Below are 57,671 nucleotides of genomic sequence, written 5' to 3'. Positions count from 1 at the left end.
GCTGGGACGAAGAAGGAAACAGGATCAAAGCCAACCGCTCCATGAAAAATTACTCCTACTATATCCAGGACGACTGGGAAGTAGTGCCAAATGTAACCTTATCCGGAGGATTGAGATATGATAAGCCGGAAGGAGATGAATACGGTGCGGAAATGAAAACGCATACCTCTAAAAGTTATAAGCTAAGCTGGGATATTACAGACAAAGACAGTATTTATGCAGGGCGCAGCGATTTTTATATCCTGCCGAATATGGAACAGCTGTATTCGGAAGAATGGGGCAATGCCAAACTGGCGCCGGCAGAAGGACGTACCAGTAGTATCGGGTATAATAAAAAATTTGATGATTATAACATACTGACAGTCAACTGGTTCAAAACGGAAAGCACGAAAACGATCGGCTATACGGGAGACGGACATTACCAAAACTTTGACAACGCAGTATCACGCGGCTGGAATGCGCAGTATATGACGCAGATAGGTAAACACTGGAATGCAAATATTGGCTGGTCGCATCTGTTCCATGATGCAGGGGGAGATAACTATGCAATGGGGTACTATCCTAAGAACATGGCAACTTTCGGAGTCTACTACAACTATGCCAAAGTCAGCGCCGGTTTTGACGGCTTTTACTTTATGCGCAAAGTCAATCCCAACTATGCCGATAAACAGGGCTGGCCGGGAGACGATTACGGCGTATTCAATCTAAGCGTTAACTATGCACCGACGAAGAACCTGACCTTCTACACCAAGATAGATAATGTTTTTGACAAGTTATGGGCTGAGCACACTAACGTTATCCATATGGGCGGCAAGCCGGGGACATGGTATGCGATGCCGGGACGCAGCATTATTGTAGGCATGCAGCTGAAATTCTGATATAGATTTTGATAAAACGAAAAGAGGATGAATAATGAAAAAGAAAATCATGGCTTTTGTAATGACTTTGATGATGAGCCTGGGGATCTGTGCGACGTCGTTTGCAGCAGAAGCTGGAGGTGTAGTAGGCTTTGTAAATATGCAGGTTATTTTAAACAGCTATCCGGGCATCAAGGATATTGCCAGGCAGATAGCAGATAAACAGAACGCGCTGCAAAAGGAATTTAATGAACGGTCGCAAAATCTGGATGATAAAGGCAAGGCAGAGTTGCAGGCTAAGTTGAATGAGGAACTGGGCAAGTTTGAAAGCAGCAAAATGGCGCCGGTACAAAAAACTATTAGCAAGACTATTTTGAAAGTGGCAAAGGAAAAAGGTATTCAGAGTGTTGTTAACGCCGGTGCAATGGTAGCAGGCGGTAAGGATTTGACGGGCGAGGTAGTTAAAGAATTGAAAAACAAGGAATGATTTTCAGGATTATCATAGAATAAGAAGTTAGAAAAAAGCAGCGGCGGCGACGCTGTGAATGACTGGCGTGCAGATCTTGGTATGCGCTGGACTTTCTAAATTAATCCGAATAAAACAATAAAGTAATAAGAATTTTTGGCCTTCATAACACTAACAGTTATGAAGGCCAATTTCTCGATAATATATTAAAAATAAGTTATTTCTAATTGTTTGAACTTTATATTTGTGTCATCATTAAATAATGAAGAATGGTGGTGCCAGATTTGAAATATTTATTTAATTATTGTGCCGTACCTTTATGCGTGTGCGTATAGATTGTTAAATAAAAACTCATCATTCCGTGTAGAATAGTAATTGTTCAAGTCACTATGCCAGGAAAGGAATGATGAGTTAATGGCTAATAAGGCAAATAGTTTGTCACATACAAAATGGGTTTGTAAATATCATATTGTTTTCACTCCTAAGTATAGACGAAAAATTATCTACAATCAATACAGAAAAAGTTTAGGAGAAATTTTGAGATTATTATGTAAATACAAGATTAACTATTAAAAGTCAAGCTGGAAAATAGGAAGAGATACCAACACAATTAGTTAAAAAAAGGCACCACAAATAAAGGTCAAATAAGACCTTTGTAAACAAAATGACTAAATCGCTAACTGGTAAGGTTGTTTAGACTTTTCCAGAGCAAAAATCAGGCGTACTAATTTCTTTGCTGCGTGAGAAATAGCGACATTGTAATGCTTACCCTCGGATCGTTTCTTAGCCAGATAAACAGAAAAAACAGAGTCCTAATGACATACAAATTTAGTAGCATTAAAAATGGCGTAACGCAGATACCTTGAGCCACGTTTTTCCATATGAGGATAACAGTTTTTTAATTGACCAGATTGGTAGGTTGAGGGAGAAAGACCAGCATAAGCTAAAAGTTTATCGGCAGACTCAAATCTGGAAAAATCACCGGTTTCAGCAATTATCATGGCAGCCATCCTGGTTCCTAGTCCAGGAATAGTAGTAATTGGAGAGTTAATCGACTCCATGATCTTGTTTATTTCTTCTTCAATGTCGTTTATTTCAGAATCTAATATCCGAATAAGATGAATAGTATGTCTAAGTTCCAAAGATTTGGCAGGCAGAGTAGAACCGAGCGAAGTTTTAGAAGCTTGACGGAGTTTAAGCGCCATATCTTTACCATAGCGGCCTTTAGAAGCATCATGGAGCAATGTTTTTAGCCTTGTAAGATGTGCTCCTGAAATCTGATCGGCACCAGGGAAATTTTCCAGCAAAGCATATACCGATGTCATGTGGAGTGTAGGAACCAGCTGTTCTAATTCTGGAAAAAGGATACAAACAAGACGTGAAATGGAAGATTTTAACTTAGCTCGTACTTTAACTTTATCAAAGCGATATCTGGTTAGTGACTTTAGCTCCTCATTGTGGTACGCTGTGTCTGAATAGGGCTTGAGGCTTAAATCAGACAAAAGCATAGCTGCAATATTGCGTGCATCCTGGCGGTATTTAACTGATTAACAAAAATGTAAGAGACTGTGGTTTGAACCTTTCTTGAACCATCTTGTGGTAGGAACAGAAGACAAATCCACAGCATATCACATAATGCTTACAAGGTGGCAAATAAACCACAGGGGGTAAAAGCGCCTAAATCAGAAAAATCTAGAAGGGCAAGTTATATAGATGAAACTCTAAAGAAGTTATTAACCAAGCATTGGGAATTTCAAAATAAGTATTTATTGGAAAAAAGATATATTAATCCTAATAATTACGTATTCATAAGTGAGAGAAATGTTGGCCCGTCAGGAATAGTAAAAGCAGCCAATATTAGTTCATTATACACTTGGTTAAAGAGATTTACACGTAAAAATGGGTTGTCGCAGGTTGGTCCACACGCATTCAGACATATGGGTGCCACTTATGCTCTAATGGAAGGGGTTCCTTTAACGGTAGTACAAGATTTATTAGGGCATTCAGATATTACAACTACTTCGATTTATTTACATTCGATAGCGTCTAAAAAGAAAGAGGTTGTAAAAGTATTGGGAAAATATACTGATAATATTTAATGATTTGAGTTGCTTGAAGATAATTTTTGAAAAAATAAGCGACAAATAAGCGATAAACCCCATTAAAGTATGAAAAAAACCAGTTCTGCTTTATAGCAGAACTGGCTTATACACTATGGAGCGGGTGACGAGGCTCGAACTCGCGACACGCGGCTTGGGAAGCCGCTGCTCTACCACTGAGCTACACCCGCATGATTACTAAATTATTATAGCACAAACCTTGTTAGTTGCAAAGCTGCTGCAAGAAAAAATATGATATTTAAGCGTTATCTTTCTGTCCAATGTTTTTCTGCTGCAGCTGTTGGCGTACGCTGGCTGACAAAATATAAGCTAAAACGGAAGCCACTGGTACGCTGACGATGATGCCCAGGACGCCGGCCAGACTGCCGCCAACGGTGATGGCTGCCAGTACCCAGATTTCTGATAGACCCACGGATTTACCAACGATCTTAGGATAAAGGACATCGCCTTCGATGCGCTGCAGCACAAAGAAGAAAAGAATAAACAGCCAGATCTTGCCGGGAGCGGCCAGCCCGATGAGAATAAGGCCTAAAAGAGCGCTGATAATGGTGCCGATGATAGGTATAATAGCCAGAAAGCCGACGATGACGGAGATGGACAAGGCGTAGGGCAGACCTAAGAGCAGCATGCCGGCGAGGCATAATAATCCCAGGCAGAAGGCTTCCAGCAGCTGACCGCCGATATAACCTGAGAAAATCGCATGGGCGGCACGGCCAAGATCAAGCAGGTAAGCCGCGCGTTTACTGCTGCAGAAGGCTAAAATCAGATCGCGGGTCTGGTTAGCGATTTTTTCTTTGCTTAATAACAGGTACACAGCAAAAACAGCGCCGATAACGATATTGCTGATCAGGGAGATGATAGAGGTCGTGATATTTAAGGTATTATAGAATAAGGTCGTTTTATTAGTTTCCCAGTAGGTGTCGAGGGCGTGCAGTAATTCTGACCACTGCGCCTGCAGGTAATCCAGCGTATCAGGCGAAAGCGCCAGTTCAGCCCACTTCTCTTTCAGGGAAAGTGTCACTTCGGCAGAGGCTTGGGGCAGAGTTTTGACGATCATATTGAAGCTCTGGTGCAGGTCCGGGCCGATTTTGAGGCCGCCGATCAGGACGACGCCGATGATAACGGTCAGGGTGACGATCAGGCAGACGGGACGTTTGATTTTTTGGGGCCAGTCAGAGCGGAAGCGTGCAAACAGTTTTTGCCAGAGACGTTCGATGTGCACTAAAGGCACATTGATGATAAAGGCCAGGCAGCCGCCGATGATAAAAGGCATGATTAAATTGAAGAAGAAGCCAAGCAGGGCCAGCGCCGCTTCATAACGCCAGAGTGCCCAGATAAAGAGGATGACTGCCAGCAAGGGCAGGAATCTTTTGCGTTCCATTATTTTTGCTCCTGTATAAATAGTTATAAACTGATTCCATTGTACCATAGAACCGACAGCCCTTAAAGGGCAATTGTCTTGGAAGTGTGAACATTTGGCGAAGTTTTGGGTCTGCCTGTTCTTGTGGTATCGTTTGAGTGCTTAATGAGGTCTTTGCGAATTTAGCACACATACATACTCTTGTGGTATTGTGTGAAAACTTGGCGAGGTATTTTCGAGCCTAGTGAGAATACATACCCTTATGGTATAATAGCACTACGAGTTTAAAAAAGTTGGTGAAAAAATGATAGTTATCAGTAAAGCGATTTTGCATATTATGGACTTTAATTCAGGCGCCACTATCTATTCAGGAGCGGAACTGGATATGGGTGCGCCTGCTACTTATGATTTTCTGGCCGGACATCTGGATAAATTATTCAAGGACGCTTCGGCGAAAACAGGGCAGTTCCTGCCGGAAAGCGTTTTCAGTCAGACGGCATCTAATTATTTGGATGAACATATCACTTTTGCTGATTTCAGCGCCGGTATCTGCAAAGATCTGGATGTCTGCCTGACAGATGCCGGTGAGACGGATATCGTCGATGTCGTTGTCTGTGATTTTACGATCGAAACGGAGCGTTATCTGGGACTGATGCTGTATGGCAGCCGGCCTGCGTATACCCATCAGGTAGTCAACGACGGCACTGCTGTACGCAACGAGATAATCCGCCATTATGCGATCCTGCCGAATCCGGTGCAGAAGGTCAATACTTTTGCGCTGGTCAATGTTGCCAGCGGCGAGCTGCGCTTTGCCGATAAAAAACGCAGTATCGGCGGCGAAGACGTATATATCCTGCCGCAGCGGATCCTGCAGTGCAGCACTAATACCTCGACGCGGGAAACGGTAAAGCTGGTAACGGAAATGGCGGGGCAGATCGCTGAAAATTACGGTTACAGCAGTACGGAAGCCGTAGCCAGGGTCAAAGGCTATCTGGCGGAAACGGCTGAAACTGACAGTAAGCTGACGACGGCTGCGCTGGCTAAAGAGGTATTTGCCGATTCCGAGGTGCTTCAGCAGGAGCTGCAGAAAGGGCTGGAAGAAGCGAAGCTGCCCGAACAGGTACCAGTGGATAAAAATTACGCGCTGCGCGCGAGTAAGTCGCTGAAGATCAAAACTGATACGGGGATCGAGATCATCGTGCCGGCCGAATGTCTGGAAAACAGCGATTATATTGAATTTGTTAGCAATCCTGACGGCAAGATCTCCATTTCGATCAAGAATATCGGCAAAATATTGAACAGATAAAAAACCAGTCCTTATGGACTGGTTTTTTTATGAACCTCAAGCTTTGGGTTCTGTTTTTTCTGTTTCCTCTGCCGCTGCGGCAGGAGCGCCTGTGACTTCGGCTGTTTCCACCTTGCTTTCGTCAACAGTTTCTGTCAGCGGGGCCTGTTCTTCTTGAACGATTTCCGGTTCGTGGACCGGCATTTTGCCGCCGCATTCGCCGCAGAATTTGGCGTTGAGCGTTACCTGGGCGCCGCAGTTGGGGCAGGCTGTTTTCGGTTCTTCGCCGGAAAAGGCGGTAGCTTTGATTTTGGCGATCGCGATTTTCAGCTCGTCGATCTTGGTCAGCGCTTCGCTGATAGCGGTGCAGTGTTCCTTGAATTCTTCCGGGATCTCTTCACCGGCTTCAAATTTGGCCCACATGATCTCGCCGATCTTTTTGTGCGTATCGCTGATCTTACCGCGTTCTTTATTGACTTGAGAGTTCAGGCGCTGGATTTCGAGGGCAGCTTCTGCTTTTTCACCAAGAGTTTTGGTGAGTTCTTCTGTTTTTTCAGCGGCGGATTTAACGATCTCGCCAAGTTTGTTTAAAAGTGCCATGATATTTGCCTCCTGATACATAAATTTTTGTTGTTCATATTTATTATAACATAGAAAGACCGGGGATAATACAGCTGCGGCAGGAGCGCGGCCGAGTTTTTTAAATAAAAAATCCTTAGGATACTTTCTTAACTACAGGCAATCGTGATACAATGCAAAGAGAGTCTGTACGAAAAGAGATGACGCGAATGAAAGTAAGAATAGATGTTTTTGGCCTGAAAAAATGGTATAAGCAGCTGCTGGACGAAAATTTTTACAAGTTTCTGATCTCGCTGGGATTATTGGCCTGCGCGCCGGTGATCGCCAGTATCCTTTTTGATTACATAGTTATTTATGGTAATGGGCGGTTCAAGGCGGGCCTGCTGCTGGGCATCGTGCTGCTGCTGTTGTTTTTACTGCTCAGCTTTATCAGTATTGCCATCTGGGCGGCAATCAACAGCAATACGACGGGGCAGCGGCGGATGCTGCTTATTATCAGCGCCTATCTGATGATCTGGCTGGCCTTTGGCAATCTGTACTATTTTTTCAGTGATACCGAAAATTTTGTGGTGACCAACACGACCAGCGTCGAAGGGCTGGTCAAAGAGTGGGACGGCGATATGCATGTGACAACGCTGCAGGAAAGCACGGTTCTGCGTAATGTGCCGCATTTTTGGGAACTGGTGCCGGAAAAAGACGGATCAGGTAAAGAGCAGCTGCTGCCGCGGACAGTCAATCGCCTGAACGGATATATCGACTGCCTGTATTTCAGCGGCGTCAGTATTTTGACTATCGGCTATGGCGATATTGTGCCCGAGTCGCGGTTTTTAAAGATGCTGGTTTTGCTGGAGGGCTTTTTGGGGCAGTTCATCAATGTTGTCGCGATCGGTCTGTGGCTGTCCGGCGTTAAGGGCAGCAGTGAGCTGAAAAAATAATCATTACAGCTGGTGAAAGAGGGCGGAAAAAGTGAAAAAATTTTTATGCTGTTTGGTGGCCGGCTTACTGGCGTTTTCCGCAGTCTGCTGGCCGGTTGGCGCGTTGGCGGCAGCGCCGTTGCAGTCGGCGGACGCCGGCGTCGTTATTCCCGAAGATACTGTTTTGCAGCTGGAGCTGCTGAATTTTCTGGAAAGCAAAAGAAATAAAGTCGGCGATAAAGTTTCCGTAAAATTACTGGCAGCCGTCAGCGTTGCTGATGAGGTCATCATTCCCCGGGGTACGGTTTTGGAAGGGACTTTAAAAAAAGTGCAGAAGGGCAAGCTGTTATCACAGAAGGGCGTGATCAGGATGCGGCTGCAGGATTATTATCTGCCCAACGGTTATCTGGTAAAGTTAAATAACGAGGAAATCAAATTTTCCGGCGATATGAATTATACTTCGCTGGCGGCGGGTATAGCCGTGCCCTTTGCGGGGCTGGCCTTTAAGGGCAAAAACGTCAGCTGCAAGCCGGGGCTGCGCTTTAAGTACAAGCTGCAGCATGATGCTGTGGCGGAGCGTTATTGATTTTAAACGCTGCTGAAAAAATAACACCTTCAGGACAGAGCGGTGCGTTTCTGTTCTGAAGGTGTTATTTTTCTGTTTAGCGGGAAGCGTCATTTTTCAGACTGATACTGACTTCTGTAGCTGCCTGCAGTTCTTCCAGTTTATCTTCCAGCGTAATGGTCACGGTGCCGTTAGCGACGGCGGTGACAGTGCCGGGAAAGCTTTTTTTGAGCGCGGCGGCTTCGGCAGTCACCGCCTGACCCGGTTTTAAGGCCGCTGCCTGCTGCGGCTGCATTTTCAGTTTGACCTGGCACTGTTCTGTAGCGCGGATAGTGAGGATATGCTGTTCCTGGGCAGCCGTGTCGCCGCTGCTGAGCAGTTTTTCTGTTACGATACCGGTACAGGGACTTTGCGCTTCGTTAGCCTGCTGCTTTTGCAGCAGCTGCTGATAATGCTGCTGGGCCTGCAGGGCAACCTGTTTCTGCTGCTCGATCGCTTCGGGTGAAGCTTTGGCAGTTAAACGGGTCTGTTGTGCCTGTGCCGCTTCCAGATTGGCTTTGGCCGCTTCTAAAGCCGCCTGTGCCTGTTCTACTTTGATCCTGGCAATAGCGTTCTGGGCATAAAGAGAGGCCATTTTTTGATAGTTCTGCGAAGCTGTTTGATAAGAGCTTTCAGCACTTTGCAGTGAATAGTTGGCGGCGGCTATGGCCTGTTCGCCGCTGCCGCTTTCCAGATTGGTGAGCTCGGCTTCGGCCCGGGCTGCTTCGGTGGCGGCGTCTTCCACGGCGGCGTCAAGCTCTGGCTGTTCAATGGCAAACAAAGGCTGGCCCTGACCGATGCGTTCATTGGGTTCAAGGATCAGTCCTAATATTTTGCCGGCGGCCGGCGCTGTTATTTTATAAACCGGGATCTCGACGCTGCCGCTGCCGATAACGGTGGGCAGGGTGGCGGCCGGTTTGCCGCAGCCGGCGACAAGCAGCAGGCTGCAGCATAAAAGCAGTAACTTTTTCATGTAAAAACTTCCTTCGTCAGCTGATGTTATCTTTTACTATACCACAAGCCGGGATTTAGTAAAAGTGAAGGATCGGTGAATTTAACGCAGGTACTGCCGCAGCGTTGGCAATACTCTGGCGGCGACAGCGCCGGTCAGCAGACCGAAGGGCAGCGCTAACAGCAGCAACAGGGGCAGCAGGGCAAATAAAGCGGTGCTTTGCAGCAGTGCCGCCGCCGTCAGGATCTGTCCGGTATTATGGGCTGCCGCACCCAGGATACCAATGCCGCAGGGCGAGAACAGTTGGCTGCGCCGCCCCGCTTCCATCAGCAGCAGGCTTAAAAGCGTGCCGCCCAGACCGATGCAAAAGCCGGGCGTAAACAGGCCGGTACTCAAAAGGCCGACCAGCAGGATGCGGACAGTCAAAAAAAGCCCGGTCAGGCGCAGACCGAACAGATATAAGCAGAGAATAGTGAGCGTGTTGGCCAGTCCCGGACGGGCGCCGCCCAGTTGGACCGGCAGGGGCAGCAGGTTTTCACCCAGACGCAGCAAAACAGCCAGCGCTGCCAGCAGCGCCAGAAGCAGCATAGTTCTGGTTGTGGTCGCAGGATCAGCGGAGGAGCGCATCGGCAGAGCCTCCTTCTTCGGCAGCTGTTATTTCGATCAGCACGCCTTCGGGAATGCAGACGATCGAGCCGCCGCTGACGGCGACCTGTTTGACGCAGAGCTTATCAGGGCAGGGGGCTTCGCTGACGCGAAGGCTGCTGTGCGTTTTTGTGAGCGTCAGGCTGCCGTGTTCAGTCGGTAAACGGTACTGTGCGGGAAAATCCTGCAGCGGCTGCTGCAGGATCAGCTCATGGTGACGGGTGATGCGCACGACGGCGTCGCTGCCTGCGGCAGTGCTGCCCAGATACCAGAACCCGCACAGGGCGATCATGATGATGACTAAACAAAGCAGATAATCATTACAGCGCATAATCATCTTCCTTTGGCAGGCTGCCAGGTTTGCTGCAGATTTTCGGATACAAAAATACTGCCGTCGTTTTCAACAATGACAACGGCCAGGTCTTTGGCAGCGGTCAGCCTGTTTTTGATTTCCGGCGTCGGCAGCAGAAAGAACAGCGTGGAATGGTAATCCGCCTCCAGCGCTGACGGCGCGATCACCGTTACCGACTGGTGCAGCCGGGACGGCTGGCCTGTCTGGGCGTCTAAAAGATGATGGTAGCGTACACCGTCTACTTCGTAGTAGCGCTGGTAATCGCCGGAGGTAGCGGCCGCCTGGCCATCTGTCAGCAGCACCGTGCCTAAAAAGGCTTCCGGATCGCGGGGATGCTGGACAGCGACGCGCCAGGGCATCTTGCCGGGTTTATTGCCGACTGCTTTGATATTGCCGCCGGCGTTGATCAGAGCGCAGGTGACATCGGGATGTTTTTTCAGGGTGGCGGCGGCCGCATCGACAGCATAGCCTTTGGCGACGCTGCCCAGGTCGAGCTTAACGGCCGTATCGTGATATTTTAAAGTCTGGGCCGCAGTATCAAAATGGTATTGAGCTTTACCGGTATGACTCAGGGCCGCCTGTAATTTTGCCGGAGCCGGCAGGGTATTCTGGCTGCGGGCCGTTTGCCACAGGTCAACGACAGGAGCGGTAGTGATATCAAGCTGCGTGTCCTGACGCTGATCCAGCCAGGCCAGCAGTTTGGCCAGCTGCGGCGCAACATGCACCGGGGTATCTGCAGCCCTGCTGTTGGCTTCATATAAAGAGCCGGGGCCGCCGTCGCAGAACCGGTCCGTGAGCAGCGCGATCTGCTGAAAGGTCTGCAGCGCGTCGTCAACAGCTAAACGGGCTGCGCCGGGCTGCTCGCTGTAAGCGTCGATCTTGACGAAGGTGTCCATGGCAAAGCGGGTGTCGCTGACTTTGACCTGTGCTTCTTCGCCGCAGCCGCTGACACTGAACGCCAGCAGCATCATCAGGATAAGCAGATATTTTATGCCGTAACTTTTCATTGTTTGCCGCCGCAGCTTTCTCCCAGCGGACAGGAGCTGCAGCCGCTTTTTTTATTTGTAGCGACTGTACCCTGCTCATGCTCGGCAGTAATGGGTTCTAACTGGTGCAGGCAATGCCGCGGACATTTTTGGACGCACAGTCCGCATTCGATACATTTGCTGTGGTCGATAACGGGCAGGCTGCCGTTGGCGTCTTCACGCATAGTGATGGCCTGCACCGGGCAGACCTTGGCGCACATACCGCAGCTGATACAGGAAACGCTGCAGTCGACCATGGCGGCCTTGCCTTTGTCACGGTTATTGCATTTTAAATGGATCCTGGTACTGGCACTGGTGATATACAGCACCATCTGCGGACACTGGCGTACACAGATGCCGCAGCCGCTGCATTTGCCGTAGTCGATAACGGGCAGGCCGCTTTCGCTCATGGAAATGGCGTGGAAGGGACACATTTTGACGCAGGAGCCAAACCCCAGGCAGCCAAAGTTGCATTTGCCGGGGCCGCCGTAGTATTTGGCGACCAGATGGCAGTCTTTGATGCCGGTGTAATTGTACAGCTTGGGCGCGTTTTCCTTACAGCCGTTGCAGGCGACGCGGGCTACCTTGCGCAGGTCGGGCGATAAGGGTATATCGCCGGTAAAGCCCATGATGCGCGCGATCTTCTTTTTGGAGTCGGGCGAGCAGGCCAGACAGGGCGAAACACCGTCGCGTCCGCTGACGATGGCTTCAGCCAGCCCGCCGCAGCCGGGATAACCGCAGGAACCGCAGTTGGCGCCGGGCAGCAGATTGGTGATCTCCTCGATCCGGGGATCGGTATGCACGGCCAGCTTGCGGCCTGCCACAGCGAGAATAGCGCCGAACATGCCGCCGAGGCCTGCTACTAAAGCAACAGATTTCCACATGGCGTTCTCCTTTTAGTGTATGCCGGCAAAGCCCATGATAGCGATCGACATACAGCCGGCCGTGATCAGGGCGATGGGCAGGTTTTTCATACATTCCGGCGCGTCGCTGTCTTCCAGCCGCTCGCGGATGCAGGAAAACAGTACCAGGGCCAGCGTATAGCCGGCGGCGGTGCTGACGGCGTTGAGCAGGCTCTGCCAGAGCGTGTAGTTTTTCTGGATATTGATCAGGGCGATGCCTAAAATAGCGCAGTTGGTAGTGATGAGCGGCAGAAAAACGCCCATGCTTTTATGCAGCGCGGGCAGCATTTTTTTGATGAACATTTCCACCAGCTGTACCAGCGAAGCAATCGCCAGAATAAAAACGATGGTCTTTAAATAGGTCAGCCCGTAAGGGGCCAGGAACAGATAATAGACCAGCCAGGAGATCAGCGAAGCCAGTACCATGACGAAGGCTACGGCGGCGCTCATACCCAGCGCGTTGCGCAGGCTTTTGGAAACGCCCAGAAAGGAGCAGATGCCCAGGAACTGCGATAAAACGATATTGGAGATAAAGACTGCCGAAAAGATAATGGCGAAATTACTGTCCATGGTTTACCTCCCGTCTGGCTTTGAGATAGTTGAGCCCGCCGAACAGCAGTCCCATGGTGAGAAAAGCGCCCGCCGGCAGGATCAGCAGCAGTACGGGCTGCGTACCTGGCAGGGCAACGGACTGTCCGAGCAGGGTGCCGGCGCCGAAAAATTCGCGGCAGGCGCCGATAGCGCTGAGGGCCAGCGTAAAGCCCAGACCCATACCGACAGCGTCCTGCAGGGAAAGCCATAAGCCGTTTTTAGAAGCGAAGGCTTCGGCACGGCCGAGGATGATGCAGTTGACGACGATCAGCGGGATAAAAATGCCCAGGGATTCGTAGAGCGCCGGTACATAGGCGTTCATCAGCATTTCTGTCACGGTGACCAGCGAGGCGATGACGACGATATAGGCCGGGATCCGGATATTTGCGGGAATAAATTTTTTCAGGGCTGAGATGATCAGGTTGGAACCGATCAGAACAACGGTAAAGGCTGCGCCCATACCCAGAGCGTTAGTGAGGGAAGAAGTGGTCGCCAGCGCCGGGCAGACACCTAAAAGCTGAACGAACAGCGGATTTTCCCTGATGATACCTTTGGTAAATTCTGGCAGCATGGCTATACTCCTTTCCCGGCAGCTGCTAGGCTGACGCCAAAATGTTCCTGGTAATGCCTGCGTGCGGCATTGATGCCCTTGACCACGGCCTTAGAGGTGATGGTGGAGGCGGTAATGGCCTGGATCTCCTGCGGTTTGGCGGCGTTTTTGCTGACAATCAGCTCCTGGCTGAGGTCTTTGCCAAGAAACTGGTCGATAAAAGCCGGTTCTGTGCATTTGGCTCCCAGACCGGGAGTTTCATGCTGCTGCAGGATCTTGACGCCGCTGATCCGGGCGCTGGGATGTTCGATTCCCAGCATGATCACGACTTTGCCGCTGTAGCCGTCGGGGTCGACGGTATAGATGTAACCGTTAGTCTGCCCGGCAGACTCAGAGCGTTTGACGGCAACGATACGTTTGCCTGATGCCTGTTCGTCCGTAAGCTGGCCGGCAGAGGGCAGTACCTGTTTGTAACCCGCACGGACGGCGTCCGCTCTGCGGGCTTCGATCAAAGGCGCTGTCTGGTCGTGGGCGGTACCGACGCAGGCGGCGGCAATACCACAGACCACGAGCAGGATCGCAGCCAGACGCAGAATATCTTTACTCATGGCGCGCACCTCCTCCAAAGGGGACGTTAGTTACATAACGGTCGATCAAAGGGGTGACCATGTTCATGATCAGGATCGAATAGCAGACGCCTTCCACATAACCGCCGCGCAGGCGGATCAATGCTGTGAGTACGCCGAGGCCGAGCGCGTAGATCAGCCGGCCTTTTTTAGTGATCGGGCTGGTGACCCAGTCGGTCGCCATGAAAAAGGCGCCGATGATGAGGCCGCCGGCCAGCAGGTGATAAAGGGCAAACCAGGCCGGATATTCGCGCAGCCAGCCATAAACGGCAGTAATAGCGACAACAGTGCCGATATAACCGGCCGGGATGCGCCAGTCGATATGACCGCGCCAGATCAGGTAGACGCCGCCTAAAAGCAGGGCCGGGACGCAGGTCTCGCCTAAGGAACCGCCCACATTGCCCCAAAACAGCGCGCTCAGTGAGGGCAGGTCGATGTTCAGGCCGCGCTGCCAGGCATTTTCGGCCAGGCGGAGGGCAGCCAGCGGTGTAGCGCTGCTGACGGCGTCGGTATAAGGCGTGGCTGTAGTGACAGCTGCTGCTGCGGCTGTGCTCCAGGGCATGGTCCAGGTCGTCATCTGTGCCGGAAAGGAAGCCAGCAGGATGGCGCGCCCCAGGTGGGCAGGGTTGAAGATATTGCTGCCCAAACCGCCAAAGACCTGTTTGCCGATGACGATGGCGCAGAAGCTGCCGAAGGCGGCCAGACCAAGCGGCAATGCCGGCGGCAGGCAGAAGGCCAGGAGCAGGCCTGTCAAAAGGGCGCTGCCGTCACCAATGGTGAGCGGACGCCGCATGATTTTCTGACAGAGCGCTTCGCAGATGACGGCAGCGAGGCAGCAGGTAAGGATCACACTGAGGGCCGGCCAGCTGAAAAAGTAAACTGCGGCGGCCAAAGCAGGCAGCAGCGACAGCAAAACGTCGCGCATGGCGGCGCTGATGGTGCTGCCGCTGTGGATATACGGCGACGATGAGATGATAACTAAAGGCGTGGGAGCTTTGACCGGTTCCATAAGAGCCTTCCTTTCTATTCTATGAGTACGTAAGATACTTATTTTTTATAGTAGGGATTATGACCGCCGAAGCCGTCAGTCATGATGAACTGTTTGCCCATGCGGATATACTGTACCAGAGGGATATGGGCCGGGCAGTTATAGGCGCAGGAGCCGCATTCGATGCAGGCGCCGACGTGACCGGCCAAAGCTGCCGGCCAGTCGCGGCGTTTGACGGCCTTGAAAAGCTGGGTCGGCTCCAGAAACATGGGACAGGTATCGACGCATTTGCCACAGCGGACGCAGGGATTTTCCGGCGGCAGCTGGGCCAGCTTGGACTGGTGGTCGAAAATCAGCAGCCCGCCGGTGCCTTTCAGCACCGGAAAGTCGAGAGAATGCAGTGAAAAGCCCATCATCGGTCCGCCGGAAATGATGCGGGCCGGGTCGTTTTTTAAGCCCAGGGCGCCCTGTTCGACAAGGTGGCTGTAAAGTGTGCCGATGCGGACACGGTAATTACCGGGTTTACGGACGGTGTTGCCGCTGACCGTGACGATGCGTTCATAACAGGGCAGGTCGTCCTTGACGGCCTGCGCCGCCTGCATGGCGGTAGCGACGTTATCGACGATCACGCCCACAGCCGAGGGCAGGGCCCTTTCGGGCACGACGCGGCCGGTAACGGCGTAGATCAGATGCCGCTCGCTGCCCTGCGGATATTTTTCAGGACAGACGACGACGCTGATGTTAGGTTCGTCCGCAGTAAGCTGCTGCAACAGCTCGACAGCACGGGGCTTATTAGCTTCGATAGCGATGATGCCTTTATTGGCTAAAGAGGCTTTCAGAAAATATTTCAGGCCGCGGATGACTTCGGCGGCGTTTTCGATCAGGACCCGGTAGTCGGCAGTGATAAAGGGCTCACATTCAATACCGTTGAGGATGACTGTATCAATGATGCGGCCGCTGTTTTGCGGTGCGTATTTGACATGAGTCGGAAAGGTGGCGCCGCCCATGCCGACGATGCCCTTGTCTGCCAGAAGCTGCCGGATCTCATCAGGCGGCAATACCAGCCCGCTTTCACGGGGGCTGATCGTGGGATCGAGCGTGTCCTGACCGTCGTTTTTGATGACGATGCAGGTCGCTACGGTGCCGTTAGGCAGAAAGCGCCGTTCAGTGCCGGTGACGATGCCGCTGGCGCTGGCGTGGATATTGCTGCTGACAGCGCCCTGGGCTTCGGCGATCTTTTGGCCCAGACAGACCTTATCTCCCGGCTGTACTAACGGCTTGGCAGGGGCTCCGATATGCATCGAGAGCGGCAGCACGACTTTCTCGGGTGCGGGGATCGCCTCGATCGGCAGCTCCGCAGTTAAATTTTTAGCGGCATCGATATGGGTGCCGCCCATAAAAGTATGCAGACGGGAAAACATGTTGTCACCTCGCTTAAAGCAAATAGTGTATACTAATAAAGATTTAACATATATTATAAGGCGTAACCACAGAAATAGCAATCGTTTCAGCAACATTTTCCGGTAATGTTACCGGCCGTCAGAAAAATAGTAAAGAATGTAATAAAACGAAAAACTTCAGAACGTGAAGAAGATTATTGGGGATAGTATTATGTAGAAAGTTGATAATAGAGCGGTGAAGAAGTCTGCTGCGACTGTAACTGTTGCGTAAAGAAAAACGATTGTCTGCAAAATATATAAAGTGTAGTGGAAAAGAGCATTTTTGCTGTTGATTGGTTGGAAAGTTGCTATAAATTTAACAAAAAAAGCAGATTTATTTTACACTTTAGCCATAGTTTTCCAAAAAATTCACGAAAAAATACTGCGAAATACTGTAAAATAAGTTATAATAGGTATCGTAAAGTGTATTATAAGTTGCTTATTGAACACTTAAAATCGCTTTACTGTAATCCTGGCAGCTATCAAGTTGAGTATTTTTGATACTGCCGGTACAATTTAGGATACCGGGAGGTATACATGTTTTTTGACTCTTATGACACTCCTGTCTTTCGTCCGCCCAGTGAAGCCCGCAGTTTTATTCTGCGCGTGACCCGCGGCTGCGCCCATAACAAATGCACCTACTGCAATATGTACCGGGGCGTGCCGTTTCAGGTGCTGACTGAGGAAGAGATCGACAGACAGATCGAGGCGGCTGCCGCACACGGCAGAAATTCGGTCCGCAGAGTGTTTTTAGCCGACGGTGACGCTTTGGTACTGTCGACGCCGCGTCTGTTAAAAATTTTAGACGCGTTATACAAAACTTTTCCGAAGCTGCAAAGGGTAGCGGCTTATTCCGCACCAAAGGATATCCTGCGTAAATCGCATGAGGAATTAGTCGAACTGCGTGAAGCAGGCCTGAAACTGCTGTATTACGGTATGGAAACAGGTGACGACGCGACTTTGCAGGCGGTAAACAAGGGCGTCAGCGGCGCCGAAGCTGTTGAAGCAGGGCAGAAGGTCGTAGCGGCAGGCATGAAGCTGTCGATGATGATCATTCTGGGGCTGGCCGGCAAACCCGGCAGCAAGCGGCATGCGGCGGAGACTGCCAAAGCGATCAATGCCATCAAGCCGACGATGCTGAGCGCTTTGTGCCTGATGCTGTACCGCGGCAGCGAGCTGCTGGACCAGTTTGAACGCGGCGAATTTGAGCCGCTGTCCCCGCAGGGACTGATGGAAGAGCTGTACAGCATTTTAGCTGCTGTTGAGCTGCCGGAGGATCATCCGTGTATTTTCCGCAGCAACCATGTTTCCAATTATGTTCAGCTGGCAGGCACCCTGCCGAAGGACAAGGAACGGCTGCTGGGCGAGATCGCCTGGAGTGCCGGTGAATTAGCTAAAGTTAAGGAATGGGACGTTTATAACAATACAAGATATTGAGTGTGCAAGGAAGGGGATCGATGGTAATGAGGAAAATGACCGCATTGCTGACCTTTGTGCTGATAATCTGTCTGCTGCCAGCGGCAGCTTTGGCCAAAACCTTTAAAGAGGGCGACAAGGACTGGAAGATCATGGTCACCCAGCAGAAGCTGAAAACGCTGGGGTACGCGCCCGACCGTACCGATGGCAAGTTCACTAAAGCGACTGCCGCAAGCCTGAAGGATTTTCAGAAAAAGTATAAGCTGAAGGCTAACGGCCGTCTGGATGACAAGACCTATAAAAAGGTGACCTGGGAAGCCTTTAAAAAAGAAGGCATTACCAATGTCAAGGGCAAAGACGTCGTGAAAACGGCTTCTAAATATAAAGGTACTCCTTATAAATTCGGCGGCACAACGCCGAAAGGCTTTGACTGCTCGGCCTATGTACAGTATGTTTTCGGTAAGCACAAGGCACAGCTGCCGCGTACTGCCGATGTGCAGGTCTTAAAGGGTGTTTTTGTGCTGAAAAACCAGCTCAAGGAAGGCGATCTGGTCTTTTTCTCGACCTATGAGCCGGGAGCGTCCCATGTAGGCATTTATGCCGGCAAGGGCATGTTCTGGAATGCGTCGACCTCGCGCGGCGTAGTGCTCGATTCGCTGGACAATACTTACTGGAAGTCCCGTTATTACGGGGCGCGCCGTATTCTTGTCGATAACGGCGAAGTGTAATGTTCCAATAGGTTCCTGATGATATTTGATGAAATTGAGGAGGGGTCTTATAATGATCCGTGAAAAACGCAACAAGGAAAAACTGGCTTCCTATTATCGTAAGTTTATGGAAGACGGCGTCATCGATCCAAACGTCCATCCCTGGGTGGCCGAATCCTGGCAGCGCTGCCGGGCGATGAAGCTGCCCCATGAAACGATGCCCAAGCTGAATAAACTGAGCCGCGAAGAGATCGTTGAACACCAGAGGACCCATGAGTTTATCGTAAAATACGTCGACGGTTTGTATGAACAAAGCAAACAGCATTTCAATATCCATAACCTGAGCATGCTGCTGATCGACGAAGACGGTTATGTGATCAAAAATTATGCCCTGCCCTTTTTCCAGAGAGTGATCGAGGATATTCAGGGTATGCGCGTGCTGGAAGAGGATGTGGGTACTTCCAGCATCAGTATCGCGCGTGAGCATAATGTGCCCTTTTTGATGTTCGGCCCGGAAATGTGGATCAAAGACAGCCATTCCGGCGATGCCTGCAGCGCCCCGATCTCTGTCAACGGCAAGATCCGCTATATTATTTCCTTCTTCTCGCTGGATCAGAACGATCTGCCTTATGACCTCTTGCTGTCGCTGCTTTTGACGATGAAATATTCGATCGAACAGCATCTTTCCATGCTGGAATACTGGAGCATTTATCAGCTGATGATGAACGAGCTGCCGGTAGCCGTGTACTGGATCGGTCAGGATGAGCAGCTGAAATACTGCAATAATAATGCGCAGAAGCGTCTGGACGGCAAGCAGAAGCTGGAAGACGTTTTCCTGAATTATGAACATATCCCCATTAAAAAAGCTTTGCAGGGCGTACCGACGCACCGCCGTGAGATCACCTGGATCACGCAGGACCGTACTTATGAAGATATCACAACGGTCATGCCGATCAAAGTGGGCAGTGAGGTCGAAAGCGCGCTGGTCATGTCGATGTCGATCGAAGATCTGAAAACTACGATCGCCCACGCTACAGGCTACAGCTCCCGTTACAGCCTGTACAGCATGGTCGGCGAAACCAGCGAGTTCCTGGCTTTGCAGCATAAGGCTTCGCGGATCGCCCGCAGCGATAATAATATCCTGCTGCAGGGTGAACCCGGCACCGGCAAGCAGCGTTTGGCCCATGGTATCCATCAGGCCAGCCCGCGCGCTGCGGCACCGCTGATCGTTGTAAAATGTTCGAGTGCGCCGTTGGAGGCTCTGGAAGAAGAATTTTTCGGCAGTGTCGACGGCGACCGTCAGCCGATGGCCGGTAAACTGGAGCTGGCCCTGGGCGGCACGCTGTTCCTGGACGAAGTAGAAAAGCTGCCTGTGGAAATGGGCGACAAGCTGGCCGATGCTTTGAAAAATGGTTTGGTGAACCGTGAGACCGGTGTGCGCAAGAAATTGAACGTGCGTGTGATCGCGGCCTGTGATTCCAATTTAAAACGTCTGTCGGACAAGGGCTTGTTCTCCAAAGCCCTGTACGAGCTGGTCCTGGATACGACGATGCGTGTTCCGCCTCTGCGTGAGCGCGTCAAGGATATTGAAGTCATCGCTTCCCATATTCTGGCCGAGATGTCGGCGCAGCATAACCTGCCGCCGAAACGTCTGTCGCCGGAGGCGCTGAATCTTTTGACCAGCTGCAGCTGGCCCGGCAATATCAAGCAGCTGCAGGGCGTGATCGAGCAGGCTTTCTTCCATACTCCCGGAGCGATCATCGAATCCGAGAATATCAAGCTGCCCGGTGACCGGACGCTGGAAAAATCCTGGAAGTATGATAAAGACGCTTTTATCGCGGCCTGGAAATCCGCCGGCGGCAATATCAGCAAGCTGGCCGGTATGCTTGACGTCAGCCGCGTGACCCTGTACCGTTATCTGAAAAAATACGGACTGGGCCCGAAAGGAATGAAAGAAGAATAAAGAAAATAAAAGCAGAGTGTCTGGCACTCTGCTTTTTTCTGTCTGGTTTTAAATTTTATAAGTTTCAGGCCTGGATTTAAAATTTCATTTCTGCGCCCAGACGCCACATACGTCCGTAGAAGCCCATGTCAGACAAGTCTTTGTTAAAGACGTTGTCGATGCCGGCAAAGACACGGTATTTTTCGCCCCAGCGTTTACTGACGGTAAAGTTGAAGGTGTTGACGCTGTAGATCGCGGTACTGCTGTATTGGAAGTCGGTATACCATTTGTTCCAGGCAGTGACGTTCCATTCTTTTTGTACGGGCTCTGTCCACATCAGTTTCGCAGTGTAGGTGTTGCGGGCGCTGTATTGGATGCGGGAACCGTCCGAATCATCGACTGCGTTCAGCCAGTTGTAGTTGCCGGCTACGGTAAAGCCGTTGCCCAGGTCATGTTTGACTTCAAATTCGATGCCTTTCGAGGAAGTACTGTCGATATTATAAAACTTACGGTAAGTATTGGTAGAATCTGTAAATTTATAATCAATAGCGTCATCTTTTTTATTATCAAAATAGGTCAGTTTAGCGGAAGTTGTATCACCGAATTCCTGCTCGTAAGAAATTTCCCAGCCGTGGACTTTTTCGGGTTTCAAATCGGGATTTCCCAGCAACGGATAGGCAAAGATGCCGCCGTGGTTAAAGGAACCATACAGTTCGTCAACAGAAGGCGCGCGATACGAAGAACCGTAATTAGCTTTGAAGCGCGCTTTGTCGTTAATAAAATAAGTTGCGCCCAGATTGGCGGAAGTATGGTTGCCGAATGAATCATGGTGGTCGAAACGTACGGCGGGAGTCAGTAGTAATTTGCTGCCGGCACGGTATTCATCCTGTACATATATAGAATACTGGTTGGAATTTTTCATATTGTTGCCGCCGTAAAGCGTAGCTTTGTCACCACGATATTCGGCGCCGAAGGTGAGTTTGTTATTTTCGGCAGTCTTGACGGTATCGCGCGCTTCGATATTCCAGGATTTATATTTTTTTTCATCTGTAGCAGCGTTGTCGACAGAACCTGCGTCTCGGCTCAGCTGGCTGTAAAAAGCTGCTAAGCTGTAGTTGCTGTTAGCGTTTTTTCCGGTGTAAGTCATACCGACGGTTTTACGTTCTGATTTGAACGGTATCAGGGCTTCGCGCGGTGGCCGGGCCGTAAAGTTGTAGGAAATGCTTTCCAGATTTTCTTTATCATAGTCTACCAGTAAATTCAGGCTGTTATTTTCGTCCATTTCATAATCAATATTCAAATTATAGGCCTGCTTGGGACCGTTAAAAAGTTTTTTCCCTGCCTTATCGTCGATATTGCGCAGTTTACTGAAATTGGCGTCGAAGCTGGCGCTGAACTTGCCGCTTTTGCCGGTATCGAAATGATAATAATTGCTCATTTCCCGTGTGCCGGTAGAGATGCCTGCGGAAGCTTTAGGTTTTTCTGATTTTTTAGTGATAATGTTGATAACGCCCGACATGGAGCCGGAGCCATAAATAGCGCTGGCTTGTCCGCGCAAGATCTCTATGCGTTCGACATTGCTTAAATTAAGGCGGTCTAAGGCAAAAGCATTGGTCGATAAGGAAATAAAATAACTTTCGTTCGCGACCCGGCGGCCGTTGACTAAAATCAAAACGTCGTTGGTGTTACCACCTCGTATGCTGATGTTTTCACCGCTGCCGTGGCTGGCGCTGATCACGTCGATATTAGTGGCCAGCCTTAAGGCGTCCCGGACGCTGATCGCGCCGGTGTTTTTTATATCTTCCTGGGTAATGACTTCGACGCTGCGTGGATTTTCTTTCTGTGTCAGCTCTGTCCTGGTGGCGGTAACGACATACTCGTCCAGATTATACTGATGCAGATCGTCTGCGGCGGCTGCATTGCCGCTGCTGTTGATAGAACTTAAAATACAAAGGGCAATCAATAAACTGCTCTTTTTAGCAAAATGCTGCATGGTTTCACTCCCTCATCCTTAGCTACATGTAACTAATCTAATATTTAAGTTAGCCATAGCTAACTATAGTTTATATTTATATCACATTTCACAAATTTGTCAATATACTTTTGCATAATTATTTTTTATTTGCTTAAAAATCGGCCGGCAGAAAGCTGAGCAGCAGGCATTTTTGCAGCACCAGGCTTAAAGCAGAAGCGGGTGAGATTTCTGCGGCGACTTTTTTTAACTGCACAGTCAGAAGCTGTACTGATTGTGCGATCATGGCGGCAAATTTTTAAGAGGGCAGGGTATAAAAAAGCAGAGCGTGAATTTGATCGTTGCCGGTTCTTAACAAACTCGTAATTTTTTATAAAAATGATGATTAGAACGCCACTTTGTTATATAATATAAATTGGATTTGTATTTAGATTTTACAAAGGCGGGTCAGTATGAGATTAAGAAAAAAACCATGGATCGAAGAAGCAATGCAGGAGTTAAAAGACGAATATGTTTTGATGCATGATTTGGAAAAGTATAAAGGACGCTGGCAGGAGCTGTTTCCCGGCAAGCGTTTATGTTTGGAGATCGGCTGCGGCAAGGGCCGTTTTATTATTGGCATGGCCGGGCTGCACCCGGAAAAGGCTTTCATCGGCGTGGAAACGCAGCACGATATCGCCTATTATCCCGGTAAAACGGCCAAAGAACAGAAACTGGATAATATTAAAGTCATCTGTGCGAATGCAGAGCATCTGGAGGACTGGTTTGAGCCGGGCGAGATCAAAGAGCTGTATTTGAATTTCAGCGACCCGTGGCCGAAGGCGCGTCATGCCAAACGCAGACTGACGCACCGTAATTTTCTGGCTAAATACCAGCGGCTTTTAGGCCGGGGCGGACATCTGCGTTTTAAAACTGACAACAGGTCGCTGTTCGATTTTTCAGTGGAAGAGTTTAAGGAATTCGGGCTGGAAATCATTGCCTTGAGCTATGATCTGCATCATTCGGAGTATGAGAACGAGGTGCAGACGGAATATGAACAGAAATTCAGCGCGTTGGGAACACCGATAAATTTTTGTGAAGTGGTATTTTAAGAGAGGCTGTTATGCAGAAAAGATTTTTGATCTGGGATAATCCCAAGGATGCGATCATCAGCCTGACTTTGCTGCTGATGCTCGTGGGCTGTATCAATGTGTTCAGCGCCAGCTTTGTCGAAGCGCGCGATATGTTTGAGGACGGCTATTATTATTTGAAGCGTTATCTGATTTTTGGCGCGGCCGGACTGGTGCTGATGCTGTGGCTGGGTTTTCGTGCGCCTTCGTACAAGACCTGGCTCAATGACTTCTGGCTGAAGGCAGTTTATTTCGGCGTTGGCAGTCTGCTGCTTTTGGTAGACTTGATCGGTACGACGAATAAAGGCGCGCAGCGCTGGTTGTATGTAGGCGGTATTTCAATCCAGCCGTCAGAGCTGGCGAAGATCGCTGTGATCCTGCTGGGCGCGGCCCTGCTGGGTGAAATGCTGCGTAAACGTCAGCCGATCAGCCTGCTGAATAAGGATACCGTCTGGCCTTTCGTAGGTACAGTGATCTACGGCATTCTGGTTTTGAAACAGCCGGATATGGGCACGGCCGCTATTATCGTGGCGCTGATGGTGGGGTTATACATCCTGGCCGGCCTGCATCTGCGGGAGGTATTTGGCCTGCTGGGCATTTTGGGCGCGGTAGCAGTGGCGGGGGCGATCATGGCTCCTTACCGTCTGCAGCGGATCAAGGTGTGGCTGGACCCGTGGAGCGACGAGGCCAATACGGGTTATCAGATGGTGCAGTCGTTGATGTCGATCGGCAGCGGCGGTTTGACCGGCTTGCCGTGGGGACAGGGCAGCGGCAAGTTTTTTTATCTGCCGGAAGCGCATACGGATTTTGCTTTTGCTATTTTTTGTCAGGAATGGGGCCTGTTGGGCGCGGCGATCCTGATCACGGTGTTTTTACTGCTGGCGGCGGCCTTTTTCCGCATTGCCATGCATACTAAAGATGAACAGGGCTTTATCCTGGTTTCGGGCGTCAGCCTGCTGATCGTGGGCCAGGCCGTAGCCAATATGGCGATGGTCTGCGGGCTGCTGCCGGTCATCGGCGTGCCGCTGTCCTTTATCAGCTATGGCGGTACTTCGATGCTGATCACGCTGGCCTCGATCGGGCTGGTCCTTTCTGTGTACCGTGACGAGTGTAAACGCGAGAAGCTGGAGCGGCTGTCGCCTGATACCCGCCGGACGCAGATGCGTGTCGTTTCGCCCGGTGTGGGGAGGTGGCAGCGCTGATGAAAAAGTTTTCGCTGCAAAACGGTAAAAAACGTTTTGCTATTATCGGCCTGCTGATCTTTATGGGCTTTGGAACGGTATTTCTGCGGCTGATCTGGCTGCAGGTGATCCAAAACGAGGAGCTGGCCAAGCGTGCGGCTAATCAGGTCACGGGCAAGGTCACCAAATATTCGCCCCGCGGGGCTATTTTGGACTGCAACGGCGAAGAGCTGGCAGTCAGCATCATGTCCAAGTCTTTGTATGTCGACCCGGTCGAGATGCAGGACAACCCGACGAAAAAAGGCGAAAAGCCGGAGCGGGACGTCAAGCGTCTGGCGGCTGATCTGCTGGCCGGCGTCCTGCAGATGAAGGCGGACGAATTGTATGCCGATTTTACCACTGAAGCCCGCTTTATCTGGCTCAAACGGACAATGGAGCCGAAGGATGCGGCAGAGGTAGAACGGATCATTCGGGAGAACAAGCTGCCGGGGCTGCATTTTTTAGAAGAAAGCAAACGTTATTATACAAAAAAATCAATGGCGGCCCAGGTACTTGGTTTCGTCGGTACGGACGATAACGGCCTCAGCGGGATCGAGCTGGCGCTGGATTCGGTCGTAAAGGGTGCGGAAACGCAGCAGCAGGAGGTCGTCGACGCGCTGGGACGCCCCATGGGCGACAGCGGTTTCAATAAAGCCAGGCCGCAGAAGATGGCTTCCGTCTATCTGACTTTGGACAGCAAGATCCAGTTTGTGCTGGAGGACGCGCTGGATAAAGCGATGAAGGATACCAAAGCCGCCAGTGCGGCAGTCATTCTGATGGACCCGAATACGGGCGCGATCCTGGGTATGGCCAACAGGCCCAGCTTTGACCCGAATACTTTTTATAAATTCCCGGCGACCAGCTGGACTAACCGTGCGATCTCGACTATTTACGAACCGGGTTCGGTTTTTAAACCGATCGTAGGCGTGATGGGACTGACGGAAAAGATCATTACACCGACGACGATGATCAACGATACAGGCAGTATCAGGATCGCCGACCGGACGATCCGCAACTGGGACGGCGAAGGCATGGGACTGGTCCCGTTTCAGGACGTTATTAAATTTTCGATTAATACAGGCATGGTGCAGCTGGGTATGCAGCTGGGCGCGCAGCGCATGATCGATTACAGCAAAAAATTCGGTTTCGGCAGTGTGACCGGAGTAGAGCTGCCGGGTGAAGAAGAAGGCATCCTCTACGACCCTGAGCAGATGTATCAGCCGGATATCGCGACCATGTCGATCGGTCAGGGCATTGCCGTAACGCCGCTGCAGATGCTGCGCGCGATCTGCGCTATCGCTAACGGCGGCGAGCTTTTGCAGCCGTATATCATCGATAAGATCGTGATGCCGGACGGACGGGTCCTGCGTCAGGGCCAGAAAAAAGTTGTACGCCGGGTGATGAGTGAGGAAGTTGCCAACCAGATGCGCGGCATGATGGAGCAGGTAGTAGCCAGCGGCGGCGGTAAAGCCGCCAGTATCAAGGGCTACCGCATCGCCGGCAAGACAGGTACAGCTGAAAAGCTGGCCGAAACAGGCGGCTATGCGGCCGGTAAATATATTGCTTCCTTCGTAGGCTTTGTACCTGCCGATAAGCCGCAGTATGCGATGCTGATTATGCTGGATACGCCGCAGGGCGCTTTTTACGGTTCGCAGGTTTCGGCACCGGTCTTCCGCGATACGCTGCAGCAGATCCTTGTGGCCAAGGGCATCCAGCCCAGCAGCAGCGAGGGACTGCCGTCTTTTGAGCAGCATGCCAAACCGGGCGCGGTGATCTCTAATGTTCCGGCGCCTGAAAAAATGCCGCAGATGGAGATCATGGCTGACGGTAAGATCAAAGTGCCGGATTTCAGCGGCCTGGATATGCGGCAGACGGCCGAGCTGATCCAGCAGGGACGTCTGGTGCTGGTGCCGCATGGCAGCGGCAGGGCCCGCAGGCAGTCGCAGCCGCCGGGGACAGTGGTCGCCGAAGGAACGAAGCTGGAGATCTGGTTTGAATAAAAACAGTGTATGTATACATAAGGATGCTGTCAGGGCAGCAGGAAAAAAGCTGTCGGCACAGAAGATATACAAGATGGTTCACATGTATAAGTGAAGAGGAGGGCGTTTATTTATGTTATCTGATATTGAAATTGCTCAGCAGGCCAAAATGCTGCCGATCACGGAGGTCGCCGCCAAGCTTGGTATCGGCGAGGAAGACATTGAAATGTATGGCCGTTACAAGGCCAAATTATCTATGGACCTGATCCGCCGGCTGGAAGACAAACCGGCAGGCAAGCTGGTTCTGGTAACGGCTATCACGCCTACGCCGGCAGGCGAGGGCAAGTCGACTACCACCGTAGGTCTGGCCCAGGGACTGGCCAAGATCGATAAAAGCGTTATCGTGGCGCTGCGCGAGCCTTCACTGGGTCCCTGCATGGGCGTCAAGGGCGGCGCTGCCGGCGGCGGTTATTCCCAGGTCGTGCCGATGGAAGACATCAACCTGCATTTTACCGGCGATTTTCATGCGATCACTTCCGCGCATATGCTGTTGTCCGCCATGGTCGATAACCATGTGCAGCAGGGCAACGCTCTCAATATCGACCCGCGCCGGATCGTCTGGAAACGCGTTGTCGATATGAATGACCGTGAGCTGCGCAATATCGTGGTCGGACTGGGCGGTAAAGCGCATGGCGTACCGCGTCAGGACGGTTTTGACATTACCGTTGCTTCCGAAGTCATGGCTATTTTGTGCCTGGCCAGCAGTCTGCATGATTTGAAAGAACGTTTGAGCAGGATCATCGTTGCTTATGACTATAACGGTAAGCCTGTCACCGCCGGGCAGATCAAAGCCCACGGCGCGATGGCGGCCCTGTTGAAGGATGCGGTGAAACCGAATCTGGTGCAGACGCTGGAAAACGTGCCGGCGATCATCCACGGCGGCCCCTTTGCCAATATCGCCCACGGCTGCAACAGCGTCATGGCTACCAAAACGGCGATGAAGCTGGCGGACTACACGATCACGGAAGCAGGCTTCGGCGCTGATCTGGGTGCGGAAAAATTCTTTGACATCAAATGCCGTTATGCCGGCCTGAAACCGGACGCAGTAGTGCTGGTCGCAACTGTACGCGCCCTGAAGATGCACGGCGGCGTGCCGAAGACAGAATTGACTGTGCCGAATGTGGAAGCTGTGAAAAAAGGCATCGTCAATCTGGAAAAACATATCGAAAACATCAAAAAATTCGGCCTGCCTTTAGTGGTAGCCATCAATATTTTTGCGCAGGATACGCCGGAGGAGCTGGAAGCTGTACGCGCTCACTGCGCCGCACATGGCGTCAATGTGGCCTTGTCCGATGTCTTTGCCAAAGGCGGCGCCGGCGGCGTCGAGCTGGCGCAGGAAGTCGTGGCGCTGGCCGAAAGCGGCAAGGCAGACTTTGCCCCGATCTATGCTTCCGAGCTGCCGCTGAAAGAAAAGATCGCTGCTGTGGCGCGCGAGATCTATGGCGCCGGCGATGTAGTTTATGCCAAAGAAGCAGAGACGGCTTTGAAGGATTTTGAAAGTCTGGGCTATGGTAACCTGCCGATCTGTATGGCTAAGACCCAGTATTCGTTCTCGGATGATCCGACCTTGCTCGGGCGTCCCAGCGGTTTCACCATGACGATCAAAAATTGCAGGATCTCTGCCGGCGCAGGCTTTGTAGTCGTGCTGACCGGCGATATCATGACGATGCCGGGACTGCCAAAGGTGCCGGCAGCAGAGAAAATCGATGTCAGCGATGACGGCGTCATCAGCGGCTTGTTTTAAGGAGAGTTGCAGCGATGAAAACTTTGTTGATGAAGGGCAAACCCGTTGCCGATGCTTACAGAGAAATTATTTCAGCCAAGATCGCGGCCGCCAGGGCCAAAGGCGTCAAGGTGACGCTGGCGATCATTGTAGTCGGCGATGACCCGGCTTCGCATGTTTATAAGGACCGGCTGGTCAAGCTGGTCGAAAGTCTGGGCGGTGAGGCCAAGGTGCTGGAGCTGCCGGAAACAGCGACCCAGGATGAGGTCATTGCCATGATCAAAAGACTCAACCATAACCGCTATGTTACAGGTATCCTGCCGATGATGCCGATGCCGAAGCATATCGACGGCGATGCTGTTGGTGCGATCATTACCACGAGCAAAGATGTGGACTGTCTCAATCCCAAGAGCGTCGGCGAAGTCTTTTTGGGACGCAGCCGCTGGGCTCCGTGTACGCCGCGGGCCTGTATGGCTACGCTGGCCCATTACGGGATCGAACTCAAAGGTAAGAACGTCGTCGTTGTCGGCCGCAGCAATGTAGTGGGCAAGCCGGTAGCGCTGCTGCTTCTGCAGGAGCATGCTACAGTAACTGTCTGCCATTCGAAGACGAAGGATCTGGCCGGTATTTTAAAAACTGCCGATGTGATCGTGGCGGCTGTGGGCGTGCCTGCTTTCATTAAACCGGAAATGGTCAAAAAAGGTGTCGTGATCGTCGATGTAGGCATCAATGCTGTCGAAGGCGGACTGGTCGGCGACGTAGATCCTGCTGCCTGCGCTAAAGCCGGCGCGTTCACGCCTGTGCCCGGCGGTATCGGCGTCGTCAGCAATATGATGGTCATGGACATGCTCAGCAGAAATTTATAAGGCGAGGTAAGTAAGACCGTGAAAAGATTTGTATGGCTGCTTTTACTGGTCGTTTTTGTAGCGTTTATTTTCTATAATTCTTCCATGCCGGCGGCTGAATCGCACCGGGCCAGCGAACTGGTCGGCTCGATCCTGACCGGTATGGGCAAATGGTTCGGCATCGATGTGCCGCAGCAGAATTTGGATCATAACATCCGCAAGCTGGCGCACTTTTTGGAGTTTGCCCTGCTGGGAGTGATCCTCTGCAATGTTTATGCCGCCTTTGGCGTCATCCACCGGACGGCGACCGGCTATATTCTGTTTTTGGGACTGGCGGTAGCCGTGACCGACGAATACATCCAGCTGCACGCGCCGGGACGCAGCGCTTTGGTGACGGATGTGATCCTGGATTTTTCCGGCGTCTTCTTTATCTGGCTGACACGTGAGGTGTGGAGCTGGGCCAAGCGTTAGCAGGTTATAAAAAAACACTGTTACGTTTTGCGTAACAGTGTTTTTTTCATTTTTTTAGATCTTTATTAGTTTCAAGCCCCAAAACAACCCGCTGTGAAATTTACTTCACAGCGGGCGTTGTATTTTTGGGTATTCAGTTCAGCGCAGATACGCTGCCAGCGTTTCGTACAGCTTCTGCGGGTCGATCGGTTTGGCAACGTGCGCATTCATACCGGCGGCCAGCGCGTTTTTGATGTCTTCGGCAAAAGCGTTGGCAGTCATGGCAATGACTGGGACCGTTGCTGCCTGTGGATGCTGGCTGCAGCGGATAGCTTTGGCTGCTTCGTAACCGTTCATGACCGGCATCTGAATGTCCATCAGGATCGCGTCGAAGCTGCCCGGCGCGGAAGCATTAAAGAGTTCTACGCCCTGCGCGCCATTTTCAGCAATGGTAACAGCTGCTCCTGTTTTTTCCAGGATCAGTTCTGCTACTTTTTGATTGATCGGATGATCTTCTACCAGCAGAAAAGATTTGCCTGTAAAGTCAAAGTCGGCGCTGCCGGGGAGCTGGGCCGTTTTTTCTACCGTGACGGCGGCAGCAGTATCAAAATGCAGCGGCAGCGTGACGGTAAAGGTAGTTCCCTCGCCGTGCTGGCTGGCAACGGAGATCGTACCGCCTTTGTAGTCGACGATATTCTTGACGATGGCCAGTCCCAGGCCGGAACCTTCGATATGCCTGCTGACAACGTCGCTGCTGCGGTAGAAGGGTTCAAACAGCTGCGGCAGGCTGGCGCTGTCGATGCCGATCCCGGTATCGCTGATCGCAAACTGATACCAGCCGATCCGGTCGCTGGTAGGCGGCAGTTCGCGGACGCTGAAGGTGACTGTGCCGCCCGGCGGTGTGAATTTGCAGGCATTGCTGACAAGATTGTCCCAGATCCGCTGCAGCTGGGAGGTGTCGCCGAGACAGTTACAGTGCAGCAGATCGGTATCATGCAGGAAGTTAAGACCGTTTTTATCCATCAACAGCTGGTAACGGCTGCAGAACCTGTCTATTTCTACGGACAGGTTGAACGGGGCCTGCGCTGATTCCAGCTGGCCTTTTTCGATACGGCTCATGTCGAGGATGTCATTGATGAGCGTCAGCAGATGTGACGATGAGGTTTTGATGATTTCCAGATATTCGCAAAGCTGCTGACGGTTGTCAAGATTGCCCAGCGCCAGATCTGTCATGCCGATGATGGCATTCATAGGGGTGCGGATGTCGTGGCTCATGGCCGAGAGAAAATCGGTTTTGGCACGGTTGGCTTCCTGGGCCAGATCCAGCGCGTTTTGCAGCACGGACCGGGAATTTTTCTCGGCACTGATGATATCCGTAACATCACAGCGGACCAGGCAGATCGTATGGTGGCCTTCATCACCCCAGAGGACGTTGATCTGTTTGTGTTTTTCACTGCCGTTATTGGCAAGGTAAGGCAGCGTCAATTCATATCCCTGCGGTTTTTCGGCCAGTCTGCTGAGGATAACAGGCAGCGAGAATGACGCCGCCACACTTTCGTCAGCTGCTGCTTTAACATATGGAGCAGCAAGCTTTTGCAGCGCTTTGTTAAAATCTGAGCATTTATAAGGCGACAGGTTCTGCAGTACCGATCTGCGGGTGTACATCGTGAAATCTCTGGTCAGCAGATTGATGATGCTGAGCTGTTCAAAGGTATAGGCCAGCGTATTGAGCAGGGCCCGCTGCTCCCGTACATAGTCGGTAATATCGGCCCGGGCCATGCCGACCTTGTTTAAACGCTGATCGATCAGAAAGACGATCATATTTTTAGTATAGATATGTCCCTGCTCATCCTGCAGTGAATAATGGAAGGAATAAGAATTTTCCTGCTGCAGACGCCGCTGCATATTGACAGGATCAAACATTTGCAGACAGAATTCCCGGTCCTTGGGAACAGTGAATTCCTGCAGGAAAGCGACGATATTTTTGCTGTAGCTGCCCTGGTCAGGCGGCAGCAGGCTGGCTTTGCCGTTGGTGAAAAACAGCTGGTAGCTGTCATTGCTGAAGTCGCAGGCAGCAATAAAATCATAGTGGGCGTGCGCCAGGTGCATGGATACCTGCTCGTTGATCCGGGACTGCGTCATATCCAGGATGGAAAGGACGCCGATGGTATGACCGTTATCCGGCGATTCGATCATATTGATGACGCATTTCAGGTAACGGCCGCTGTTATCCTGCGGCATGCGGATAAAACATTCTACTTCCTGCCGGGTGATGCCCTGAGCAAATTTTTCCAGCAGCGGCGCATTGAGAAATTTACTGAGGAAAAGCTGCTGTTCCTGCGCGTCTTCGATCAGTGAAGACAGCCCTTTGAAAAAGGCCTGCCGCTCAAAACCGAATTTTTGCAGTGGATCGATACCTGTTTTATCGTAAATGCGCAGGATCCTGTTGGCTGTTATATCACAGTAACCGCTGAGGATCTCGTTCGAGAGCGGATAATTTTGCTGGCGCAGTAAAATATCATTATATTTTTGCCGCAGTTTGCTTTGAGATTCTATTTCTTTGGTAATATCGCTGTACACGGCGTAAACGAGAGGTGATCCGTTCTGGCGGATAATAAGCGAAGAATTGTTTTTGACCCAGATATAGCCGCCGTCTTTTTTGCGCAGCCTGTAAATGCTTTCGCAGGTATCCAGATGTTTGTTAAGATGGCTGCACAGTCTGGTCAGGCAATAGTCTACGTCATCGGGATGAACGCCTGCTAAAGCGTCGTTTTGATAAAGCGCATAGGCTTCGTCCAACGACATGCCGGTCATAGCGGCAAAGCCGTCGGAAAGATATTCGGGGATCATCCTTCTGGCTGCAGGATCGAAATGCAGCATGGCGATGCCTCCCGGCAGGTTATGGACAAGCGTCTGATAAAATTGCTCCAGCTGGTCGGCTTTGCGCGAGGCTGATATTTTATCAGTGATATCGTTGACGAAAAGGGTATAGGCGGGCATACCGTTCCAGACGAGCTCTTTAGCGCGGAGCTCATAGCTTTTGCCGTTGGGGAAGGTGAGCTCCTGCGGTGTGCCGATGTTTTTGCTGTCGGTCAGGGGGCAAAAGTCGCAGGGCTGCTGCTGATCGTGCAGGGCTGTGTAACACTTCTCACCCCAGAGATTACTTTTACCTGCCAAAAAGAGCTCTGTATTTTCGTTGTAGTACAGCAGGTCGTAGTTCGTTTTGTCAATAACATAGATGCCCTGGGCCGCTTCGTTGCTGATCTGCTGAAAAAGCTTGGCTTCTTCGGACATACCGGTAAAAACAGCGTAAAAAATGCCGTTGATGGCTTTGCCGTTTAAACGTATCCATTCAAGCGTCTGCTTTTTGCTGTTGATCCTGTAAGAAAGATCGATCGTTTCACTACTGGTGAACATATGCTGGAAAGCATTGTAAACCCGGTGATAATCGTCTTTAAAGACCATGCTCCAGGGATTGGGGGCATAGCGCTGCAGATCGGCAGCATCACTGCAGCCGAAAAGTCTGGCGACGCCGTCGGAACAAAGCAGGCGCTGCGGGTTCTGCGGATCAGTAAAATCATAGGCGGCGATACCGCCGGGGATAGAATTGATAACGTGGGCCAGCTCTTCCTGAGACTGTTTGAAGGCGGAGATATTGTGGAACACACATTGCAGCAGGGGATAACCGCCGTCATCGCCGATTTTTTTGGCATAGACATTGACCCAGACGATATGGCCGTCACGGTGCTGTTTGCGGAAATCGAAACTGACAGCGGTATTAGCAGCCAGCGCTGCACGGATCTTGCCGACGACCATCTCGGTATCTTCATGATAGGTGAGGTTGGCTGCATCCTGTTTGATGAGCTGTTCGTATTCTGCACGGTCATAACCCGAAAGCTCGGGAACGCCGTCAGAGTAATAAACCGTTTCGAAGATATCGGAGACTTTATAAATTGCGACGCCGCCGGGAATAGCGTTAATGATATCCTGGGCGTTTATTTTTGTGTCAAAGCGTTCCATGGCAGAACCTCCCCTTTGATGCAAGAATGACAATAAATGATCTTTGATATTAAAATTATAGCATTTTTTAAAAAATATAAAAATAAAAAGCTGAAAATATTAATTAATAAAAATATAAAAACCGGATCGCTGTTATTTTTTGCAGCAGTAATCCGGTTTTTTAGTGTTGCTTGGGTGAAAATCAAAATCAAGCCTGCCGGGAATTTAAACTATCTTGATACCCAGTAGTCTGGCAATGTCAGCGGCCTGCAGTAAATTGATCTGCATGCCCCGCAGTTCTTTGAAGGTTTCCGAAACAGTAATACCGTCGATTTTGCAGTCTGAAAAATCAAGGTCTTTGAGCGGTGTTTTAAAGAAATCGGCGCCGCTGAAAACAGAAGCTGCCAAAGTAAGTTTTTTCAGGCGTACTTCGGCCCAGAAGGATTCTTTGAAAGAGCAGTTGCTGACGGCAGAGTTTTCCCATTGTGATTTGGAGAAATTGGCATAAGCAAAGGAACTGTCACGCAAGGTCAATTCCTTGCAGCAGCTTTGCGAGAAATCGGCGCCGTTGCCGCGGCTGTCAGTGATAGTGACTTGTTTCCAAAAGCTTTCACTGAAATTACAGTTGGAAAAATCACAGTTTTTTATAGTGACTGATAAAAAGCGTGATTGTGAGAAATCACAGCGTGTAAAGCGGCATTTGCTGAACTGGACGTTGTGAAAAATGATTTTACTGAGGTCTTCGTTATTCAGGGTTTCGTCATTGAAAGACATATCGGCGATCTGGCCGTCGTCTTCGCTGCGAGATGCAATAAGTTGTTGGGTTAACATGTTTTTACCTCGTAATGTTGATGTGTAGATTACTGCTAGAGCACATAAGGAACCACAGCGCGCAAAAATCCCCGGCATATCAGCGATAATGCCGGGGATCACAGCAGTTTATTTAATTAGATCCATGCCGACCTGCAGGGCCTGTTTATTTTTTTCTTCAGTGCCTTTCGGTACACGGTTCAAAACGGCTTTGACCAGCGATTCCTCGCTGACGATGCCGGTCAGTCTGACCAGCGCGCCCAGGGCGATGATGTTGGCAAAAAGCGCTTTGCCCAGCACTTCTTTAGCGCTGTGGGTGATCGGCAGCTCGTAGACTTTGCCGCCGAAGTCGGGCACTTCGCTGACGAACAGACTGTCGGTAACGATGATGCTGTCAGCTGTCAGATCGTGCGAGTATTTGGTAGCCGCTTCCTGGCTCATAGCGAGCAGCAGGTTCGGGTCGGTGACCTTCGGGAAGTGGATCGCTTCGTCGGAGATGATGACCTCGGCTTTAGATGCGCCGCCGCGGGCTTCCGGGCCATAGGACTGGGACTGGATCGCCAGTTTGCCGTCTAAAAGCGCTGCTTCAGCCAGAATGATGCCGGCCAGGATCAGGCCCTGACCGCCGGTGCCGGATAAACGTAATTCCTGTTTCATGATTATTTACCTCCCTGCGCTCTGGCGATCAGCTCGTCGTAGGCGGCTGTGTATTCTTGTCTGCCTTCGGCCTGATAGAGTACGCCGATGGGGAATTTGCCCTCTTTTTGTTCGTCGGTCATTTTCTCCCAGGCTGCCAGCGGTACTGCATGGTCGCGCTGCCATTTCATCATGTCGGCCGGACCGCCCATTTTGTTCTGGCGTCCAAAGGAGATGGGGCAGGCCGTTACTGCTTCGATGAGGCTGAAGCCTTTATGCTCGATGCCTTTGGCGATCAGGTCAACGAGGATCTGGGCATGGAAAGTAGTGCCGCGGGCGACGAAGGTCGCGCCGGCTGCTTTTACCAGCTCGGCTACGTTGAAGTCCTGCTCGATCGTTGCATAAGGAGCGGTAGTTGCCTTGGAGCCGTGCGGCGTCAAAGGCGAATACTGGCCGCCGGTCATGCCGTAGATGCTGTTGTTGTACAGCACTACCGTCATGTCGATGTTGCGGCGGGCAGCGTGGATCAGGTGGTTGCCGCCGATAGCGGTGGCGTCGCCGTCGCCGGTAACGACGATCACAGTCAGGCTGGGGTCAGCCAGCTTGACGCCGGTTGCTACCGGCAAAGCGCGTCCATGTGCCGAATGGACGGTGTTGAAATCTAAATAACCGGAGGCACGGCTGCTGCAGCCGATGCCGGAAATAACGGCTACGTTGTCTTTATCAAGGTCCAGCTTGGCAACTGCCTTTACAATAGTGCCGGTAACGACGCCGTTGCCGCAGCCGGGGCACCAGATATGAGGCAGGCGGCCCGGACGGAAATATTTATCGATCATTGCTTCCATGTTCATAATCTAATCTCCTCTCCTTCTCAGGCCATAGCCTTTTTGATCTCAGCTAAAAGCTGGGCGGGGGTGGCCGGTTCGTTGTCGTATTTGGCGTACAGCGCAACGGGGACCTTCCCGGCGACGACGCGTTCTACTTCCAGTACGTACTGGCCATAGTTCAGCTCGTGCACCAAAATGCCTTTGACCCTGGAGGCCAGTTCCCTGATCTGTTTATCAGCCAGCGGCCAGATGGTGATCGGGCGCATCAGGCCGACCTTGAGGCCTTCTTTGCGTGCCATATCGACAGCTTCGTAAGCGGTACGGGCGCCGCCGCCGAAAGCGATCACGGCATATTCCGCGTCTTCCATTTTATAGTTTTCGACCTGGACGATGTCGTCCAGATTGTTGTAAAGCTTGTCGTGCTGACGGTTGGTAGCGGCCAGGGTAGCTGCTGGGGTACCCTTCGGGAAGCCGGTCTCGTCATGGACCAGGCCGGTAACGTGCCAGCGGTAGCCGCTGCCGAAAGCGGGCATGGCCGGAACCAGGCTGTCGTCGGTAGCATAAGCTTTAAAGTCTTCCGGTTTGCAGTCAGGCTGTTTGCGTTCGGCCTGCGGGATCTCGCTGTAGTCGTCGGGCAGTTCGATTTTTTCGCGCATATGGCCGATGACTTCGTCCATCAGCAGGATAACGGGCACACGATATTTTTCGCTGAGGGCGTAAGCGCGCAGCGTCAGTTCAAAGCATTCGGGCACGCTGGCCGGGGTCAGGGCAATGAGCCAGTGGTCGCCGTGGGTGCCCCAGCGGGCCTGCATCAGGTCGCCCTGGGAAGGCGAGGTAGGCTGGCCGGTAGACGGGCCTACGCGCTGCACGTTGACGATGACCAGAGGGATCTCGGCCATGCAGGCATAACCGATCAGCTCCTGTTTTAAAGAAAAGCCGGGGCCGCTGGTGGCGGTCATAACTTTTTTGCCGGTCAAAGACGCGCCGATGACAGCGCCCATGGAAGCGATCTCATCTTCCATCTGGATGAATTTGCCGCCGACGAGGGGCAGACGTTCAGCCAGGGATTCGGCTACTTCGGTAGACGGCGTGATCGGATAGCCGCCGAAAAATTTTACACCGGCAGCGATGGCGCCTTCGACCACTGCCTGGTTGCCTTGTAACAAAAGGATCTTGGACATGATTTCAACTCCTCCGTTTTACTTTTCTACAAAAATTGCAAAGTCAGGGCAGCGTGTTTCGCACTGGCCGCATTGGATGCATTTGTCCTCGGCGACCACCTCTACTTTTTCGATCTCACTGATCGCCAAAACCTGTTTGGGGCAAAATGCTACGCAGATGCCGCAGCCTTTGCAGCGGTTGGTATGGACCTTAAGACTCATAATCGCGACCTCCTTCTTTCTTTAAACTATCCGCCGCTGGCGGAAGCAAAATGATTAGAAAAAATAAATAATAGTTTTCTGTGATTTCAACTCTATTATATAGGAAAGCTCCGGGGATATAAACCCCCAAAAGTGTGAAAAAATAAATTAACTGATTTTTTAATGGACTAAAGCGAAGTTTGGTAAGATAAATTTGTAAAGTTCGTCTAAAAAACTTATAATATATATAATAATTGGGAAAATAGAAATATTTACTGAAAGGAAGTTTGATTTATGCGCGAAATAGACAAGGCCTTACCCAAAGATCAGAGGATACTGCTGGCTGCAGAGGACGTTTTCAGCCGCCGCGGTTATGTGCAGGCGACACTGGACGAGATCATTGCGCTTGCTGATACCGGTAAGGGCACGGTCTATAAATATTTCGGCAATAAGGATAACCTGTTTTATACGCTGGTCGCCGGTAAGATCGAACCGTTCATGCAGGCGCTGCAGAAGATCGTGGAGTCGCAGGCAGACACTAAGGAAAAGATCAGGCGCTATATGCTGGAACTGCTGACGTTCCTGCGGGAAAATAAAGATCTGTACAGGATCCTCTGGTACGAGGTGAGCGGCAATCAGCGCGGCTTCCATCCGGTGATCCTGAATGACGGGTCCTGGGAAATGAGTTCGCTGTATGGCGATACCCTGTCAGAAGAAGAATATAACCGGATCTTACGTTATCGGAACCTGATCAGGGACCAGGTACAGTGCCTGGTCGCCATTATCAGTGAAAGTATGGAACAGGGCTTTATGAAATACGGACAGCCGACGGTCACGGCGCACCACCTGTTCGGCGGGGTGGCGATGTCGGTGCTGCATTATGTGGGTGATCAGGAATTTACCGACGCTGAACTGGCAGACCTGATCGTCGACAGGTTTTTGTATGGTCATGCTGTAAGATAACATTGGATTTGGCTGCGGAAGGGTGAGAAAGCTTGGAAAAGAAGCTTTTATTAGAACAATTCAACAGGGATTTTGCCGCCATGCAGCGGGGCATGATGCTGCAGTTCGACAAGCTGCCGCTGCCAGTGTACGTGCTGCGGGTGGAGGCTGACGCCAGCGGTCAGCCGCAGGATTTTATTTTTGTGTATGCCAACAGCGCCTGCGCTTCTTTTTTAGACATCGACGGCAAAAATTACCTGCTGGGAATGTCTTTCAGAGATGTTTGGAACGATAATGATGAAAGATGGTTCAATGTTTATAAGAAAACGGCGCTGGAGGGAATGACCCAGAATATTGAGGATTACAGTGCCAAATTAGGAAAATACCTTTCGGTAGACTGTTATCAGCCGGTGTACGGTTACTGTGGCTGTTTTATGCGCGATGTCACGAAGCGCAGGGATATGGAGCGGCAGCTGTACGAAGAAAAGGAACGCTACCGGGTAGCAATGGAAAGCAGTATCGACCTGCTCTTTGAATATGACATCAGGTCAAAAGTGATGTATTCCTGGAGCAGTATATCGGCTGAAAATTCTTTGGAAAAGACACAGCGCAGCTATATTCCCGACTATCTGTCTGTGGCGGTCAGGGAAAATCTGGTCGATCCAGCTGAACGGGCGGCGTGGCTGAGCCTGCTGAGCGGCGAGCGCAGCGGAGAAGCCCTGGAGATCAGGATGCGCCGCTACATTGATAAGCAGCTGGATACCAGGTGGTATCTGGTGCAGGCAACGACCGTTTATGGGCAGGGAGAGCCGGTGCGGGTCGTGGGCACGATGCGCGATATCGATGCCTGGAAACGGATGCAGCAGGAAAAGCAGCTGGTCGAAAGCCTGAATTATGAGATCAACTATGTATTGGGTGATATTTATTATGCCGTAGTCCATTTTGACCTGGATGCTGGCACTTATAATTTTGTGGAACTGACCGGGCAGAAATGCGTAGATTATCCGTATCACGGCACCTGCGAAGAATTTTTGGCCTATACCAGAGATGTCCTTCCCCGTGAGGACTGGCACAAATTCAGGCAGCGTTTCGATCTGCGGGAACTGCGCCGGGTCTTGACGAAAAATGGCGATAAGCTGGAAATGGAACTGCGCCGTAAAAACGGCGGGGGCTATAAATGGATCAGCCTGATGGTGTCCTATCTGCCGGATTACAGCGGCTCGAAAAAACAGCAGGCGGTCCTGGTGGCATGCTTTATTGACGAGGAACGCCGCCGTGAGATGGAGCAGCAGCAGGAACTGAAGGACGCGTTAGTGGCGGCACATACTGCCAACGAAGCCAAAAGCGCTTTCCTGTCGCAGATGAGCCACGACATCCGCACGCCGATGAATGCCATTATCGGGATGACGACTATTGCCAGACAGAATATCGATAATAAAGCTAAAACGCTGGACTGCCTTGATAAAATAGGCAGGAGTTCGGCCCATTTGCTGGAGCTGATCAACAGTATTCTGAGTATGTCGAAGATCGAAAGCGGCAAGGTGATTTTAACAGATGATGAACTGAGCCTGCCGCAGCTGCTGGAGGATGTACTCACTATCATTCGCCCGATGGTGGGAAAGAAATGGCAGCAGCTGCAGCTGGAGCAGGCAGAACTGTTCCATCCAGAGGTTTTGGCTGACGGCACGCATATCAGGCAGATCCTGCTGAATATTTTGGGCAATGCGGTCAAGTATACCCCGGAAGGCGGCGAGATCATTTTAACTTTGCAGGAGCTGCCGTCGATGATACCGCAGCGGTCGCAGTATGTATTTACTGTCAGCGACAATGGGCGGGGGTTATCGGAGGAGCTGCTGCCGAAAATTTTTGATATGTTTGAGCGCGGCGAAGACAGCCGCACCAGTAAAATTGAAGGTACAGGCCTGGGACTGGCGATCTGTAAAAACCTGACGAATCTGATGGCGGGCACGATCGAAGCGGCCAACAGGCCGGAAGGCGGGGCCAGATTCACTTTGACGCTGCCTCTGCGCTGGCTGAGCGATGATGAAAGAAAACCTGCCGCTGCGGCCAGGCCGTTGGGCAGGAGCGATTTTACGGGCCGCAGGGTCCTGATCGTTGAAGATAACGACCTGAATATGGAGATCGCACTGGAATTTCTGCAAAGTCTGGGCGTGGTCTGTGAAGGGGCCGAGAATGGCCAGCGGGCGGTAGAAATGTTTGCCGCGTCGCTGCCGGGATATTACGAAATGATCCTGATGGATGTGCGGATGCCGGTGCTGAACGGCTACGAGGCGACCAGGGCCATTCGCAGGCTGGAGCGTGAAGATGCCCGGCAGATACCTATCGTGGCGATGACGGCCGACGCTTTTTCGTCGGATATCAAGATGGCCCTCAATGCGGGCATGAACGAGCATCTCAGCAAGCCGATCAGTATCGAACGACTGCAGGAAGTTCTGGGACAATGGCTGTGATGATGCAGTGAAAGAAATGGAATAAAGTTAAAAAACGCCCAACACCTGATCGTGTTGGGCGTTTTTGTCAGTTCTGCTCATTTCAGCAGACGGATATGCTTATAGCCGTCTGCAACGGTGATTTTAGTTTTGACGCCGTACATCGCGTCGATAGTTCCTTCCTGTAAAACTTCCTGAGCCTCACCATACGCAAAAACGCGAGTATCTTTAAGCATCAGGAGTTTGTCGCAAAACATTGAAGCCAGGTTCAGGTCGTGGATCGTCATGATAACAGAGAGCTGTCTGCTGTGTGCTAAAGCGGCGATCGTATGCAGGATAAACAGCTGATTGTGCAGGTCCAGACTGCTGGTCGGTTCGTCCAGAATGATGCAGCGGGGCTGCTGCGCCAAAGCACGCGCGATCAAGACCCGCTGCCGTTCACCGCCGCTTAAGGTATTCAGCGTGCGGAAAGCCAGCGCTTCCAGCTGCAGCTGTCGCAGAAGTTCAAAAACTACAGCCTGATCCTTCTCTGAATATTGCCTGGCGGCGTAGGGCAGGCGTCCCATCATGACGGTATCGATGACCCGCAGGGCAAAATAGTTGCCGGTGTATTGCGGCACATAGGCGATGATCCTGGCCAGTTCCCGGGCCGTAAGCGCGGCCAGATCCTGACCATCAAAGCAGACTGTGCCGCTGGCAGGCGTCAGCAGATGATCGATACATTTGATCAAGGTCGTTTTTCCGGTTCCGTTAGGTCCTAAAATACCAAGGATCTCTCCCTGCCGCACGGTCAGGGAAATATTATCGAGAATTTTTTTACCGGCGTCATAGCCGAAGGATAAATTACTGATTTCTAAACTCATAAAATGCTCCTGCTCATCAAAGCTGCAGGCTCGGATCGCCATTGCCTGCTCTAAGGGGATAAGTGTAAAAGAAAGACGTCATTCCAGCCCGCGGCCTTTGGCAAGGATCAGGTGAATGAACAGCGGCACGCCTAAAAAGGAGATGACGATGCCGACGGGAATGTTGACCGGATACAGGATCAGCTTGCCAACGGTGTCGGATGCCAGCAGCAGCAGTGCGCCTAAAACGGCCGCAAAGGGCAGGCAGAAGCGATGGCTGCTGCCGACGATAAAGCGCGCCATATGCGGGGCGATCAGCCCGACAAAGCCGATGACGCCGGTGAAGCTGATGATTGACGCCGTAAGGAAAACAGCAATCAGGCCGATCAGCGTGCGCAGACGTTCAGGGTCGATGCCCAGACTTTTGACAGTTTCATCGTCGCTGGCCGACATGGCGTTCAGCGGCAGGCAGTACAGCATCAGCGCTGCAAAGCAAAGCAGGGTGATGACGCCGGTGATGAGCACGCTGTCCCAGGCCGCGCGGTTGAAGGAACCGAAGGTCCATTGCACAACGGCTTCCAGCTTGTGCTCTTTGGCAAAAAATTCAATGGTAGCGGTCAGGGCGCTGAAAAAATAATTCAGGGCGATACCGACTAAAACAAGGGAGCTGGGCTTGACGCCGATCTGGCGCGAGATAGCGTAGACTACCAGGCCGCAACCGCAGGCAGCGGCAAACGCGCAGGTGATGATGCCAACGTCGCTGGTGAAAAACAGCCCAGAGCCGAAAACGATGCAGACGGAAGCACCGAAGGCTGCTGCTGACGAAATCCCCAGCGTGAACGGACTGACCAGATAATTGCGGGTGACAGACTGCATGACGGCGCCGGCAACGGCCAGTCCCACGCCTGCCAACAGCGCCAGCAGGATCCGCGGCAGCCGCAGCAGCAAGATGATCTTATTGACGGCGGCGTCCGGACCGCCGTTAAGTGTGCCGTCAGCCCAGCTGCGCAGGGCGTGCAGTGTTTGCCATGGTCCGGCGTTGTGCAGGCCGATAGTAGTGCAGCAGTAAGCGGCCAGCAGTGTCAGCAGCAAAGTGCCGCAGATCAGCAGATATTTTTTGCGTGTGTCTTGCGCGTAAGCTTTTTCTAACATAATACACCTCTGTCAATCAGTCAAAGCAAAAGGAGGGTCGGTGTGTCCGGGACGGTAGTCCAGATGCTGGTATTTGGTTACCCAGTCTTTAAAAACCTGCTCCGGGTGCAGGTCGGGCAAATATTCAGGATAAAGGAATTTGGCGATATACATGGTGCCGACCAGCTTGGACGCGCCGCCGTGGGCGTATTGAGAGAGAAGTAAGATTTTATCATTTTGTACGGCTTTGATAGCTGTCCAGCCGGGGCGCTCAACGAGTTCCTGATGCCGCTGCAGGAAATCAGCCGCTGTAGGCGGGATATATTTGGGATCGACACCGGCAGCGCCGACTTTGACGATAGCGTCTGGATTTTGCTGTACGACGGCCTCGATATTGATCTCCGTGCTTTTTGCATCACGAAAGATATTATCGGCATGGGCATATTCCAGCATCTCAAAAAAATAATCACCGGGAATAGTAGTGGTACCCCTGTTACGGTATTCGTAGTAAACAGTTTTTTTAGGAACATTTTTTAAAGCTGTTCTGATATACTGCAGTTTATCCTGAAAATAACTGATAAAGGCAGCTGCCTTCGCTTCCTGCTGAAAGATCTGTCCGGCCAAGGTATAAGTATGCTCAAACGCTGAGGTGTAATAAGCATCCATGACGATGACTCTGATGCCGAAGGGTTCCAACTTTTTAGCGGCATCCTGCCAGGCGCCGTTGCCGGTGAGGATCAGCAGCTGCGGCTGCAGTTCAATGATTTTTTCATAATTCAGGTCGTTCTGGCTTTTGCCGATGACTTGTTCTTTACTGAAAAATTCGCCGTAGGCCGCCTGATCCTGGTAGATGCCATAATCTACGCCGACTACTCTGTCTAAAACGCCGAGGGATTTGATGATCTCCATATTGTAGCGGTTGGCGACAGCGACTTTGGTAACCGTCTGGGGCAGACTCACCTGCCTGCCGATACTGTCGGTGATAACTGTATGCCTGTCAGAGTCTGCGTCCGTCGGATCATTGTTGCAGCCTGCGCATAGCAGCAGGCAGAAAATCAGCGGCAGGAACAGGATTTTTTTGATTAACATAGCGTTATTGCTCCTAAAACGAACTCAAGGAGATCGTATGATCTCCTTGGGAAAGTAAAATTACAGGTCGAACTGAGCGGAGAACATAAAGGTTCTGGGCATTGATAAACCAAAGGTGGATGAACCGCCTCGGCCCATCCAGTAGTCTTTATCAGTGAGGTTATAGCACATAGCACTGAACTTTACTGGAACAGTATTGATTTTTGTTTTGTAGTGTACTCCCAGGTCGAAGGTCACATAAGAGGGGATTTCGTATTTCCCCTTACTGCCGGTATCTTCAATGAAAGCCTTATCATTCCAAACAGCGCGGCCGACAATGCCCCAATTTTTATCAGGTGTATATTCTAAGCCCAGAACTCCGCTCCATTTAGCGGCGCCGGTTACAAACATACCGTCTTTTAAGCCTTCTTTAGTGTTTTCACGCTTGGCGTTAAGGTACATTAAGCCGCCTGTAGCAGTCCATTTGCTGGCCAGCTTACCATTTACAGTCAATTCCAGGCCTTTGTATCTGTTTTTACCGTCGTCCACTGTAGTCAGCTTATTGCCTGGCGCATCGATATCATATCTGTTGGCTTCGTCAATATCAAAATAGCTGAAGGTAGTAAGGATGCCGGCATTTGCATATTTGATGCCGATTTCAGTTTGCTTGCTTTTTACAGGATCAAGCGTAGCATTTTTATTGGTGTATTTATCGTCGTTTTTGACAACAGCACCTCTGGAAAAGCTTTCGGTATGTCCGGCGTAGAAAGCAAGATTATCAACCGGTTTATAAGTGATGCCGTAAGTAGGCAAGGTATTATTATTGGTAAAAGATTTTCCTCCGGTCAGGTTTTCAAAGTTTTCATGCTTACGGGAAGCGGCCAGCAGGAGTGACGCTTTGCCATATTCCAGAGTATCGGCAATAGTGATACCGACGTTGGTTTCTTCCCACTGTGGTTTGGCAGAGCCAAAATTTTCCAGTTGATAGTTATCAGGAAAGATAATACCGTCGTATAAATTGCCAAGAATCGTCCCTCCGTTAGGGTCGTATGATTTGCTGTTGTTCCAGTATTTGGCCCAGGAACGGTCGACTGCGAGTGCTAAATTGTGTTTTACGGCACCGGTCATTACTTTGCCGGCAATACCGATCTGCGCGTAGACGTTTTTCCCCGATTCATTTTGCTGATTGAATTGATTACCTGTAAAATTGCCGTTTTCATCAAATTTTAAAGCGGAACCCTGATTATCTTTATTGCCGCTTCTTCTGGATTGACCGAAATTGGCAAACCAGGACCAGTCCTCATTCATTTTTTGTTCATGGTTGAGGGTCATTAGATAACCGTGAACATATTTAGTGGTGCCGCTGAAATCATAGTTCTTTTTTGAATCCGGTGCTCCCGGTAGGGAATCGCCTTTGTAGGCAGTGGTTGGTTTGAATTGAAACCAGCGCTGGCCACCGTTGACCCGCAGGTCAAAATAGCCGGCAAACAGGTTGGTCGTGCTTTTTTCTCCTTTGTGGTCCAGATTGAAAAACAGGTTTTTTTCATTTTTTTCAGCACCCGGCAAAGAAAGGCCGCCGTCCATATATTCAGCGTTGACCCGCAGACCCCATTCACCGTTTTTGCCGAAGCGTCTGCCGATGTCGATATACTCGCCGGCATTACCTCTGCCGGAAAAGGTCTGCGTGTAGCTGGTGATCGGTTTGGCGGTTGCTTTTTTGGTAACGATATTGATCGTACCAGGAGCAGGCGTAGCGCCGCTGTTGGTACCGTTGTTAGACATGCTGACGCCGTTGACACCGGCGTTGGGGCCGGAGGTAATATCGATCCTGTCGATGATATGCGAAGGCGGGGTTGTGAATTGATAAAATAAGCTGGGGATACCGTTCAGCATCATGTGGTTGCCGTTCATATTGATACCGCGCATACTGAAGTCGGTATACATTGGTGAACTGGTGCTGGAACGTATCGAAGGATTGTTCTGCAGGACATTGGCAAGCGGTTGGCTGGGATCATCAAATAACGCTAATGTTTTCTGAGTCATGCTCATTTCCGAATATGGAATATCAAGTACGCTTTTGTCGCCCAGGATACCAAGCTTGGCCGTAGTACGAACCAAGCCGCCCGGCAGGGCGTCCCTGTCTGCTTCGACGATCACTTCGTCGAGGTCGTGCGTCATGGTTTCTTCGGCGCTGGCAGGCAACACGAAGCCAACGCTGGCAATAGTACATAATACTGCCATTGCTAAAAACTTTTTGTTTACATTCATCAAATAAACACTTCCTTTAAGTTTTTTATCTGTAATTGTGTTGACTGAGCTGTCCGAGTTTCGCGTGTCAAAACAATCAAGAACAAAAAAAGACGCTTTTCTGCACATAAAGACAGAAAAGCGTAAATAACTTTTGACGCTCTGACCTGTCGTTCGCAGGATGGAGTGGAGTGTAATCAGGCAGTTCTTCTGGCTCTGCTTCATCGCTTACCTCGTCTTCCCGGTTTCCCAGTGACGTTTTGAGGCTTGCTCGGCATTACAGCGGCGGGACCGCATCGGCTTTTAACCGATTTCTCTGTTAGGCAATAATGCACCTGATTATGAATATTCAATTAGCAAATAAAATACCTTGAAAAGATAAATAAAATTAACTTTTGTTTTGTATTATAGCACTTTGCCCCCCCCCCGCAAGCAAAAGTTTTCTGTAGACGTATAAAAAGAAGGGCCTTTTTAACTTTCAGCAGGCTCAGATGTCGAACTCGGCAGACATATAGATAGTTCTGGGAGTGGATGCATAGATCTGATCACCGCGCGATACCATCCAGTAATCTTTGTTAGCGAGGTTATAGCACATCAGTGATAATTTGGTGGGGATACTGTTGATTTTGGTTTTATAGGTCACGCCCAGATCGAAAGTCATATAAGAGGGCGCATAGAAATGTCTGCTGCTGTCAGTGTTATATAAAGGGCTGCTGCCAGTATACAAAGCCCGGCCGATAATGCTGAAGTTTTCGTCAGCCTTGTATTCCAGTGCCGCAGAACCGCTCCATTTGGGTTGTCCGGACTCCTGTACGCCATCTTTAGAGCCTTTGACGGTTTTTTCGTATTTGGCATCCATATAGGCAATGCCGGCCATTACGTTCCATTTGGAAGCGATAGCGCCGTTGAAGCTGAGCTCGATGCCGCGGTGCTTGACTTCGCCGTCCTGACGGAAGAAGTCTTTGCCACCGGCAGGATTAGTGACAGCGATATTATTGGCCTGCTTGATGTCGAACAAAGCCAGCGTCGTCAAAAATCCTTTGTTCAAATATTTTACGCCCAGCTCACTTTGCTTGGTTTTAGAAGGCGGCAGGATCTCGCCGGCATTTTCATAGGTGCTGCCGGCAACGGCGCCCAGGTCGAAATTCTCCGAATGGCTGCCGTACAGCATAATTTTCTCGTTGGGATTATAGGTCAGGGCATATGTGGGGCTGGTAGCGTCCGACGTGACCGAGGAAGTCGCCTGTCCGGTCGTAGGGCTGTAGGAGGTGGAAGTGCCCTGATGCTTATGCACGCCTAAAACGGCGCCCCATTTTTCATATTTCAGGCTGTCAACAAAGGAAATGCCCCAGATACTGGTCTTATTGTTCAAATAGGTTTTGTAGCTGCCGTCGGGCATTCCGGTCTGGTCGATCGCGCCGGTATAAATATTGCCGGTGCCCAACTGGCCAAAGCCCGAGTAGCCCAGCGGCGTGCTGGCGTCGCGGTTGCGCCAGGCTTTGTCGATCGCCAGCGTGGCTTCATGCTTCACAGCGCCAGTCGCAAATTTGCCGGAGGTGCCGATCTGCGCGTAGTAGGCTTTTTGCGGCGTCGCCGACGACTGGTAATTCAGGTCATAGTTGCCGGCGTCGTCTTTGATAGTGAAAGCGCTGTTTTGACCCATGACGTTTTTATTCAGCTTATTGTTGTTCAGGCCGCCGTTAAAGAAGAGCTTCCAGTCATCATTCAGCTTTTGTTCGTGGTTCAAAACCATGAAGTAGCCGTAAGCGCCTTTTTCCATACCGTCAAAGGCGTAATTTTTGCTGCCGTTGATAGTGCTGGGGAAATTTTTGACGTTAGGGCCGATCTTGAACCAGCGCATACCGTTTTTAATATCAATATCCCTGTACCCGGCCAAAAAGTTGGTAGTGCTTCTGTCATCGCGGTGGTCAAGGTTCATATAGATGCCTTTGGCTTTGATGTCGGTTTTATCAACAGAGGTTTCGCCGTTCAAAAGCTCGGTGTTGATCCGCAGTCCCCAGGCTTTGTCTTTGCCGAAGCGGCTGCCAAGATCCAGGTATTCGCCGAAGGAACCTTTGCCGGAAAAAGTTTGTTTGTAGCGGAACAGCGGCTGCTCGCCTGCTTTTTTGGAGATCAGGTTGATAATGCCGCCAGCAGTCGAGGATTCGTACTGGACGCCGCTGCCGCTGATACCGGTATTGGGGCCGGCGGTGACGTCGACCCTTTCAAAGGCCGCCATCGGCACGTTGAACTGCGTCAGCATCCCATGGACGCCATTGACGTACATACTGGTGCCGTTGGCCCGGAAGCCGCGGATAGTAAAATCGTTGTGCAAAACGCTGCCGGCCTGCCTGATAGCGGGGACGCCGACTAAAATATTATCTAAGGGCTGCGTCGGCCCGCCAAAAAGATCTAAAGTTTTGGCTGAGATATTTGTCTGGCTGAAAGGAACTTCCATAATACTTTTATCGCCTAAAATACCGATGCTGCCTTTGGTTTTGACAAAGCCGCCGGGCAGGGCATCTCTGTCGGCTTCGACGATGACTTCGTCCAGATCGTGCGTCAGTGTTTCTTCCGCACCGGCCGGCAGTACAAAGCCGACACTGGCAATGGCGCACAGCACGGCCATTGTCAAAAATTTTTGCTTCCCATTCATCTTGTTCAACACTTCCTTTTAGTTTTTTATCTGTAATTGTGTTGACCGAGCTGTCCGAGTTTCGCGTGTCAAAACAATCAAGAGCAAAAAAAGACGCTTTTCTGCGCCTAAAGGCAGAAAAGCGTAAAACGACTTACAACTCTCTGGCCTGTCGTTCGCAGGATGGAGCAGACTATGATCAGGCAGTTCTTCTGGCTCTGCGTCATCGCTTGCCTCGCCTTCCCGGTTTCCCAGTGGCATCGTGAGGTTTGCTCGGCATTACAGCGGCGGGACCGCATCGGTATTGCACCGATTTCTCTGTTAGGCAATAATGCACCTGATCACTTATATTAGATTAAATAGAAATTTATAAGCTGTTGAAAATTTAAATTACGTGATGTATTATAGCATTCGTCACATTCCTTAGCAAGTAAAAGTTTTTAATAAGAATGTTATAACAACTTTAAAGCAATATATATAAGCATAAAAGAAATTAAAGCTGGCGCTGGTTTTGCTGCTGCTGCTTGCTTAGTGCATAACAGCATGGTTTTTTAAGAAACGTAGAGCATATATCCTATTGGGAATAAATACTTGCCTGTCTGATGAAAATATTAAACTTTCGCTTTGTATTATAGCATTTTGCCCCCCCCCCGCAAGCAAAAGTTTTCTGTAGACGCATAATTTGAAAAATTAACAGTTAAAGGGCAAAAAAATACAGCGTCCGGGTTGACCGGACACTGTGGTAAAATTGTTAGGTGATATATTTGTCAAACGAGTTTGCCGCCGCGCATTTGCAGCTGACGGTCACACATATAACGGATCACATCGTGATCGTGGGAGATAAAAAGAAAGGCCATCTGCTGCTGTTGTCGGATACTTTTTAACAAATGCAGGATCTGCGCCTGCACGGAAATATCCAGCATCGAGGTCGGCTCGTCTAAAATCAGCAGCTGCGGTTTGAGCAAAAGTGCCCGGGCGATGCTCAGGCGCTGTACTTCGCCGCCGCTGACCTGATGCGGATAACGGTCCAGCAGTGCTGGTGACAGCTTGACTGTTGACAGGGCAGATTCAATGATCTCGCTGTTGTCAGGCAGCCCGAAGATCTGCAGTGGTTCACGCAGGCTGGCGCCTAACTTCAGCAGCGGGTCAAAAAAGCTTTCTGGCCGCTGCGAGATAAACTGTACCTGCTGGCGAAAGGGTTTCAGCTGTGCCTGTGACAGCGTGGTCAGGTCCTGCGACCGGAAGATGATCCGCCCGCTGTCTGCCGGCAGCAGCCGCAGCAGGATTCGTGCCAGCGTGCTTTTGCCGCAGCCGCTGGGGCCCATCAGTCCCAGCGCTTCGCCGGACTGGATCGTAAGGCTGCAGTTTCGCAAAACGTCGTAGTGCTTGCCGCTGCTGCGGTCCCAATATTTTTTGGAAATGTCTACAGCTTCAAGCATAGAGGAAGCACCTCACTTTCGCAGTGCCGCTGTCATAGACCGGCGGCACTGCCTGCAGGCAGCGTTCATGGCAGCTGGCGCAGCGCGGCGCAAACCGGCAGCCGGGCAGTTCCTCCTGCGGTAACGGCGGCAGTCCCGGCAAGGGCTGAAAGCCGTTTTCCGGCAGGGCGGCCAGAAAGGCCTGCGTATAGGGATGCCGCGGGTCTGTGAGGACCTGAGGGCCGTATTCGACGATCTGTCCGGCATACATCACGGCGATGTTGGCACAGATAGAGCGTGCCAGCTGCAGGTCGTGGGTGATGATGAGCATACCCAGCTGCTGGCCGGTTTTTATTTTCTGCAGATTTTCATAAACAACGCCGCAGGCTGTTTCGTCCAGTCCTTTGGTCGGTTCATCGGCCAAAAGCCAGTTGGGAGAGCAGCAAATGCTCATGGCACACAGTACGCGTTGCAGCATACCTCCCGAAAGTTCGTGCGGATAGGCGGCAAGCACGCGTGCGGCGTCAGGTAGTCCGAAGAAGTCCAGCAGCTGTTGTTTGCGCTGATCGGTTTTATCCCTGATCCCGGCGGTCTGCAGAATGTCGTCAAACTGTCTGCCGATACGGCGCAGCGGGTTGAGAGAGTCGCCGGGATTTTGAGGTATGAGGGCGATTTGCTGACCGTAAAAACCGGGCAGGGCAGTGTTGTCTGCCAGAATATCCGTGCCGCGGTAAAAGATGCTGCCGCTGCGGGTGACATAATCAGGCAGGATGCCTAAGACTGCCTGCCCCAAAATCGCCGATGATCCCGGTGATCTGGCCGTGGCGGAAACAGATGTCGACGCCGTCGACGGCCCTAACCAGGCCGCCGGGAACGGGAAAGTGCACGTACAGCTGCTGCAGCGTCAGGTCAAGCGTGGCTGTGGAGTTTAAAGTTACCATTTGCGCACCTCGCTAAAGCGTACATCCAGCCTGTCACGCAGAAATTCGCCCAGATTGTTGATGGCATAGATCAGGAAAAAGATGCAGGCGCCGGGAATCAAAATCAGATGCGGCGAACTGCGGTAATATAAAACGGCGTCGCTGACCATCACGCTCCAGTCAGGCGTCGGCGGCTGTACGCCCAGGCCGAGAAAGCTGAGTCCGGCGATAGAGAGGATGCCGCGGCCTACCCTGATCGTGAAGAGGATCAGCAGCTTGTTGACGATATTGGGAATGATGTGGCGCAGCAGCAGCCGTCGGTCGCCGCAGCCCAGACAACGCAGCCCTTCGATGAAAGGCTCTTCTTTAAGCTGCATCACTTCGGCGCGCACGATGCGGGAAAAACCGGCCCAGGAGGTGATGACCAGCGCCAGCACCAGACTTTTGATGCTGGGACCGAAAATGCCGGCGATAGCGATCATAAAGCAGCTGCCGGGGATACCCTGAAAAATATTGCTCAGGATCGTGAAGAAAAGATCCAGCTTGCCGCCGTAAAAACCACAGCAAAGACCGATCACAAGTCCGACGCCAAGCGAAAGGACCGCAGAGGCCAGTGACAGCAGGATCGAGGCCCGGCCGCCGTAAAGGATGCGGCTGAACATATCGCGCCCCAGTGCGTCCGTACCAAAAAAATGCTGCCAGGAGGGCGGCTGCAGCCGGCTTGCCATATCCGGCTCAAAGGGATTGTGAGTTACCAGGAGCGGGGCCAGCAGGCTGGTGCCGATGATGAGCAGCAGGAGGCCGGCGGCGCAGTAAAATTGCAGGTTTGATTTTTTCATGACCGCTCACCCAGCTTTACCTTGGGATTGAGATAGGCGATCAGCAGATCGACCGCCACCATTACCAGGATCAGAGTGCAGCCGCTGACCAGAACGTAAGCCTGCAGCACCGGGTAATCACGGTAACGGATCGCTTCCAGCGCCATGCTGCTGATACCGGGGATCGCAAAAATACTTTCGGCGATCACGGAGCCACCCAGAACGCTGGCAAAATAATTGCCCAGCAGGGCGATAACGGGGATGATGGCATTAGGCAGGGCATAGCGGGTGAGCAGATTGACCTTGCTGATGCCGCGTGCTTTGGCTACCAGAAAATACTGCCGGCCGAATTCGGTCAGCAGAGCGCCGCGCATAAAGCGGCAGACTGTGGCCAGCGTGGCAAAGGCCAGAACGAAGGCCGGCAGCAGAAAATATTTCAGGCTGCCGGTGCCGCTGGTAGGCAGCCAGCGCAGCTGCTCGCTGAAAACAAGGATCAGGACCAGCGCCAGCCAGAAGCCGGGGATCGAGAGCATGATATTAGTCAGGCTTTTGACGAAATTATCAAAAAAACTGCCGCGGTAAACAGCGCAGACGCTGCCCAGAAAAATGCCGCCTACACCGGCCATTACAAGTGCCAGCACGGCCAGTTCCAGCGTTACGGGCAGACGCTGCATGATCTCGGCGGCGATGTCGCGTCCGGTGATATAACTGGTGCCCAGGTCGCCCTGCAGAACGCCCAGCAGCCACAGACCGTAGCGCAGCCACAGCGGTTTATCAAGGCCCAGCTCGGTACGCATGGCCGCTATTTGTTCTTCTGTGGGGGCATACAGTCCGTCCTGGTTCAAAACGAATTCGGCAGGATCGCCGGGCGATAAAACGCCCAGAATAAAGGCCAGCAAACTGATGCCCAACAGTACTGGTACGGCAGTCAGGAGCCGTTGGCAGCAATATCTGATCATGGGTCGCTCAACTCGATTCTTGCTAAATTAACGCCGTAAACCAGCGCGTCGTAATTTTTTAAGCGTTTGCTGTAGGCCACGATGCTGCGATCATTGAACAGCGGCACTACAGGCTGGTCTTTTATGGAAATCAGCTGCAGCCGGTCATAAATGGCGCGGCGTTTAGCTTCATCGACGCAGTGCTTGGCCTCCTGCAGTAAAGCGGCGACCTCGGGATTGGCATAGCCCAGGCAGCTGATCTTATTGCGGCTGCCGTCAGGCATCATAAAGGTGTAAAAAATGCTGTAAGGATCGCCGTTGGGCAGGCCCTGCTGCACACGGGCCATATCATAATCGCCCCGGCGCATCTGCCGGGCCATGGTGGCGTATTCCAGCGACTGGATCGTCACATCAAGGCCAATCTTTTGCAGCCAGTAAGCGATCAGTTCGGCTTCGCCCTTTTGCAGCGGTTCGCCGCCGTTGATACAGTAGACGACCTCACAGCGCTTGTCGCCCAACACCTCGCGGGCCAGACTGCGCGCTTTGGCAGGGTCGTATTCCACCGGATGATCCTTATAATAAGGACTGGTATAGTTCAAAATATTGGCAGTCGGCTCGGCATAATTCAGATATAACGCCTGCACCAGATCTTTTCTGTCGATCGCCAGGCTGACGGCCTGACGCATCCGTACATCGTTAAAGGGAAATTTGCTGCCGTTCAGGGCCAAAAAGCGGATCATCGTTGATTTATTGGTCGAGATAGCAAAACGGTCGTCCTGTTTGATCTCCTCCGCCAGAAAGGGCGGAATAGCGTTGATGTCCAGCACACCTGCGATCTCGCCTGCCTTTAAGGCCGCATAGCGGACGTCGGGATTGGGGATGTTCCTGACGATGATCTCAGGCACATGGGCCTTGTCACCGTAATAGGTGTCGCTGCGGGTCAGCCTGACATATTTGTTCAGCACGTTTTCCGTGATCTTATAAGGGCCTGTGCCGATAGCAAAGCCCTGAAAATTGCCGTCGGGGGCAAAACATTCCGGGGCATAGACAGGGCTGCCGAAATCGATCATTTTGTAAAGCTGGTTGACGTTGGGCTCGGCAAAAAGAAACCGCAGCGTATAGTCGTCGATTTTTTCGTAACGCAGCAGCGAAGGATAAAAGGTTTTGATGTCCAGTCCGTAAAAGGAAGAACGCTTGACGCCTAACTTCATCCGTTCAAAATTTTGGATAACGGCATCGGCGTTGAACGGGCTGCCGTTATGAAACTGCACACCCCGGCGCAAATGGAAGATCCATTCTTTACCGCCGTCCTTCATTTCCCAGCTTATGGCCAGGCTGGGCTTGGGCCGGCCGTTTTCGTCCTTGGTGATCAGCGGTTCCCAAACACCTAAAATCTTGCTGCAATAATAACCGTCCTTTTCGCCGGGGGCCAGGTGCCGGCCGGCGGCCAAAACGACGGCGCTGCTGTCTGCTGTGATATTTTTTTCCTGATCTGCGGCAGTTGGCTGCGTGCCGCAGCCGCCCAGTAAAAGTACGGCGGCCGTGAGCAGCAGCAACAGCGGCTTACAAAAATGCTTCATAGTTTCATCTTTTCATCCCAAATTTATTTTTTTACCGAAATAATAACAGTGGTTCGCGGCTGGCTGATTTGCTGGGCGGAGTCCTGCATAAGGGCCTGCTCTTGAAATCTTCGCAGCAGCGGTTCCCTGTAGGTCAAAAAAGTTTTTTTACTTAAATCATAGCACATCTCTTGTGATACTGCATCTATATCAGTAAAAGATTTTATTTTAGTGTAATGTAAAAATTCTACGTCGGCCTGTATTCCCTGCTGCCATAAAAGCAGGGGCAGCAGCTGATAATCCGGACATTCAGCGCAGTCGAGGCCGCAGTCCCGGTACAGCCTGTAGAAGAAGGGACGCTGGATAGTGCGGACAATGATGAAGCCGCGCCGGCTGTAAGCGTTCATTTTGTGCAGTGCGGCTGCCATATCGCGGATGCGGTAGAGGGAGTTGACGCTGACGATATAATCGAACGCTGCGTCGGTTGTAAAATCTTCCCATTTGCCGGACTGGGTCTGAACATTGCCGATACCTTCGGCAAGCAGACGCTGCTGCAGTACGGCCAGCATGGCCGGTGAAAAATCCAGCCCCAGGATATTTTTTGAATAACGTGCCATCAGCGCAGTAAAATTACCGCTGCCGCAGCCGATCTCCAGAATGCTGTGACCGCTGCCCAGCAACTGCTGCAAACGCTGGGATATCAGCGGTGTATCGTGATTAAGGTTGTATTCTTCAGTGTAACGCGGAGCCAGCTTGACCCAGAAATCACTTTCGACCCGGTCGTCAAATTTGCGGCCGCTTTTGTCAGAAATATTCCAGCCCATTGTTTCCTGCCAGACGGCATTGAAATCGATGTCAGTAAGTTTAAGCATAAATACCTCATGATAAAATGCAAGAGGGTACCGGAAAGCACCCTCTTTAAACATTGCAAGATAGAATTTTAAATGTCGAAGGTTGCTGAAAGCATCAGCGTGCGTGGACTGGATAAATGCAGTCCGCTGCCATAGGCGATCCAGTAATCTTTACCGGTAATATTATAACACATAGCGCTTAAAGTTACAGGAGTGCTGTTGAATTTGGTTTTGTATTTAACTCCCAGATCGTAAGTGACATAAGAAGGAACAGTCCATTTTATATCATTGCTGGCAGGGAAAATAGGCGTAGAACCAACATAAACAGCTCTGCCGATGATGGACCAGTCTTTATCGGGGTTGTACTGCAAGGTAGCAACGCCGGTCCATTTAGGGATACCGGCAACGCTATAACCGTCATAGGTGCCTTTTTCAGTTCTGGTCCTGGTTGCGTCAAGATACATCAAGCCGCCCATGATGTTCCATTTATCGTTCAGACGGCCGTTTACGGATAACTCGATGCCTTTATATTCATTTTCGCCATCTTGAGTATACCATTTTTTAGTAAAGTCATTATTGTAGACGGTAATGTTGTTTGCTTCTTTATTTTGGAAGAAAGCCAGAGTCGCAAGGAAACCTTTGTTTTCATATTTTACGCCGATTTCATTGGATTTTGCTTTGGAGGGGGACATAATATCTCCCTTATTTTCATAATAGAGGTTATTGTTGTCTTTATTTTCCGATACCCGTTCGCCGCTGTCGAAAAATTCAGAGTGACTGGCATATAATGCGATATTTTTATCCGGCTGATAGACAAAGCCAAAAGCAGGGCAGGTAGCGTCGGATTTGACAGAGGTAGCTTTTACAGCGCCTTTACTGGGATCAGAATAGGAAGTGGAAGTAGCGTTATGCTTATGTATGCCCAGCAATAGCTGCGATTTACCCAATTCCATGGTGTCCATCAGGGAAACGCCCCAGAAACGTGCGGAGCTGCTGTGGTAATTTTCGAAGTCTGGAATCGTAACGCTTTCATTGGGATCGACGCCGGTAAAGATGTTGCCCCCTAAACCTGTGAAGTTGGTCAAGCCTGTGCCGCCTACTACACCGGTCCAGGATTTAGACCAGGACTTATCGGCAGCAAGGACCAGGTTATGTTTGACAGTGCCGGTTTTGAATTCGCCGTTGACGCCGATTTGTCCGTAATATTTATGTGAAGGGGTACGTCTGGTGAAATACCTGCCGGCGTAAGTCCCGTCGTCATTAGTAATGGTCAATTTACTGCTCAGGCCGGTAATATTCTTTTTCAGGTTGCTGTGCGTCCAGCCGCCGTTAAAGAATACTTTCCAGCTGTCGTTAAGTTTCTGTTCATGGTTCAGAACCATGATCGTGCCCTCATGGACTTTATCCATACCGGGAAAGCTGTAATTGTTTTTAGAGTTGGGTGCAGACGGCAGGTGAGTAAGTTTGCCTGCTTTAATGCTTGCCGCATCCAGCCCAAACCAGCGCATACCGTCTTCTACTTCATAATATTGATAACCGATAAGAAAATTGGTTTTACTTTTATCATCCTGATGATCGATATTAGCAAAAAAACTCTGAGAGTTTTTATCTGATTTATAGTGAGTTGGATTGCCGTTCATGAATTCGGCGTTTACCCTGATGCCCCACTCATTGTTTTTGCCGAAGCGGCGGCCTACGTCAAGCGCTTCGCCGAAGCCGCTTTTTCCGGAGAAGATTTGCCTGTATCTGGTTACCGGAACATCTGGAGCTTTAGCGGTAGTCATATTGACAACTGCGGCAACGCCTGTGCCTTCACCTGCTGGGAACGAGCCGGAAATGGCTTTATTGGGTCCGGCGGTGATTTCAATGCTTTCAGCAGCGAAGGCCGGCACCATAAATTGACCAAGCATACCGGGAACGCCGTTAAGATAGAAGAAAGAACCATTGGTAGATTTGCCTCTGACAGAAAAATCACCGTGCAGCATGGTGCCGGTCTGGCGTACAGAAGGCATATTGACCAGTACGTTGTCTAACGCCTGGTTAGGCCCGCCGAAATCTTCGATATTTTGTTTGGTAAAATTCATTTGTGTATAAGGAACATCCATAACATCTTTTGTACCGAGAATACCGACGTTGCCTTTGGTTTTGACATATCCTCCCGGCAGAGCGTCTTTGTCAGCTTCGACGATGACTTCGTCCAGATCGTGCGTCATGGTTTCCTCAGCGGCGGCAGGCAGTACGAAGCCGACGCTGGCAACGGCGCACAATACCGCCATTGCTAAAAATTTCTTGTTTCCATTCATCAAATAAACACCTCGTTAAATTTTTGTGGATTTTGGCAGTCTTTACCCGGCACACGTTAAGCAGTATGCCAGGTATTGTTTTAAAGCAGTATAATAAAGCTGATCTGTTGAGAGTCGGTCAGTTAAATGTCGAACTGCGCTGACAGCATCATTGTGCGCGGCGCTCCGAGCGCTACGGACGTGCCGCGGGAGATCCAGTAATCTTTGCCCAAAACGTTATAGCACATAGCAGTCAAAG

The 57,671-nt window shown here is 51.0% G+C and carries 49 protein-coding genes, 1 tRNA gene, 2 pseudogenes and 2 riboswitches (1 of these 54 running past the window's edge); of the genes and pseudogenes, 19 read left to right on the top strand and 33 right to left on the bottom strand.

Features of this window, described 5'->3' with window-relative positions; all coding sequences use genetic code 11:
• From Q4G98_RS09945 to Q4G98_RS09935, 3 genes and pseudogenes are all read left to right on the top strand, one after another.
• Nucleotides 1-878, top strand: partial view of a TonB-dependent siderophore receptor gene (locus Q4G98_RS09945; RefSeq protein WP_298565830.1) — the 3' portion only. 1,066 nt of this gene lie to the left of the window's left edge; only the last 878 of its 1,944 coding nucleotides appear in the window; its start codon lies off the left edge, out of view; it ends in the stop codon at nt 876-878.
• 34 nt (nt 879-912) lie between these two features.
• The gene (locus tag Q4G98_RS09940; RefSeq protein WP_298565833.1) at nt 913-1,344 is read left to right on the top strand and encodes an OmpH family outer membrane protein; all 432 of its coding nucleotides are present in this window, start codon (nt 913-915) and stop codon (nt 1,342-1,344) included.
• Nucleotides 1,345-1,737: 393 nt separating this feature from the next.
• Nucleotides 1,738-1,884 (top strand): annotated as a pseudogene (locus tag Q4G98_RS09935) (transposase); the annotation flags it as partial.
• Between the two features lie 107 nt (nt 1,885-1,991).
• Here the strand turns inward: Q4G98_RS09935 and Q4G98_RS12425 are convergent.
• A pseudogene (locus tag Q4G98_RS12425) lies at nt 1,992-2,852 on the bottom strand (IS110 family transposase); the annotation flags it as partial.
• A gap of 117 nt (nt 2,853-2,969) precedes the next feature.
• Here Q4G98_RS12425 and Q4G98_RS09920 point away from each other — a divergent pair.
• Complete coding sequence (locus Q4G98_RS09920; protein WP_298565836.1) at nt 2,970-3,422, top strand: tyrosine-type recombinase/integrase; 453 nt, start codon at nt 2,970-2,972, stop codon at nt 3,420-3,422.
• Nucleotides 3,423-3,538: 116 nt separating this feature from the next.
• Here Q4G98_RS09920 and Q4G98_RS09915 read toward each other — a convergent pair.
• Both Q4G98_RS09915 and Q4G98_RS09910 read right to left on the bottom strand, forming a co-directional pair.
• Nucleotides 3,539-3,613, bottom strand: a tRNA-Gly gene (locus Q4G98_RS09915).
• Nucleotides 3,614-3,681: 68 nt separating this feature from the next.
• Nucleotides 3,682-4,824, bottom strand: a complete 1,143-nt coding sequence (locus Q4G98_RS09910; protein WP_298565839.1) for an AI-2E family transporter — start codon at nt 4,822-4,824, stop codon at nt 3,682-3,684.
• Nucleotides 4,825-5,107: 283 nt separating this feature from the next.
• Here Q4G98_RS09910 and Q4G98_RS09905 point away from each other — a divergent pair, with 283 nt between their 5' ends.
• Nucleotides 5,108-6,109 carry a nucleoid-associated protein gene (locus Q4G98_RS09905; RefSeq protein ID WP_298565841.1) on the top strand — a complete coding sequence of 334 codons (1,002 nt, stop codon included), beginning with the start codon at nt 5,108-5,110 and terminating at the stop codon, nt 6,107-6,109.
• A 36-nt stretch (nt 6,110-6,145) separates the two neighbouring features.
• On the opposite strand, the gene Q4G98_RS09900 is transcribed toward Q4G98_RS09905, so the two are convergent.
• Entirely contained in the window at nt 6,146-6,688 is a 543-nt protein-coding gene (locus Q4G98_RS09900) for a zinc ribbon domain-containing protein (RefSeq protein ID WP_298565844.1), read from the bottom strand.
• Nucleotides 6,689-6,876: 188 nt separating this feature from the next.
• Between Q4G98_RS09900 and Q4G98_RS09895 the strand changes: the two genes are divergently transcribed.
• Nucleotides 6,877-7,602 (top strand): potassium channel family protein, encoded by a 726-nt coding sequence (locus Q4G98_RS09895; RefSeq protein WP_177560059.1) that lies wholly within the window; start codon nt 6,877-6,879, stop codon nt 7,600-7,602.
• Nucleotides 7,603-7,633: 31 nt separating this feature from the next.
• The gene (locus Q4G98_RS09890) at nt 7,634-8,167 is read left to right on the top strand and encodes a hypothetical protein (protein ID WP_298565846.1); all 534 of its coding nucleotides are present in this window, start codon (nt 7,634-7,636) and stop codon (nt 8,165-8,167) included.
• Nucleotides 8,168-8,243: 76 nt separating this feature from the next.
• Here Q4G98_RS09890 and Q4G98_RS09885 read toward each other — a convergent pair whose 3' ends face one another.
• From Q4G98_RS09885 to rsxC, 10 genes are all read right to left on the bottom strand, one after another.
• A complete protein-coding gene (locus tag Q4G98_RS09885) occupies nt 8,244-9,158 on the bottom strand; it encodes an HlyD family secretion protein (RefSeq protein ID WP_298565849.1) in 915 nt (304 codons plus the stop codon).
• Nucleotides 9,159-9,239: 81 nt separating this feature from the next.
• Nucleotides 9,240-9,764 carry a Gx transporter family protein gene (locus tag Q4G98_RS09880; protein ID WP_298565852.1) on the bottom strand — a complete coding sequence of 175 codons (525 nt, stop codon included), beginning with the start codon at nt 9,762-9,764 and terminating at the stop codon, nt 9,240-9,242.
• A complete protein-coding gene (locus Q4G98_RS09875) occupies nt 9,748-10,113 on the bottom strand; it encodes a NusG domain II-containing protein (protein WP_298565855.1) in 366 nt (121 codons plus the stop codon). Before Q4G98_RS09875 ends, Q4G98_RS09880 begins: the two co-directional genes overlap by 17 nt.
• A gap of 2 nt (nt 10,114-10,115) precedes the next feature.
• Entirely contained in the window at nt 10,116-11,141 is a 1,026-nt protein-coding gene (locus Q4G98_RS09870; RefSeq protein WP_298565857.1) for an FAD:protein FMN transferase, read from the bottom strand.
• On the bottom strand, nt 11,138-12,043 hold the full coding sequence (locus Q4G98_RS09865) for an RnfABCDGE type electron transport complex subunit B (protein WP_177560047.1): 906 nt from the start codon (nt 12,041-12,043) through the stop codon (nt 11,138-11,140). The genes Q4G98_RS09870 and Q4G98_RS09865 overlap by 4 nt, the downstream gene beginning before the upstream one ends.
• A 12-nt stretch (nt 12,044-12,055) precedes the next feature.
• Entirely contained in the window at nt 12,056-12,631 is a 576-nt protein-coding gene (locus Q4G98_RS09860) for an electron transport complex protein RnfA (protein WP_177560044.1), read from the bottom strand.
• Nucleotides 12,621-13,223, bottom strand: a complete 603-nt coding sequence (gene rsxE / locus Q4G98_RS09855) for an electron transport complex subunit RsxE (RefSeq protein ID WP_177560041.1) — start codon at nt 13,221-13,223, stop codon at nt 12,621-12,623. Before rsxE ends, Q4G98_RS09860 begins: the two co-directional genes overlap by 11 nt.
• Before the next feature lie 2 nt (nt 13,224-13,225).
• The gene (locus Q4G98_RS09850) at nt 13,226-13,810 is read right to left on the bottom strand and encodes an RnfABCDGE type electron transport complex subunit G (RefSeq protein ID WP_298565862.1); all 585 of its coding nucleotides are present in this window, start codon (nt 13,808-13,810) and stop codon (nt 13,226-13,228) included.
• Nucleotides 13,803-14,837: an RnfABCDGE type electron transport complex subunit D gene (locus tag Q4G98_RS09845; protein ID WP_293661691.1), complete on the bottom strand. Its 1,035-nt coding sequence runs from the start codon at nt 14,835-14,837 to the stop codon at nt 13,803-13,805. The genes Q4G98_RS09850 and Q4G98_RS09845 overlap by 8 nt, the downstream gene beginning before the upstream one ends.
• 38 nt (nt 14,838-14,875) lie before the next feature.
• Nucleotides 14,876-16,237: an electron transport complex subunit RsxC gene (rsxC, locus tag Q4G98_RS09840; protein WP_298565866.1), complete on the bottom strand. Its 1,362-nt coding sequence runs from the start codon at nt 16,235-16,237 to the stop codon at nt 14,876-14,878.
• Nucleotides 16,238-16,792: 555 nt separating this feature from the next.
• Here rsxC and Q4G98_RS09835 point away from each other — a divergent pair.
• From Q4G98_RS09835 to Q4G98_RS09825, 3 genes are read left to right on the top strand one after another with little or no spacing between them, the layout of a single operon-like run.
• Nucleotides 16,793-17,692 (top strand): radical SAM protein, encoded by a 900-nt coding sequence (locus tag Q4G98_RS09835; protein ID WP_298565869.1) that lies wholly within the window; start codon nt 16,793-16,795, stop codon nt 17,690-17,692.
• 20 nt (nt 17,693-17,712) lie between these two features.
• Entirely contained in the window at nt 17,713-18,399 is a 687-nt protein-coding gene (locus Q4G98_RS09830) for a C40 family peptidase (protein ID WP_177560028.1), read from the top strand.
• 52 nt (nt 18,400-18,451) lie between these two features.
• Nucleotides 18,452-20,341 carry a sigma-54-dependent Fis family transcriptional regulator gene (locus Q4G98_RS09825; RefSeq protein WP_177560026.1) on the top strand — a complete coding sequence of 630 codons (1,890 nt, stop codon included), beginning with the start codon at nt 18,452-18,454 and terminating at the stop codon, nt 20,339-20,341.
• Between the two features lie 76 nt (nt 20,342-20,417).
• On the opposite strand, the gene Q4G98_RS09820 is transcribed toward Q4G98_RS09825, so the two are convergent.
• A complete protein-coding gene (locus Q4G98_RS09820; RefSeq protein ID WP_293661698.1) occupies nt 20,418-22,313 on the bottom strand; it encodes a TonB-dependent siderophore receptor in 1,896 nt (631 codons plus the stop codon).
• A 431-nt stretch (nt 22,314-22,744) separates the two neighbouring features.
• On the opposite strand from Q4G98_RS09820, the gene trmB reads away from it, so the two are divergent.
• The 6 genes from trmB to Q4G98_RS09790 all read left to right on the top strand — a co-directional run bounded on the left by trmB (nt 22,745) and on the right by Q4G98_RS09790 (nt 29,699).
• Nucleotides 22,745-23,383 (top strand): tRNA (guanosine(46)-N7)-methyltransferase TrmB, encoded by a 639-nt coding sequence (trmB, locus tag Q4G98_RS09815; RefSeq protein ID WP_293718822.1) that lies wholly within the window; start codon nt 22,745-22,747, stop codon nt 23,381-23,383.
• Between the two features lie 11 nt (nt 23,384-23,394).
• Complete coding sequence (locus Q4G98_RS09810; RefSeq protein WP_298565877.1) at nt 23,395-24,603, top strand: FtsW/RodA/SpoVE family cell cycle protein; 1,209 nt, start codon at nt 23,395-23,397, stop codon at nt 24,601-24,603.
• Nucleotides 24,603-26,621 carry a penicillin-binding protein gene (locus Q4G98_RS09805; RefSeq protein WP_298565879.1) on the top strand — a complete coding sequence of 673 codons (2,019 nt, stop codon included), beginning with the start codon at nt 24,603-24,605 and terminating at the stop codon, nt 26,619-26,621. Before Q4G98_RS09810 ends, Q4G98_RS09805 begins: the two co-directional genes overlap by 1 nt.
• Before the next feature lie 112 nt (nt 26,622-26,733).
• Nucleotides 26,734-28,404 (top strand): formate--tetrahydrofolate ligase, encoded by a 1,671-nt coding sequence (locus Q4G98_RS09800; protein WP_177560012.1) that lies wholly within the window; start codon nt 26,734-26,736, stop codon nt 28,402-28,404.
• 14 nt (nt 28,405-28,418) lie between these two features.
• A complete protein-coding gene (locus Q4G98_RS09795; RefSeq protein ID WP_293661706.1) occupies nt 28,419-29,249 on the top strand; it encodes a bifunctional 5,10-methylenetetrahydrofolate dehydrogenase/5,10-methenyltetrahydrofolate cyclohydrolase in 831 nt (276 codons plus the stop codon).
• Between the two features lie 18 nt (nt 29,250-29,267).
• Entirely contained in the window at nt 29,268-29,699 is a 432-nt protein-coding gene (locus Q4G98_RS09790) for a VanZ family protein (protein ID WP_298565884.1), read from the top strand.
• A 138-nt stretch (nt 29,700-29,837) separates the two neighbouring features.
• On the opposite strand, the gene Q4G98_RS09785 is transcribed toward Q4G98_RS09790, so the two are convergent.
• The 6 genes from Q4G98_RS09785 to Q4G98_RS09760 all read right to left on the bottom strand — a co-directional run bounded on the left by Q4G98_RS09785 (nt 29,838) and on the right by Q4G98_RS09760 (nt 37,332).
• A complete protein-coding gene (locus tag Q4G98_RS09785) occupies nt 29,838-33,698 on the bottom strand; it encodes a PAS domain-containing protein (protein WP_298565888.1) in 3,861 nt (1,286 codons plus the stop codon).
• A gap of 204 nt (nt 33,699-33,902) precedes the next feature.
• Nucleotides 33,903-34,508: a pentapeptide repeat-containing protein gene (locus Q4G98_RS09780; RefSeq protein WP_298565891.1), complete on the bottom strand. Its 606-nt coding sequence runs from the start codon at nt 34,506-34,508 to the stop codon at nt 33,903-33,905.
• A gap of 108 nt (nt 34,509-34,616) precedes the next feature.
• Nucleotides 34,617-35,144: a 2-oxoacid:acceptor oxidoreductase family protein gene (locus Q4G98_RS09775; RefSeq protein ID WP_298565895.1), complete on the bottom strand. Its 528-nt coding sequence runs from the start codon at nt 35,142-35,144 to the stop codon at nt 34,617-34,619.
• Between the two features lie 2 nt (nt 35,145-35,146).
• Entirely contained in the window at nt 35,147-35,968 is an 822-nt protein-coding gene (locus Q4G98_RS09770) for a thiamine pyrophosphate-dependent enzyme (protein ID WP_177560095.1), read from the bottom strand.
• 26 nt (nt 35,969-35,994) lie between these two features.
• Nucleotides 35,995-37,131: a 2-oxoacid:acceptor oxidoreductase subunit alpha gene (locus Q4G98_RS09765; protein ID WP_293545539.1), complete on the bottom strand. Its 1,137-nt coding sequence runs from the start codon at nt 37,129-37,131 to the stop codon at nt 35,995-35,997.
• Nucleotides 37,132-37,149: 18 nt separating this feature from the next.
• On the bottom strand, nt 37,150-37,332 hold the full coding sequence (locus tag Q4G98_RS09760) for a 4Fe-4S binding protein (protein WP_021719091.1): 183 nt from the start codon (nt 37,330-37,332) through the stop codon (nt 37,150-37,152).
• 273 nt (nt 37,333-37,605) lie between these two features.
• On the opposite strand from Q4G98_RS09760, the gene Q4G98_RS09755 reads away from it, so the two are divergent.
• The gene (locus Q4G98_RS09755; protein ID WP_293661717.1) at nt 37,606-38,274 is read left to right on the top strand and encodes a TetR family transcriptional regulator; all 669 of its coding nucleotides are present in this window, start codon (nt 37,606-37,608) and stop codon (nt 38,272-38,274) included.
• 32 nt (nt 38,275-38,306) lie between these two features.
• The gene (locus Q4G98_RS09750; protein ID WP_298565903.1) at nt 38,307-40,724 is read left to right on the top strand and encodes a PAS domain-containing hybrid sensor histidine kinase/response regulator; all 2,418 of its coding nucleotides are present in this window, start codon (nt 38,307-38,309) and stop codon (nt 40,722-40,724) included.
• A gap of 77 nt (nt 40,725-40,801) precedes the next feature.
• Here the strand turns inward: Q4G98_RS09750 and Q4G98_RS09745 are convergent, their stop codons facing one another.
• The 7 genes from Q4G98_RS09745 to Q4G98_RS09715 all read right to left on the bottom strand — a co-directional run bounded on the left by Q4G98_RS09745 (nt 40,802) and on the right by Q4G98_RS09715 (nt 50,837).
• On the bottom strand, nt 40,802-41,566 hold the full coding sequence (locus Q4G98_RS09745; RefSeq protein ID WP_298565904.1) for an ABC transporter ATP-binding protein: 765 nt from the start codon (nt 41,564-41,566) through the stop codon (nt 40,802-40,804).
• 78 nt (nt 41,567-41,644) lie between these two features.
• Nucleotides 41,645-42,697 (bottom strand): iron ABC transporter permease, encoded by a 1,053-nt coding sequence (locus tag Q4G98_RS09740; protein ID WP_293661723.1) that lies wholly within the window; start codon nt 42,695-42,697, stop codon nt 41,645-41,647.
• A gap of 12 nt (nt 42,698-42,709) precedes the next feature.
• Entirely contained in the window at nt 42,710-43,765 is a 1,056-nt protein-coding gene (locus Q4G98_RS09735; protein WP_298565907.1) for an ABC transporter substrate-binding protein, read from the bottom strand.
• Between the two features lie 60 nt (nt 43,766-43,825).
• Nucleotides 43,826-46,012 (bottom strand): TonB-dependent siderophore receptor, encoded by a 2,187-nt coding sequence (locus Q4G98_RS09730; RefSeq protein WP_298565910.1) that lies wholly within the window; start codon nt 46,010-46,012, stop codon nt 43,826-43,828.
• 161 nt (nt 46,013-46,173) lie between these two features.
• Nucleotides 46,174-46,345, bottom strand: a riboswitch (cobalamin riboswitch).
• Nucleotides 46,346-46,478: 133 nt separating this feature from the next.
• Entirely contained in the window at nt 46,479-48,647 is a 2,169-nt protein-coding gene (locus Q4G98_RS09725; RefSeq protein WP_301961950.1) for a TonB-dependent siderophore receptor, read from the bottom strand.
• A 163-nt stretch (nt 48,648-48,810) separates the two neighbouring features.
• A riboswitch (cobalamin riboswitch) is annotated at nt 48,811-48,982 on the bottom strand.
• Between the two features lie 411 nt (nt 48,983-49,393).
• On the bottom strand, nt 49,394-50,065 hold the full coding sequence (locus Q4G98_RS09720) for an ABC transporter ATP-binding protein (RefSeq protein WP_298565913.1): 672 nt from the start codon (nt 50,063-50,065) through the stop codon (nt 49,394-49,396).
• A complete protein-coding gene (locus tag Q4G98_RS09715; protein WP_301961949.1) occupies nt 50,058-50,837 on the bottom strand; it encodes an ABC transporter ATP-binding protein in 780 nt (259 codons plus the stop codon). The genes Q4G98_RS09720 and Q4G98_RS09715 overlap by 8 nt, the downstream gene beginning before the upstream one ends.
• Between Q4G98_RS09715 and Q4G98_RS09710 the strand changes: the two genes are divergently transcribed.
• Nucleotides 50,815-50,976 (top strand): hypothetical protein, encoded by a 162-nt coding sequence (locus tag Q4G98_RS09710; RefSeq protein WP_301961948.1) that lies wholly within the window; start codon nt 50,815-50,817, stop codon nt 50,974-50,976. The genes Q4G98_RS09715 and Q4G98_RS09710 overlap by 23 nt on opposite strands.
• Nucleotides 50,977-50,978: 2 nt before the next feature.
• Here the strand turns inward: Q4G98_RS09710 and Q4G98_RS09705 are convergent, their stop codons facing one another.
• The 5 genes from Q4G98_RS09705 to Q4G98_RS09685 form a co-directional block, all read right to left on the bottom strand.
• The gene (locus Q4G98_RS09705; RefSeq protein WP_298565353.1) at nt 50,979-51,803 is read right to left on the bottom strand and encodes an ABC transporter permease; all 825 of its coding nucleotides are present in this window, start codon (nt 51,801-51,803) and stop codon (nt 50,979-50,981) included.
• Nucleotides 51,800-52,741, bottom strand: a complete 942-nt coding sequence (locus tag Q4G98_RS09700; RefSeq protein ID WP_177560952.1) for an ABC transporter permease — start codon at nt 52,739-52,741, stop codon at nt 51,800-51,802. Before Q4G98_RS09700 ends, Q4G98_RS09705 begins: the two co-directional genes overlap by 4 nt.
• Nucleotides 52,738-54,300: an ABC transporter substrate-binding protein gene (locus tag Q4G98_RS09695; protein ID WP_298565357.1), complete on the bottom strand. Its 1,563-nt coding sequence runs from the start codon at nt 54,298-54,300 to the stop codon at nt 52,738-52,740. Before Q4G98_RS09695 ends, Q4G98_RS09700 begins: the two co-directional genes overlap by 4 nt.
• Nucleotides 54,301-54,323: 23 nt before the next feature.
• Nucleotides 54,324-55,151, bottom strand: a complete 828-nt coding sequence (locus tag Q4G98_RS09690; RefSeq protein WP_298565359.1) for a bifunctional 2-polyprenyl-6-hydroxyphenol methylase/3-demethylubiquinol 3-O-methyltransferase UbiG — start codon at nt 55,149-55,151, stop codon at nt 54,324-54,326.
• Nucleotides 55,152-55,219: 68 nt separating this feature from the next.
• Nucleotides 55,220-57,433, bottom strand: a complete 2,214-nt coding sequence (locus Q4G98_RS09685; RefSeq protein WP_301961947.1) for a TonB-dependent siderophore receptor — start codon at nt 57,431-57,433, stop codon at nt 55,220-55,222.
• Between the last annotated feature and the right edge of the window lie 238 nt (nt 57,434-57,671).

The sequence above is a fragment of the uncultured Phascolarctobacterium sp. genome (assembly GCF_958349595.1).
Classification (GTDB): domain Bacteria; phylum Bacillota; class Negativicutes; order Acidaminococcales; family Acidaminococcaceae; genus Phascolarctobacterium.
This window is presented reverse-complemented; position numbering and strand designations above follow the sequence as displayed.

Coding starts and splice junctions, on each gene's coding strand:
- Q4G98_RS09940 (WP_298565833.1), top strand. CDS start 913: ATGAAAAAGAAAATCATGGCTTTTGTAATGACTTTGATGATGAGCCTG.
- Q4G98_RS09910 (WP_298565839.1), bottom strand. CDS start 4,824: ATGGAACGCAAAAGATTCCTGCCCTTGCTGGCAGTCATCCTCTTTATC.
- Q4G98_RS09905 (WP_298565841.1), top strand. CDS start 5,108: ATGATAGTTATCAGTAAAGCGATTTTGCATATTATGGACTTTAATTCA.
- Q4G98_RS09900 (WP_298565844.1), bottom strand. CDS start 6,688: ATGGCACTTTTAAACAAACTTGGCGAGATCGTTAAATCCGCCGCTGAA.
- Q4G98_RS09895 (WP_177560059.1), top strand. CDS start 6,877: ATGAAAGTAAGAATAGATGTTTTTGGCCTGAAAAAATGGTATAAGCAG.
- Q4G98_RS09885 (WP_298565849.1), bottom strand. CDS start 9,158: ATGAAAAAGTTACTGCTTTTATGCTGCAGCCTGCTGCTTGTCGCCGGC.
- Q4G98_RS09880 (WP_298565852.1), bottom strand. CDS start 9,764: ATGCGCTCCTCCGCTGATCCTGCGACCACAACCAGAACTATGCTGCTT.
- Q4G98_RS09875 (WP_298565855.1), bottom strand. CDS start 10,113: ATGCGCTGTAATGATTATCTGCTTTGTTTAGTCATCATCATGATCGCC.
- Q4G98_RS09870 (WP_298565857.1), bottom strand. CDS start 11,141: ATGAAAAGTTACGGCATAAAATATCTGCTTATCCTGATGATGCTGCTG.
- Q4G98_RS09865 (WP_177560047.1), bottom strand. CDS start 12,043: ATGTGGAAATCTGTTGCTTTAGTAGCAGGCCTCGGCGGCATGTTCGGC.
- Q4G98_RS09860 (WP_177560044.1), bottom strand. CDS start 12,631: ATGGACAGTAATTTCGCCATTATCTTTTCGGCAGTCTTTATCTCCAAT.
- rsxE (WP_177560041.1), bottom strand. CDS start 13,223: ATGCTGCCAGAATTTACCAAAGGTATCATCAGGGAAAATCCGCTGTTC.
- Q4G98_RS09850 (WP_298565862.1), bottom strand. CDS start 13,810: ATGAGTAAAGATATTCTGCGTCTGGCTGCGATCCTGCTCGTGGTCTGT.
- Q4G98_RS09845 (WP_293661691.1), bottom strand. CDS start 14,837: ATGGAACCGGTCAAAGCTCCCACGCCTTTAGTTATCATCTCATCGTCG.
- rsxC (WP_298565866.1), bottom strand. CDS start 16,237: ATGTTTTCCCGTCTGCATACTTTTATGGGCGGCACCCATATCGATGCC.
- Q4G98_RS09835 (WP_298565869.1), top strand. CDS start 16,793: ATGTTTTTTGACTCTTATGACACTCCTGTCTTTCGTCCGCCCAGTGAA.
- Q4G98_RS09830 (WP_177560028.1), top strand. CDS start 17,713: ATGGTAATGAGGAAAATGACCGCATTGCTGACCTTTGTGCTGATAATC.
- Q4G98_RS09825 (WP_177560026.1), top strand. CDS start 18,452: ATGATCCGTGAAAAACGCAACAAGGAAAAACTGGCTTCCTATTATCGT.
- Q4G98_RS09820 (WP_293661698.1), bottom strand. CDS start 22,313: ATGCAGCATTTTGCTAAAAAGAGCAGTTTATTGATTGCCCTTTGTATT.
- trmB (WP_293718822.1), top strand. CDS start 22,745: ATGAGATTAAGAAAAAAACCATGGATCGAAGAAGCAATGCAGGAGTTA.
- Q4G98_RS09810 (WP_298565877.1), top strand. CDS start 23,395: ATGCAGAAAAGATTTTTGATCTGGGATAATCCCAAGGATGCGATCATC.
- Q4G98_RS09805 (WP_298565879.1), top strand. CDS start 24,603: ATGAAAAAGTTTTCGCTGCAAAACGGTAAAAAACGTTTTGCTATTATC.
- Q4G98_RS09800 (WP_177560012.1), top strand. CDS start 26,734: ATGTTATCTGATATTGAAATTGCTCAGCAGGCCAAAATGCTGCCGATC.
- Q4G98_RS09795 (WP_293661706.1), top strand. CDS start 28,419: ATGAAAACTTTGTTGATGAAGGGCAAACCCGTTGCCGATGCTTACAGA.
- Q4G98_RS09785 (WP_298565888.1), bottom strand. CDS start 33,698: ATGGAACGCTTTGACACAAAAATAAACGCCCAGGATATCATTAACGCT.
- Q4G98_RS09780 (WP_298565891.1), bottom strand. CDS start 34,508: ATGTTAACCCAACAACTTATTGCATCTCGCAGCGAAGACGACGGCCAG.
- Q4G98_RS09775 (WP_298565895.1), bottom strand. CDS start 35,144: ATGAAACAGGAATTACGTTTATCCGGCACCGGCGGTCAGGGCCTGATC.
- Q4G98_RS09770 (WP_177560095.1), bottom strand. CDS start 35,968: ATGGAAGCAATGATCGATAAATATTTCCGTCCGGGCCGCCTGCCTCAT.
- Q4G98_RS09765 (WP_293545539.1), bottom strand. CDS start 37,131: ATGTCCAAGATCCTTTTGTTACAAGGCAACCAGGCAGTGGTCGAAGGC.
- Q4G98_RS09760 (WP_021719091.1), bottom strand. CDS start 37,332: ATGAGTCTTAAGGTCCATACCAACCGCTGCAAAGGCTGCGGCATCTGC.
- Q4G98_RS09755 (WP_293661717.1), top strand. CDS start 37,606: ATGCGCGAAATAGACAAGGCCTTACCCAAAGATCAGAGGATACTGCTG.
- Q4G98_RS09745 (WP_298565904.1), bottom strand. CDS start 41,566: ATGAGTTTAGAAATCAGTAATTTATCCTTCGGCTATGACGCCGGTAAA.
- Q4G98_RS09740 (WP_293661723.1), bottom strand. CDS start 42,697: ATGTTAGAAAAAGCTTACGCGCAAGACACACGCAAAAAATATCTGCTG.
- Q4G98_RS09735 (WP_298565907.1), bottom strand. CDS start 43,765: ATGTTAATCAAAAAAATCCTGTTCCTGCCGCTGATTTTCTGCCTGCTG.
- Q4G98_RS09730 (WP_298565910.1), bottom strand. CDS start 46,012: ATGAATGTAAACAAAAAGTTTTTAGCAATGGCAGTATTATGTACTATT.
- Q4G98_RS09725 (WP_301961950.1), bottom strand. CDS start 48,647: ATGAATGGGAAGCAAAAATTTTTGACAATGGCCGTGCTGTGCGCCATT.
- Q4G98_RS09720 (WP_298565913.1), bottom strand. CDS start 50,065: ATGCTTGAAGCTGTAGACATTTCCAAAAAATATTGGGACCGCAGCAGC.
- Q4G98_RS09710 (WP_301961948.1), top strand. CDS start 50,815: ATGCCTAAGACTGCCTGCCCCAAAATCGCCGATGATCCCGGTGATCTG.
- Q4G98_RS09705 (WP_298565353.1), bottom strand. CDS start 51,803: ATGAAAAAATCAAACCTGCAATTTTACTGCGCCGCCGGCCTCCTGCTG.
- Q4G98_RS09700 (WP_177560952.1), bottom strand. CDS start 52,741: ATGATCAGATATTGCTGCCAACGGCTCCTGACTGCCGTACCAGTACTG.
- Q4G98_RS09695 (WP_298565357.1), bottom strand. CDS start 54,300: ATGAAGCATTTTTGTAAGCCGCTGTTGCTGCTGCTCACGGCCGCCGTA.
- Q4G98_RS09690 (WP_298565359.1), bottom strand. CDS start 55,151: ATGCTTAAACTTACTGACATCGATTTCAATGCCGTCTGGCAGGAAACA.
- Q4G98_RS09685 (WP_301961947.1), bottom strand. CDS start 57,433: ATGAATGGAAACAAGAAATTTTTAGCAATGGCGGTATTGTGCGCCGTT.